Below are 55,787 nucleotides of genomic sequence, written 5' to 3'. Positions count from 1 at the left end.
TTCGCCGGGCTGCGGTCGGGGCGGGTGGGACAGCTGCATATCGCCATCGAATGCCATGCCTGCTTCGACTGGCTGTTCCCGGTGCTGGAAGGCTTTCGCCGGGCCTGGCCCGAGGTGGATGTGGATATCCGCCCCGGCCTCGCCTTCGGCGCGCTGCCCGCCCTGATGCGCGAGGAGGTGGACCTCGTGATCTCGTCCGACCCCGAGCCGCTGCCGGGGGCGACCTTCCTGCCGCTGTTCGACTATGCGCCCACCTTCATCGCCTCGGCCCAGAACCCGCTGGCAGCGAAGCCCTGGGTCGAGGCCGAGGATTTCCGCGACCAGGTGCTGATCGCCTATCCGATGGATCGCGGGCGGCTCGACGTGTTCTCGGAACTGCTGATCCCGGCGCGGGTTGAACCGCGCGCGGTGCGGCTGGTGGAACTGACGGCAGTGATCCTGATGCTGGTCGCCTCCAACCGCGGGGTGGCGGTGCTGCCCGACTGGGTGCTGCGCGACGTGCGCTATCGCCCCGACTACGTGACCAAGCCGGTGACGCGGACGGGGCTGACCAAGACCCTCTACGCCGCGATCCGCGAGGGCGACGCCACCCGGCCCTGGATGGAGGATTTCCTGCGGCTGGCGCAGAGCGAGCCGCGCAAGCTGCAGGGCCGCTAGGCCCTTCCGCGCCCGCACCCATACCCTGGCAGCGCCGCATTGCCACCGTTACAATTTGTGGGATGACGCGGCACGGCAGCAGGCGTAGCCAAGGCGGCAAGGAGCCTTCCATGACTGCATCCCCGCTGTCCGCGCCGCAGGGCGCAGGTGCCACCGTCTTCCCGATCCTGATCGCCGTCAGCCTGTGCCACATGCTGAACGACGTCATGCAGTCGCTGCTGGCGGCGCTCTATCCGCTGATCAAGACCGAATTCGCGCTGGACTACTGGCAGATCGGGCTGCTGACCTTCGCCTTTCAGGTGACGGCGTCGCTGCTGCAGCCCGCGGTGGGCATCGTGACCGACCGCCGGCCGCTGCCGATGTCGCTGCCCTTCGGCATGGGCTTCACCTTCTGCGGGCTGGTGCTGCTGTCCTACGCGCCCAGCTATCCGCTGCTGCTGGCCGGCGCGATGCTGATCGGCCTCGGCTCCTCGGTCTTCCACCCCGAGGCCAGCCGCGTGGCCCGGCTCGCCTCGGGCGGGCGGTTCGGGCTGGCGCAGTCGCTGTTCCAGGTGGGTGGCAATTTCGGCGCCTCGCTTGGCCCGCTGCTGGCGGCCTTCATCGTGGTGCCGCAGGGGCGGCACAGCGTGGTGCTGTTCTGCGCGCTGGCCCTGCTGGGGATCGGCATCCTCGCGCGCGTCGGACGCTGGTACGGCGAACATCTGCGGTCGACCGCGCGGCGCGTGGCGGACCGGACGCTGCCCCTGCCGCGCAACCGGGTGGTCTTCGCGCTGGCGATCCTCGCGCTGCTGACCTTCTCCAAGAACTTCTACATGGCCTCGATTTCCAGCTACTACACCTTCTACCTGATCGAGACCTTCGGACTGTCGACGCAGGCGGCGCAGATGATGCTGTTCCTGTTCCTCGGCGCGGTGGCGGCGGGCACGATCCTCGGCGGCCCCATCGGCGACCGCTTCGGCGCGATGACGGTGATCTGGATCTCGATCCTGGGCGTGCTGCCCTTCACTCTGGCGCTGCCGCATGCGGGGCTGGCGGGCACCGCGATCCTGTCGGTGATCATCGGGCTGATCCTCGCCTCGGCCTTTCCGGCCATCGTGGTCTATGCGCAGGACCTGCTGCCCGGCCGGGTGGGCATGGTCGCGGGCATCTTCTTCGGCTTCGCCTTCGGCATGGGCGGCATCGCCGCGGCGCTGCTGGGGGTGCTGGCCGATGTCCACGGGCTGCGCACCGTCTACCTCGCCTGTTCGGTGCTGCCGGCGGTGGGGCTGCTGACGGTGTTCCTGCCGCGCCGGGCCACCTTCCAGCATTGAGCCTGCGCCGAACCGGCGCGGCGCGCGGCCGCATGCCCTTCACAAGCGGGGGCGCTGCGTGTAGGAGGACGCCTCGCACAAAGGGGAATCCGCCATGCAGGGCAGCGCCAATCTCAACGTGATGATCAAGGCCGCGCGCAAGGCGGGCCGCAGCCTTGTGAAGGATTTCCGCGAGGTCGAGAACCTGCAGGTCTCTTCCAAGGGTCCGGGCGACTTCGTCAGCCGTGCCGACCGCGAGGCGGAACGGCTGATCAAGGAAGAGCTGCGCGGCGCCCGTCCCGCCTATGGCTGGATCGGCGAGGAGACCGGCGAGGAGGCGGGCGAGGACCCCACCCGGCGCTGGATCGTCGATCCGCTGGACGGGACCACCAACTTCCTGCACGGGCTGCCGCACTGGGCCGTGTCCATCGCCCTGGAACACAAGGGCGAGGTCGTGGCGGGCGTGGTCTACGACCCGGCGAAGGACGAACTGTTCTGGGCCGAGAAGGGCGCGGGCGCCTGGATGAACGAAAGCCGCATCCGCGTGTCGGGGCGGCGGGTGATGATCGAGTCGATCTTCGCCACCGGCATCCCCTTCGGCGGGCGCGGCACCCTGCCCGCGACGCTGCAGGACCTGGCCCGGCTGATGCCGGTCTGCGCCGGTGTGCGCCGCTGGGGCGCGGCGGCGCTGGACCTTGCCTATGTGGCGGCAGGGCGGGTGGACGGCTACTGGGAACGCGGCATCCAGCCCTGGGACATGGCGGCGGGCATGCTGCTGGTGAAAGAGGCGGGCGGCTTCGTCGGCGCGGTGCGCGAGGGACGCGAGCCGATGGAATCGGGCGCGATCATCGCCGCGAATGGCGAGTTGTTCGATCCGCTGTGCAAGATCCTGCGCGAGGCGGCCTGATCCCTACCCCTTGCGGTCGGACGGGTGGTTCACCCCGTCGTTCCACGGCACGGGGTCGAGGAAGCGCGGGTTGACGCCTTCGAGACAGGCGACGTTGACGCCGAACTGGCCGGGATCCGACCGGCGGCGGTGATGGGTGTAGATCCCGCAGATGCTGCAGAAGTGATGTTCGGCGGTGCCGGTCCCGAACTGGTAGAGCGTCAGCCTGTCCTGCCCGGACAGGAAGCGCAGGCCGCCCGGCGCCGCCGTCACCACCATCGCCCCGCGCCTCCGGCAGAAGGAACAGTCGCAGCGCGCCGCGGTGGCAAGGCCGCCGGGGGCGAGCGTCACCTCGAAGGTCACGGCGCCGCAATGGCAGCGGGCGGGGTGGGCATCGCGGATCTCGGGCAGCACGGTCGTCACCTCCTGCGGCGGGGCACGGCGGGGATACGCGTCGGGCGATAGACCGTGCCTGGATGCGGCGGCAGGCCGTGGTTGCGCTGCCAGAAGGCCGGCCCGCCGCGCCGCAGCCAGACCGGCAGCGCCAGCACCGCCCCCGCGACGAAGCCGCCGGCATGGGCCCAGTAGGCGACGCCCGCCGCCTCGGTCGCGCCCATCCAGCCGTTCAGCAGCTGCAGCCCGAACCACAGGCCCAGCATCAGCCAGGCCCGGACCGGGAAGACCTTGAAGAACACGATGAAGACGATCAGCACGTCCACCCGCGCGCGGGGGAACAGAAGCAGATAGGCGCCCATCACCCCGGCGATGGCGCCCGAGGCGCCGACGGTGGGGATGGTGCTGAAGGGATCGGCGGCCAGATGGGCGATGCCCGCGGCCAGCCCGGCGGCGAGGTAGAAGACCAGGAAGCCCAGATGCCCCATCTCGTCTTCCAGATTGTCGCCGAAGATCCACAGGAACAGCATGTTGCCGGCCAGGTGCATCACGCCGCCGTGCAGGAACATCGAGGTCAGCAACCCGCCCCATTGCCCGCCCTCGGTCACCGCGGCGGGGATCAGCGCCCATTGCGACCAGAACCCCATCAGCGCGAACTCGTCGGCGAAATAGGGCCATGAATAGAGGAAGATGGCCGTGTTCGCCGCGATCAGCGCCCAGGTGACCCAGGCCGGGTTGCGGGAGGGGTTGTGATCGCGGATCGGGAACATGACCTGAACCTCGGGCCTGCGCGCGGCAAGGTCAAGCGCCCACAGCCGCTCTCACCCCGCCCCCGCCAGCAGTTCCGCATTCCCCCCCGACGCTGTGGTGTCCACGCAGAGGTGCCGCTCCAGCAGCGCATGGCCGCGGTCCGGCAGGCCGGCGATCAGCGGCAGGATCGGGCCGGGCCGGTCGGCCAGCGCGCGGGCCAGGGCCGTGGCGGTTGCCGCATCGCCCCACCACAGCACGCCGCCGAAGGCCGGCAGCCGCGGCAGCGCCGCGGGGTCGATCCGGCCTGCGACCTCCACCGCCCGCCCGCCAAGCGCCCGCACCGCATCGGCCTGCGCCGCCGCGGCCGCCCGCCCGGGGCCGAGGCACAGGACCGGCGGGCGGGGCAGGTGCATCAGCCGGTTCGACTCGCCGGTCGGGCCCGGCAGCTCCAGCGGCTCGCCCGGCCGCGGCGGGGCCGGGGCGGCGAGCGCGGCGGACAGCGCCGCCATATCCGCCGTGCCGGCGTCTTCGGCCGCGTCTTCAGCCGTCGCAGCGACCGCAGGCGCGGGGGCGCGGGTGAAGCGCGGCAGGTAGTCCGGCCCGCCCGCCTTGGGCCCGGTGCCCGACAGGCCCTCGCCGCCGAAGGGCTGGCTGCCCACCACCGCGCCGATCTGGTTGCGGTTGACATAGAGATTGCCCGCCGGCACCGCCTCGGCCACCCGCTGCACCCGGTCGTCGATGCGGCTGTGCAGGCCGAAGGTCAGGCCATAGCCGGTGGCCGCGATGTCGGCGATCACCGTCTCGAGCCCGCCGGCGGGGAAGGTCGCCACATGCAGGACCGGGCCGAAGATTTCCTGCCCCAGATCGCCGATGCCCGCGACGCGGATCACCGCCGGCCCGGCGAAGCTGCCCTTTGCGGGGACGGGCAGTTCCTTGACGAGCCGCCCCTCGGCCCGGGCGCGGACGACATGGGCGCGGATCGTGGCCAGCGCCTCGGCATCGATCACCGGGCCGACATCGGTGTCGAGCCGGGCGGGATCGCCCAGGACCAGCTCGTCCATCGCCCCCGTCAGCATGGTCAGCAGATGCGGCGCCACCTCCTCTTGCACATAGAGGCAGCGCAGCGCCGAACAGCGTTGCCCCGCCGACTGGAAGGCCGAGGCGACGATGTCGCGCACCGCCTGTTCCGGCAGGGCGGTGGAGTCCACCACCATCGCGTTCAGCCCGCCGGTTTCGGCGATCAGCGGCGTGCCGGGGGCGCAGGCAGCGGCCATGCTGCGGGCGATGGCGCGGGCGGTGTCGGTGCCGCCGGTGAAGGCCACCCCGTCGGTCCGCGCGTCGCCGGTCAGCATCGCCCCCACGCCACCGTCGCCGGGCAGCAGTTGCAGCGCGGTGGCCGGCACCCCCGCCCGGTGCAGCAGCGCCACCGCCAGATCGGCGATCAGCGGCGTCTGTTCGGCGGGCTTGGCCAGCACCGCGTTCCCCGCCGCCAGCGCCGCGGCGATCTGGCCGGTGAAGATGGCCAAGGGGAAGTTCCACGGGCTGATGCAGATGACGGTGCCGCGCGGCGGCGCGGTCAGTCCGCGCGCCTGCCCGGCATAGTAGCGCAGGAAATCAACCGCCTCGCGCAGTTCGGCCACGGCATCGGGCAGGGTCTTGCCCGCCTCGGCGGCGAGCAGGGCGAAGATCGGGCCGAAGCTGTCCTCATAGAGGTCCGCCGCCCGTTCCAGCACGGCGGCGCGGGCGGGGGCCGGGGCCGTCCAGGGTTCCGCCGCGGCGAAGGCTGTGGCCACATCGGCGGCGCTGGCCCAGGCGACCGCGCCGGCCGCCGCACCGCTGGCGGGGGCGATCACCGGACGGGGCGGCAGCGGCGCCACCGGGCCGGCGAGCCGGGGGCGTGCCTCGGCCGGCGGCGGGGCGGCGGCGATGGCGGCGGCGATGGCATCGAGCGTCGCGCCATCGGTCAGGTCGAAGCCCCGGCTGTTGCGCCGCCCGGGAAACAGCTCGGTCCCGCGCCGGATCGCAGGGTTCGCGGGGTCGGGCAGCACCGCCTCGATGGCGGCGAAGGGGCAGGGGGCGACCTCCTCGGGCGGCACATCCGCGTCCACAACCCTGTTGACGAAGGAGGAATTGGCGCCGTTTTCCAGCAGCCGCCGCACCAGATAGGCCAGAAGGTCGCGATGCGCGCCGACGGGGGCGTAGATCCGGCAGCGGGTGCCTTCGGCCCGGTGGACGATGTCATGCAGCCGCTCGCCCATGCCGTGCAGGCGCTGGAACTCGAAGCTGCGGCGGTCCGGCGCCATGTCGAGGATCGCGGCGACGGTATGGGCATTGTGCCCGGCGAATTGCGGATAGATGCGGTCGGTCATCGACAGCAGCCGCCGCGCCAGCGCGAGATAGCTGACATCGGTGGCGGGCTTTCGGGTGAAGACCGGGAAATCGGTCAGGCCCAGCACCTGCGCGCGCTTGATCTCGCTGTCCCAGTAGGCGCCCTTGACCAGCCGCACCATGATCCGCCGGTCCAGCCGTGCCGCCAGATCGTGCAGCCAGTCGATGACCGGCCCGGCGCGGCGGCCATAGGCCTGCACCACCACCCCGAACCCGTCCCAGCCCGCCAGCGCCGGATCGGCCAGCACCGCCTCGATCACCTTCAGCGACAGGGTCAGCCGGTCGGCCTCTTCGGCATCGACGTTGAAGCCCATGCCCGCCGCCGCCGCCGCGCGGGCGAGGTCGCGCACCACCGGCACCAGTTCCGCCATCACCCGCGCCTCCTGCGCCACCTCGTAGCGCGGATGCAGGGCCGAGAACTTGACCGAGATGCCGGGATTGTCGCGGATGTCGCCTTTCGTGCAGGCGCGGGCGATGGCGCCGATCGCGTCGGCATAGCTTTTGGCATAGCGGGCGGCATCGGCGGCGGTGCGCGCCGCCTCGCCCAGCATGTCATAGCTGTAGGTGAAGCCCTTCGCCTCGGCCGCCGCGGCGCGGGACATGGCGGCGCCGATAGTTTCGCCCAGCACGAACTGGCGGCCCATCTCCTTCATCGCACGGGCGACGGCGGCGCGGATCACCGGTTCGCCCACCCGCCGGATCGCGCCCTTCAGCCGCGCGGCCATGCCCGGCTGCACGTCGTCGTCCAGCACCCGGCCCGTCAGCATCAGCGCCCAGGTCGAGGCGTTGACCAGCGGCGAGGCCGAGTGCCCCAGATGCCGCGACCAGTCCGAGGGCGCGATCTTGTCCTCGATCAGCGCATCCATCGTCTCGGCATCCGGCACCCGCAGCAGCGCCTCCGCCAGGCACATCAGCGCGATGCCCTCGTCGGTGGAGAGGCCGTATTCGGCCAGGAAGACCTCCATCATCCCGGGCCGCGCGCCCGCCCGGATCGCCCGCACCAGATCGGCCCCCCGCGCGGCGATGCGGGCGCGATCCCCGGCCGACAGGCCCGCCTCGGCGACCAGCGCGGCCAGCAGCGGGCCTTCGGGGGCGAGCGTCGCCGCCTCGATCTGCAGGAAGGGAGCGGCGGAAGGGGTCCGGGTCATCGGCGTCTCGCAAGGGCTTGGCAATGACCCATCCTATCGCCAAGCTGGCAGGCGATCTGGCCGCATATTGCCTGAATCCAGGTGGATCGCCCGAAGATGGAGCCCGCGACGTGCCGGATGACCTGGACCGATTCGACCGTGCCATCCTGGCCGTGCTGGCCACCGAGGGGCGGCTCAGCCATACCGACCTCGCCCGCCGGGTGGGGCTGACGAAATCCCCGGTGCAGGCGCGGGTGCGGCGGCTGGAGGCGGCGGGCTACATCACCGGCTATCGCGCCATGCTGAACCCGATCCGCATGGGGCAGGCGCATGTGGCCTTCGTCGAGGTGCGGCTGACCGACACGCGCGAGGCGGCGCTGCAGGCCTTCAACCGCGCGGTGCGCCTGCTGCCCGAGATCGAGGAATGCCACATGATCGCCGGCGGCTTCGACTATCTGCTGAAGGTGCGCACCGGCGATATCGGCGAATATCGCCGGGTGTTGGCCGAGCGCATCTCGACCCTGCCGCATGTCGGCTCGACCTCGACCTATGTGGCGATGGAGACGGTGAAGGAAACCGGGCTCGGCTGAACCCTCAGCGGCGCAGCAGCATCAGCGGCCTGTCCCCCGCCATCAGCATCAGCGCCCCGTCGGCGGCAATGTCGAAGCGGTCTGTTTCCTGCAGCGCGGACATCATGTCCGCCTCCAGCCGGGTCAGCGCCGGGGCGCAGGCGCGGCGGGTCATCGCCACGGGGCCGAAGCGCAGCGCCTCGCCCGTCAGCTCCAGCGCGCCGGTGAAGGCGTTGCAGCCGGTCTGGCCCGTGGCGCGGCCGTCGTGAAAGCCGACCGTGGCCATCGCGTCGTCGGGAATGCCGCGCCCGGCGATATCCTCCACCCGCCAGTCCGCCCCGGCCAGCAGCGCCATCGGGCTGCCGCCGCAGCCCTGCATCGTCTCGTCCCCGAAGGTCGCCGAGACGGCGGCGGGATGCGGCATCCCCGTCGCGGCATCGCGGCACAGCGCATCGGTCACCGTGACCGTCAGGTCGGGCGCGAGGTCATAGCGCCGTGCGCCCTCCGCCGCGGGCAGGGGCAGGGGCAGCGCCGTGTCGCGCGTCACCTCGCCATAGCGGCCGGACCAGTGCGCGCTGTCCGCGTCGAGGGTCAGGCTCCATCCCGGCTCGCTGCCGCCCGCCCGGAACGGCGGCTCGCCCGGCGCCTCTTTCCGGCATTCCGGGAAGACCGCGCCCTGCAGGCGCAACAGCATGCCCTCGCCCCGGGTCCAGGCGAAGGTGTCCTCGCCCTCTCCGGCCCCGAATTTCGTGCCCGAGGCGGCGGGGATCGGTTTCAGGTCGAGGAAGCGGTCGCCGATCCGCAGCCGGGCGTCGGGATCGACGAAGCCAAGTTCCACCGGCAGTTCGCCGCAGCGGAAGCGGGTGGCAAAGCCCATCGGCTGCCAGGGGCGCAGCCGCACCGGCGGCATCGCCTCACCCTCGGGCGGCAGCGGCAGCGGATCGCTGACCCAGATCGGCGCGCCGTCCTGCAGCACCGCGACCTGCAGGACCAGCAGGGGGGCGGGCGCGTCCCCCTGCGGCGCGGGCGCGGTGATCGCGAAGGGCAGCGGCACCTGCGCGCCGCCGGTCGGGCGGCGGGCCAGCGCCACCACGGTGCCGGCCTCGTTCCGCAGCTCGACCACCAGTTCCGCGCCCTCGGGCAGGGCGATCCGCTGCGGATAGCCGGCCGTCCCCGTCACGTCCCGATCCGCCAGCGCCGGCCCCGCCGCCAGCGCCAGCGCGACCAGCAGCGCCCGCGAGAGGGATTGGACACGGGGGCGGGCAGGGGGGTCGGCAAGCATCGCGGGCCTCGCAGGGTGGGTCGCCGGTGGCATAGCACCTTCGCGGCGGCGCCGTCACCCGGGGCGGTGCCGGCTGTCGCAGCCGTGATTGTCATCCCGCGGGCCGGACGCTACGGAGAGACGGCCGCCGCGGGCGTGGTGGAACGGTAGACACACGCGACTTAAAATCGTTTGGGCTTGGCCCGTGCGGGTTCGACTCCCGCCGCCCGCACCAGGACTGCCCGCACTATAGACCGGGCGTCAGACCAGCAGCGCGATCAGCCCCGCCCAGAATGCCGCCGCCACGACCGCGAACAGGCCGATCCAGGCGCCCGGCGGTGCCCAGCGTCCGTCGTCGCGATGCCGGTCCTCCGCCGCCGGACCGGGTGCTGCCCCCGGCCGGGGATGCGCCGGGTCCGGGCCGCCCCGATCCGCCGGGCCGGCCATGGTTTCGGCGTCGGTACGGGCGCCGGTCGAGGGCGCATCGGGGAAAGGCGGCGGGTGCAACACGTCGAACCTCATCTCGGGATACATATCCAAGTTTGAATGCTTATCCAAAGACGTGGCGTACCAGTCTTTAGTTGCGTGGCTCCGCGACTTTTTTCGGTCTCCGGCCGCCGCTGCGACGGTCCCGCCTCCGCTCCATCGTCCCGCGACATCGTGATGTCGCCCATGAGCCATTCCCGGTCGCCGCGGCGTTGCATTCCCCCGGCGGAGCCTTTTGACTGTCCGGGGCCGGGATGCGCGACAGGGGCGCCCCGGCGGCGGCAGGAGGGACGGATGCGCTATTCCGGGTTCAAGGTGCTGACCGAGGGGTTCAGCGGCAATCGCGGCTGGACCCGTGCCTGGCGCGAGCCCGAGCCGAAGGCCGAATACGACATCGTCATCATCGGCGGCGGCGGGCATGGCCTGTCCACGGCCTATTATCTGGCCAGGAATCACGGGCTGCGGAACATCGCGGTGCTGGAGAAGGGCTATCTCGGCGGCGGCAATGTCGGGCGCAACACCACCATCGTGCGCGCCAACTATTTCCTGCCCGGCAACCAGGAATTCTACAGCCATTCGCTGAAGCTGTGGGAGGGTCTGGAAGCCGAGCTGAACTACAACGTGATGCACAGCCAGCGCGGCCTGATCAACCTGTTTCATTCCGACGGGCAGCGCGACGCCTTCGCCCGGCGCGGCAATGCGATGATCTCGCAGGGCGACGATGCCGAGCTGCTGGACCGCGCCGCGGTGCGCCGGCTGCTGCCTTATCTCGATTTCGACAATGCCCGCTTCCCGGTCCAAGGCGGGCTGCTGCACCGGCGCGGCGGCACCGCGCGGCACGATGCGGTGGCCTGGGGCTATGCCCGGGGGGCCGACCGGCTGGGCGTGGACCTGATCCAGAACTGCGAGGTGACGGGCATCGACACCGCCGGCGGCCGCGTCACCGGCGTGCAGACGACGCGCGGCGCGATCCGGGCGCGCAAGGTGGGCATCGTGGTCGCGGGCCGGTCGGGGCAGGTGGCGGCGATGGCGGGCATGCGCCTGCCCGTCGAAAGCCATGTCCTGCAGGCCTTCGTCACCGAAGGGCTGAAACCCGCCATCGACCATGTCATCAGCTTCGGCATGGGCCATTTCTACATCAGCCAGTCCGACAAGGGCGGGCTCGTCTTCGGCGGCGACCTCGACTTCTACGCCTCCTATGCGGCGCGGGGGAACCTGCCGATGGTCGAGCATGTGATGGAGGCGGGGATGACGCTGATGCCGATGATCGGCCGGGCCAGGGTGCTGCGCAGCTGGGGCGGGATCATGGACATGACCCCGGACGGGTCGCCGATCATCGACCGCACGCCGGTGGAGGGGCTGTTCATCGACTGCGGCTGGAACTATGGCGGCTTCAAGGCCGTGCCCGCCTCTGGCTGGTGCATGGCGCATCTGATGGCCACGGGCGAGCCGCATGAGGTCGCCCGCCGCTTCCGCCTCGACCGTTTCGCCACCGGCCACCTCCTCGACGAGGAAGGCACCGGCAGCCAGCACAACCTGCACTGAGAGACACCGATGCGCCTGACCTGCCCCCTCTGCGGCCCGCGCGACCGGCGCGAATTCTACTACTACGGCGCCGCCGATTATCTCGACCGGCCGGCCGCCGATGCCGCGCCCGAGGCCTGGGACGCCTATCTGCACCTGCGCGACAACATCGCCGGGCCGGTGCGCGACCTGTGGTATCACGATCAGGGCTGCGGGTCCTGGCTGGTGGTGGACCGCGACACCGTCAGCCACGAGATGCTGTCGGTCCGCGCCGTCGCGGAGGACCGGGCATGAGGATCGAGGGCAAGGGCCTGATCGACCGCAGCCAGACGCTGGGCTTCCGCTTCGACGGGGTGGAGCATGTGGGTTTCGAGGGCGACACCCTCGCCTCGGCGCTGCTGGCATCGGGCCAGCGGCTGATCGGGCGCAGCTTCAAGTATCACCGGCCGCGCGGGCTGGTCTTCGCCGGCAGCGAAGAGCCGAACGGGCTGGTGACCGTGCGGCGCGACGGGGCAGGGGTGCCCAATGTCCGCGCCACGATGCAGGAACTGCATCAGGGGCTGGAGGCGGACAGCCAGAACCGCTGGCCCTCGCTGCGCTTCGACGCGATGCAGGTGAACGACCTCTTCGCGCCCTTCCTCGGCGCGGGGTTCTATTACAAGACCTTCATGTGGCCGCGCGCCTTCTGGGAGGGGCTTTACGAGCCGCTGATCCGCCGCGCCGCGGGCCTTGGCCGCCTGCCGCAGGAGCCGGAGGTCGCGCCCTACGAAAAGGTCTGGGCGCATTGCGACCTGCTGGTGATCGGCGCGGGGCCGGCCGGGATCATGGCGGCGCTGACCGCGGCGCGGGCCGGGGCCGACGTCATCCTCGCCGACGAGGATGCCCGCCCCGGCGGCCGGCTGCTGGCCGAGACGCATGAGGTCGGGGGCCAGCCCGGCCCGGCCTGGGTGGCCGCGGCGATGGCGGAACTGCGGGATCTGGGCGTGCGGGTGATGCCGCGCACCACCGTCACCGGCGCCTATGACGACGGCACGTTCGGCGCGCTGGAACGGGTGGCGCTGCATCTTGCCCGCCCCGGCGACCTGCCGCGCGAGGCCTTCTGGCGCATCGTCGCCCGCCGCGCGGTGCTGGCCGCGGGCGCGCAGGAACGGCTGATCGCCTTCCCGGGGAACGACCGGCCCGGGGTGATGGCCGCGGGCGCGGTGCGCGCCTATCTCAACCGCTGGGGCGTCGCCGCCGGGTCGCGCGTCGCGGTCTTCACCAACAACGACGACGGGCACCGCACCGCCCGTGACCTGCACGCGGCCGGGATCGAGGTGACGGCGCTGATCGACGCGCGGGCCGATGCGCGGCTGGACGCGCCGTTCCAGGTGCTGCGCGGGGCGAAGGTGCTGGGCACCGAGGGGCGGCTCGCGCTGAAATCCGTCACCGTCGAGACCGACCATGGCACCCGGCGGGTGCCGGCGGATTGCCTTGCCGTCTCGGGCGGCTGGAACCCGGCGGTGCATCTGGCCTGCCATCACGGGGCCCGGCCCTGGTGGCGCGAGGAGATCGCGGCCTTCGTGCCGCCGCATCCGGGCAAGCCGGGCACGGTGCCGGGGCTGATCCCCTGCGGCGCGGCGGCGGGCGTCTTCTCCACCGCGGGCTGCCTCGCCGACGGGCAGCGCGCGGGGCTGGAGGCGCTGGCGGCGCTCGACCGGGCGGGCGAGCCCGCGCCCCTGCCCGAGGCCGAGGATGCGCCGGTGCGGGTGACCCCGCTGTGGGAGGTGCGGGGCGAGGGCCGTGCCTTCCTCGACATGGCCAATGACGTCACGACCAAGGATGTGCGGCTGGCCGCGACCGAGGGCTTCACCTCGGTCGAGCACATGAAGCGCTATACCACCCAGGGGATGGCGCTGGATCAGGGGCGCGGGTCCAACGTCGCGGCGCTGGCAGTGCTGGCCGAGGCGACGGGGCAAAGCGTTCCCGCCACCGGCACCACCACCTACCGCCCACCCTTCACCCCCGTTTCCATCGCCGCGATGGGCGCGGGCGGGCGGGGCAAGGGCTTCGCGCCGGAACGGCTGACCACCTCGCACCGCGCGGCGCTGGACCGGCTGGCGCCGATGATTGAGGCGGGGCTGTGGTATCGCCCCAGCCACTTCCCCCGCACCGGCGAGCCCACCTGGAAAGAGGCCTGCGACCGCGAGGTGGCGACGGTCCGGTCCCGCGTCGGCATCTGCGATGTCTCGACGCTGGGCAAGATCGACGTGCAGGGGCCGGACGCCGCCGCCTTCCTCGATTTCGTCTATACCAACACCATGTCCACGCTCTCCCCGGGCCGCGTCCGCTATGGGCTGATGCTGCGCGAGGACGGGATGGTGATGGATGACGGCACCTGCGCCCGGCTGGGCGAGGGGCATTTCCTGATCACCACCACCACCGCCGCCGCGGGGCAGGTGATGCGCCATCTCGACTTCGTGGCGCAGGCGCTGCGCCCGGACCTGGACCTGCGGGCCATTTCGGTGACCGAGGCCTGGGCGCAGTTTGCCGTCACCGGGCCGAAGGCGCGCCGCCTGCTGGATGGCATCCTCGACCAGCCGCTGGACGAGATGGCCTTCATGGCCTGCCGCGACGTCCAGCTGCACGGGGTCGCGGCGCGGCTGTTCCGCATCTCCTTCTCGGGCGAGGAGGGGTATGAGGTGGCGGTGCCCGCGCGCTATGGCAACGCACTCTACCGCGATCTGGTGGCGCGGGCCGAGGCGATGGGCGGCTGCGCCTATGGCATGGAGGCGCTGAACGTCCTCAGGATCGAGAAGGGCTTCCTGACCCATGCCGAACTGCATGGCCGCACCACCGCCTTCGATCTGGGGCTGCAGGGTCTGATGAGCCGCAAGAAGGATTTCATCGGCCGCGCCGCCAGCGAACGGCCGGGCCTGTCGGGGCCGGACCGGCAGCAGCTGGTCGGGCTGAAGGCCACCGGGCGGGGCGACGCGGTGCTGGCCGGCGCGCATCTTTTCCCGCAGGGGGCGGAACCGGTGCCGATGAACGATCTGGGCTATGTCACCTCGGCCTGCTGGTCGCCGACGCTGGGGTTGTCCATCGGGCTCGGCTTCCTGCGCGACGGCCGCACCCGGCATGGCGAACGGCTGCAGCTTCTCGACAGCCTGCGCGGGGTCGACGTCACCGTCGAGGTGACGGCCCCGGTCTTCTACGACCCAGACGGAGTGCGGATGCGTGGCTAGCCTGATCGAAACCCCGCCCTGCGGCGACCTGCTGCCGGTCATCGTCACCGGGGCGCAGCTGGTGGAACTGCGGCCCGGGCCGGTGCTGTCCATCGCGCCCTTTCACGGGCAGGCCGCGGCCGTCGCGGCGATCCTGGCCGAGGCGGGGCTCGACTGGCCCGCGCCCGGCACCTCCGGCGTCGGGGGCAGCCTCGCCTGTCTCTGGGCGGGGCGGGGCACGGCCTTCGTCCTCGGGCCGCTGCCCGAGCCGCTGGCGGCGCGGCTGGCGGGACATGCGGCGCTGACCGACCAGTCCGACGCCTGGGCGGCGATGCAGCTGCGCGGCCCGGCGGCCGAGGCGGTGCTGGCGCGGCTGGTGTCGCTGGACCTGCGGATCGCAGCCTTCCCCGAGGGCGCGGTGGCGCGGGCGCCGCTCAATCACATGGCGGCGCTGGTCCGGCGCAGCGGGGCGGACCGGTTCGACCTGTGGGTCTTCCGGTCGATGGCGCAGACCGCGGTGCACGAGCTGAAGGCGGCGATGACCTCGGTGGCGGCGCGCGGCTGACGGCCGCCATCGTCCGGCGTGGCGCGGCGGACCGGCCCCCCGCTGGACGCTGGCCGCCCGCGACCGATATGAAGGGGCATGAGTCTCCCGCCCGGCTTCCTCGACGACCTGCGCAACCGAACGGTGCTGAGCCGGGTCGTCGGCCGCAAGGTGATCTGGGACAACCGCAAGTCGAACCAGGCCAAGGGCGACTGGTGGGCGCCCTGTCCCTTCCATCAGGAAAAATCGGCCAGCTTCCACGTCGATGACCGCAAGGGCTTCTACTACTGCTTCGGATGCCATGCGAAGGGCGACGCGCTGACCTTCCTGCGCGAGACCGAGAACATCGGCTTTATGGAGGCGGTGGAATCGCTCGCGCGCGAGGCGGGGATGACCATGCCCGCCCGCGACCCGCAGGCGGCGCAGCGGGCCGACCGGCGCACGGAACTGGTCGCGGTGATGGAAGAGGCGGTGAAATGGTACCGCCTGCAGCTGCGCACCTCGGCCGCGGCCGGGGCGCGCGACTACCTCGACCGCCGCAAGCTGGGGCCGGACGGGCAGGAGCGTTTCGGCATTGGCTTTGCCCCCGATGACCGGCAGGGGCTGTTCCGGGCGATGACGGCCAAGGGCGTCGCGCCCGAGCTGCTGGTCGATGCGGGGCTGTGCGCGCGGCCCGAGGACGGCGGTGCCCCCTATGACCGGTTCCGGGGCCGGATCATCTTTCCGATCCGCGATGCGCGCGGCCGGGCGATCAGCCTTGGCGGCCGGTCGATGGACCCGAATGCCCGCGCCAAGTATCTCAACGGTCCCGAGACCGAGATCTTCGACAAGGGCCGCAACCTCTACAATCAGGCGCCGGCGCGCGAGGCGGTGGCGAAGGGCGCGCCCCTGCTGGTCGCCGAGGGCTATATGGACGTGATCGCGCTGTCCGAAGCCGGGTTCGGCGGTGCGGTCGCGCCCCTCGGGACCGCGATCACCGAAGACCAGTTGCGGCTGCTGTGGCGGATCGCGCCGGAACCGCTGGTGGCGCTCGACGGCGACAAGGCGGGCCTGCGGGCGGCGATGCGGCTGATCGACCTCGCCCTGCCGCTGATCGAGGCGGGGCAGGGGCTGCGCTTCGTGATCCTGCCGCAGGGGATGGACCCGGACGACCTGATCCGCGCGCAGGGGCCGGCCGCGATGCAGGCGCAGATCGACCGCGCGCGGCCGATGGTGGACCTGCTGTGGTCGCGCGAGACGGAGGGCCGCGTGCTCGACAGCCCCGAACGGCGGGCGGCCCTGGACAAGGACCTGCGCGCGGTGATCCAGCGGATCCGCGACCCCTCGATCAGGGCGCATTACGCCGAGGAGATCCGTCGCCTGCGCGGCCGGCTGTTCGGCGGCGGCGACCAGCGCGGGCCGGCTCCGCGGGCCGGACGCTGGCAGGGCGGGCCTGGCGCAGGCTTCGGGTCGGGCGGCGGCGCGGGCTTCCGGCCCGGCGGCGGCTGGCGGGCGCAGGGTCCGGTGCTGCCCCTGGCCAGCACGCGGATGTCGCTGCTGGCCGCCGCAGGGCCGGAGATCGAGGAGGTGCTGCGCGAGGCGCTGATCCTCGCCATCTGTGCCCGGCATCCTTCGTGCATCGCCCGGTTCGAGAGCCAGATCGAGATGCTGGTGCTGACGGGCGAGGGCCATGACCGGCTGCGCCGGGCGCTGCTGGCGCATGGCCATGCGCCGGGGCCGGATTTTGCTAAACGAATTCTTGCCGATGCGGGCGGTGTTCTTGAAACGGTCCTGGCCCTGCCCCATGTGTCCATCGCCCCGCCCGTCCGCAACACCGACGATTCCGACCTGGCCGGACTGTGTCTGGCCGAGGAACTGGCCAAGCTGGAGGCGCGCCGCGGAGCGCGGGCCGAGATCGAGGATGCGATGGAGGATCTCGCCGGTCTGGCCGACGAGGGGGTGACGTGGCGGCTGAACCAGGCCGCCGAGGCCCGACACCGCGCCGAGAGACCGCAACTGGAGGACGCAGACGACCTGGGCGAGGACCGGGCGGCCCTGTCGGCCGAACTGCAGGCCCTGATCGACGGAGAGGTCTGGCGCAAGAAGCGGAACTGAACCCGCCCTTGTCCGGCCCGTCCGGCACCCAAGCGCAAGGCGAGTCCGGCCTGTGACTCCGCCCTGCGATTCGCTAAGAGAGTCGGACATGATTCGGGATTTCGCCCCGGAACACGAATCGCAGATGTCCGCCGTGACGACGCTTCGAGCCGCGCCAGAGGAGCCCACATGGCCGCCAAAGACACCGAAGATCTGAAACCGGAAGAGCAGGAAGCCGAACACTCGCTCGACATGAGCCAGGCGGCGGTCAAGCGGATGATCGCGGAGGCGCGCGAGCGTGGGTACATCACCTACGACCAGCTGAATTCCGTCCTGCCCCCGGAACAGGTGTCTTCGGAGCAGATCGAGGACGTGATGTCGATGCTCTCCGAGATGGGCATCAACGTCATCGAGGATGACGAGGCCGAAGAGGGCGAAAGCGCCGGCGAGGTGGTGGAAACCTCGGGTTCGCGCGAGATCGCCGTCGCCACCACCCAGACCGAGACGCTGGACCGCACCGACGACCCGGTGCGCATGTATCTGCGCGAGATGGGGTCGGTGGAGCTGCTGAGCCGCGAGGGCGAGATCGCCATCGCCAAGCGGATCGAGGCCGGGCGCAACACGATGATCGCGGGCCTGTGCGAAAGCCCGCTGACCTTTCAGGCCATCACCATCTGGCGCGACGAACTGCTGTCGGAAGACATCCTGCTGCGCGACGTGATCGACCTCGAGGCGACCTTCGGCCGGTCGCTCGACGGCGATGACGAACTGGACGAGCCGGTGGTGGAAGGGGCCGAGGTGGGCGCCGCCCCGGCGCGCAAGTCCGGCAATGACGAGCCGGAGCTCGATGCCGACGGCAACCCGATCCTGCGGTCCGACGACGACGAGGAGGATGACGAGGCCTCGGCGATGTCGCTGGCCGCGATGGAAGCGGCGCTGAAGCCCAAGGTGCTGGAAACGCTCGAGGTCATCGCCAATGATTACGGGCGGCTGGCCGAGATGCAGGACCAGCGCATGTCGGCCACGCTGAACGAGGATGGCAGCTTCGACGCCGCCGCCGAGATCGCCTATCAGAAGCTGCGGAGCGAGATGGTGCAGCTGGTGAACGAGCTTCACCTGCACAACAACCGGATCGAGGCGCTGATCGACCAGCTGTACGGCATCAACAAGCGGATCATGTCGATCGACTCGAACATGGTGAAGCTGGCCGATGCGGCGCGGATCAACCGGCGCGAATTCATCGACGCCTATCGCGGCTATGAACTGGACCCCGCCTGGATCGACCGGATGATCGCCAAGGGCGGGCGCGGCTGGTCGGCGCTGTTCGACAAGAGCCGCGACAAGGTCGAGGATCTGCGCGGCGAGATGGCGCAGGTCGGCCAGTATGTGGGCGTCGACATCAGCGAATTCCGCCGCATCGTCAACCAGGTGCAGAAGGGCGAGAAGGAAGCCCGGCAGGCCAAGAAGGAAATGGTCGAGGCCAACCTGCGGCTGGTGATCTCGATCGCCAAGAAATACACGAACCGCGGGCTGCAGTTCCTCGACCTGATCCAGGAAGGCAACATCGGCCTGATGAAGGCGGTGGACAAGTTCGAGTATCGCCGCGGCTACAAGTTCTCGACCTATGCGACCTGGTGGATCCGGCAGGCGATCACCCGGTCCATCGCCGATCAGGCGCGGACCATCCGCATCCCGGTGCACATGATCGAGACGATCAACAAGCTGGTCCGCACCGGCCGGCAGATGCTGCACGAGATCGGCCGCGAACCGACGCCGGAAGAGCTGGCCGAAAAGCTGCAGATGCCGCTGGAAAAGGTCCGCAAGGTGATGAAGATCGCCAAGGAGCCGATCAGCCTCGAAACCCCGATCGGGGACGAGGAGGACAGCCAGCTCGGCGATTTCATCGAGGACAAGAACGCGATCCTGCCGCTCGACAGCGCCATTCAGGAGAACCTGAAGGAGACGACGACGCGGGTTCTGGCCAGCCTCACCCCGCGCGAGGAGCGGGTCCTGCGGATGCGCTTCGGCATCGGCATGAACACCGACCATACGCTGGAAGAGGTGGGCCAGCAGTTCAGCGTCACCCGCGAGCGGATCCGCCAGATCGAGGCCAAGGCGCTGCGCAAGCTGAAGCATCCCAGCCGGTCGCGCAAGCTGCGGAGCTTCCTTGACCAGTGAACCGGACAGCCTCACGGTCGCCGCGCTGCGCGAGGCGATCGGCACCCCCGAGGCGGCGGCGGCCTTCGACCTGCTGGTCGAGGGGATTGCGGCCATGGGCCTGACCGTGCAACCGCACGAAAAGGGCTTCGTCGATACGCTGCGGGTGGAACGCGACGGCGAATGGTGCCTCGCGCTCACCCCGGCCGACTCTTGGGTGCTGGCCTATATCCGCAAGCCGGAGCTGCGCCGCGGCCGGCTGTCGGTGCCCGATCTTCTGGCGGCCCTGCCCGAAGCCCGCGTCAGCAAGGCGGGCGAGGTTCTGCTGCGCATTCCTGACCCGGCGACCGCGGCGCGGTGGCTGGACCTGCTGCGCGCCGCCGGCTGAGCCATTGTCCGCAGGCCGCCTGCGCCTAGATTACAGGAACGACCTGCAAGGGGGCTATGCCATGTGGACCAAGACCGCGGTTGCTGCCGCACTCGTCATCGCAGCACTGTCCGGTGCCGTGCCGGGGCCGGCGCAGGCCTGGCCCGCACAGAACGGCCTGTCCGTGGACGGGTCCGGCGAGGCCTTTACCGTCGATTACCGCCCCGGGTCGCGCACCTCGGACTACTGGTGTGCGGCGGGCGATTTCGTCATCGGTCATCTCGGGCTTCGGCCCGACACGCGGGTGTTTCGGCTGACGCCCGAACGGGCGCGGCCGGGGCAGGACCTGCGGTTTTCGGTGACGCAGGCGGGCGGCGGCGGCACCGGGCTGGTGGTGATCGGCCGCGACGATGGCAGCCTCAGCGCCGCGACGGCGCAGCAGCTGTGCGAGAACCGCAGGCGGATCGGCAACCGCGACTGAGGTGCGACGGCGCCGGGGTGGCCTTCCCGGCCCCGATCAGCCCGCGCGCCGGCCGCGGACCAGTCCCAAGACCGCCAGCCCCGACAGCAGCAGCGGCAGGCTCGCGGGCAGCGGCACCGGCGGCAGTTCGGGGTCTCCGCCGCCGCCCTCGCCCTCACCCTCGCCACGGCCGACCCCGCCGCCCGAACCATAACCATAGCCTTGGCCGAGCGCGCCGAATTCCAGCGGATCGGACACTTTCAGGCAATCCGCCGCCCCGGCGACCGGGCCATGCGGCGCCGCCACCGTCAGGTCCGCGGCATCGCGCCCCGTGACCTCTGGCGTGACCTGCCCCTGGCGCGGGGCGGGGCGCAGTTTCAGCGGCACGCAGGATGACAGGCCGTCGGGCACCCCCGTCGGCGCCGGGCCACCGAAGTTCGTCGCGGGCAGGCTGACGCCGGGCGGCAGGTCGCCTAGCCCGGTCTCTGCCGGGGCCAGCAGGCCCAGCGGGTCTTCGGGCAGGTCGAACGGGCCGGCGACGCTCGCGATCATCGGCAGCGAGGAATAGCCCCCGGTCGCGGGCAGCGTCGCCGCGGTGGCGGTGCCGGTCAGGGCGATGGCAAGGACGGCGGAAAGGGGGATGCGACGCATGATGGCTACCGTCAGGAATTTGACATGATTTTGCCGCAAATCAAAGACTTTGTCGCTGGCTAATTGATGTGCCCGAAAGATTGGTTTCCGATTTCGTCAACGCCCCCAACAACTTTCCAGATTGTCTCTTGTTCCAGCACGCATGCTTTGAAATCTCCGACCGCGTTCGCGACCTCAACCCTGAGTCCGCCGCGCCACAGGCACGGATCAGCATCTTGTGGCGGGCCAAAGCCTCTACCCAACGACTCGGTCGTCTCCTATAGTGCTGCGGAAAAAGACCGGACCGGGACGAGGGAGAGGGCCATGCGCTGCCCGTTTTGCGGCAATGTCGACACGCAGGTGAAGGACTCGCGTCCTGCGGAAGATCATGTGGCCATCCGCCGCCGCCGGTTCTGCCCGGCCTGCGGGGGCCGCTTCACCACCTACGAACGGGTGCAGCTGCGCGACCTCGTGGTGATCAAGACCAGCGGCAAGCGCGAGGAATTCGACCGGACCAAGCTGGAACGCTCGATCCGCATCGCGATGCAGAAACGTCCAATCGAGCCGGAACGCATCGACCAGATGATTTCCGGCATCGTGCGGCGGCTGGAAAGCCTGGGCGACACCGATATCCCCTCCAAGGTCATCGGCGAGATCGTGATGGAGACGCTGGCCCGGATCGACACCGTGGCCTATGTGCGCTTTGCCAGCGTCTACAAGAACTTCCAGGCCGCGGACGATTTCGACAAGTTCGTCTCGGAACTGCGGCCGCATCCCGGCGCGGAAGAGTGAGCCTGTCCCCGGCCGAGGCCGACCGGCGCTTCATGGCGCTGGCGATCGCGCTCGGCCGCCGGGGATTGGGGCGGGTCTGGCCGAACCCGGCCGTGGGCTGCGTCGTCGTGGCCGACGGGCGCATCCTCGGCCGCGGCTGGACCGCCGATGGCGGCCGGCCCCATGCCGAACCGCAGGCGCTGGCCCAGGCCGGGGCGGCGGCCCGGGGCGCCACCGCCTATGTCAGCCTCGAACCCTGCGCCCATCACGGGCAGACCCCGCCCTGCGCCGGGGCGCTGGTGGCAGCGGGCGTGGCGCGCGTCGTCACCGCGCTGGAGGATCCCGATCCCCGGGTCGCCGGCCGCGGCCATGACATCCTGCGCGCGGCCGGGGTCGCGGTCACGACCGGCGTTCTGTCGGCCGAGGCCGAGGCGGCGCAGCGCGGCTTCCTGACCCGCATCCGGCAGGGCCGGCCGATGGTCACGCTGAAGCTCGCGACCAGTTTCGACGGGCGGATCGCCACCGCCACCGGCGAAAGCCGCTGGATCACCGGGCCCGAGGCGCGGCATCTGGTTCACGGGATGCGGGCGCGGCATGACGCGGTGCTGGTCGGCGCGGGCACGGCGCGCGCGGATGATCCGCTGCTGACGGTGCGCGGGCTGGGGTCCCAGCGTCAACCGGTGCGGATCGTGGCCGCCGCGCGGCTGGACCTGCCGCGCGGGCGGCTTCTCGCCTCGCTGGATCAGGGGCCGGTCTGGCTGCTGCATGGCAGGGCGGCGCCCGAGGCCGCGCGCGCGGCATGGCAGCAGGCCGGGGCGACGCTGATCGAGGTGCCGGAGGGCGCCAGCGACGGGCTCGATCCGGCGGCGATGCTGGCGGCGCTCGGCGCGCGCGGGCTGACGCGGGTCTTCTGCGAAGGCGGGGGCCGGCTGGCGGCGAGCCTGCTGCAGCGCGGGCTGGTGGACGAGGTGACGGGCTTCACCGCCGGGCTGGCGCTCGGGGCGGCGGGGCGCGCGGCACTCGGCCCGCTCGATCACCCCGCGCTGGCCGATGCGCCGCGCTTCCGGCTGATCGAGACGCGGGTGGTGGGCGGCGATGTGCTGCATCACTGGGTTCGCGACCGCTAGCGCCAGAGCCAGGACTGCGCGGCGAACAGGCCTTGGGCCTTGGCCAGCAGCCGGTTGCCCGGCCCCGGGCGCGGGACGGTGCCCGTGGCCAGCCGCTCGACCGCCACTTCCGGCGGACAGGGGCGGCGGCTGACGGGGTCGAAATAGCGGGGATAGGCGACCAGCGCGGCATGGACGAACTGCATCAGCTCTGGCCGCGCCCTGTCCCGGGCGGCGCGGCGGCGGTCGGGCACCGGCCCCAGATCGCGGGTCAGGCCCCAGCCGGCATAGAAGGGCGCCCCGAGACAGGTGACGGGAACGCCGCGCAACAGCGCCTCGAACCCGAGGGTCGAGGTCATGGTCCAGACCTCCTGCACCAGGCCCAGAAGGGCGGCGGGATCGCCCTCCTCCAGCACCGCGTCGGCCAGTGTCAGCGCCGTTTCGCGCGGCACGGCGCCGGGGCGCAGACCGGCCAAAACATCGGGATGCGGCTTGTAGACGATCACTGCGCGGGGGTTTTTGGCGCGCACAAGTTGCAAAAGGTCAAGGTTGCGACGGGCCTCGCCCGCGCCGAGGCGGATCGAGGCGTCGTCCTCGACCTGTCCGGGCACAAGGATCCGATGCCCGTCCGGCAACACCGGCGCCGCACCGGCGAGGTTGTATTTGGTGACGCCCGCGCGGACGAGCTGCGCCACCAGCCGTTCGGCCCGGCCGATGCCGCCGGGCGGGGGCGGCGCGGCGATCAGCGCCTCCAGCCGGCTGGGGCGGGTGGGGTCATAATAGATCCCGTCCGGATCGGTGACCAGCGACAGCGGCGGCACCAGGTCCGCCCCCAGACCGCGCGAGCGCAGGAAGCCGTCCTCGACCCGCAGCAGCGGCAGGTCGGGCGTGGTCAGTTCCGGCGTTTCCTTCCCGGCCCAGACCATCAGCCCGCGCCCGCTGGCCCGCGCCTTGCGGATTGCGCTGCCGGGGCTGCCCGCGAAGACCAGCCGCCGTTCGCGGCCGAAGACCTGCGCCAGCCGCCCCCGTTTCCACAGGCGCATGCTCAGGGCGACATGGCCCCGGCCATCCTCGCGGAAGGCGCGGGTGTCGGCCTCCAGCTGGTCCACCGCCTCTTCAAAGCTGCAGGGCCGCCGCCGGCAGGGATCCCACCAGAGCGGCGACAGGATCATCGCCGCGGCGAACAGCTGCGCCCGGGTCAGGCGGCGGTCGCGGCGGGGCAGGGGCTGGCGATCTTCGGTCAGGCCCCAGCCGGCATAGAAGGGCAGGCCGAAGACCTGCGGCCGGTGCCCCGCGAGGATCGCCTCGAACCCCAGCTGCGACGAGACGGTATAGACCGCAATCGCGCCATCCAGCAGCCGCCAAGGCGATACGGGGTCCGTCAGCAGGGCGATGCGGCCGGTGGCGTCGGGGGCGCCGTAATGGCCGGGCCGGCCCCCTGCCCGGGTCTCGGGATGGGCGCGGATCAGGATCCGGGCCTGCGGATGGTCCAGCTGCGCCGCCACCAGCATCTCGCGGAAGGTGGCGGCACTGGCGCCGCCCAGCCGGATCGACGCATCGCCGCGCGTCTGGTCCACCACCAGCACATAGCCGGGAGGCGGGGCCTGCAGCGACAGATCGGAATTGTTGTATTTCGACAGTTCCAGCGCCCGTATCCTGCCGATACCATCCCGCGCGCGTTGCAAAAGGTGACTGTCGTCCAGCGGGTTCGCGCGGATCAGCGCCTCCAGCGCCGAGGGTGCGCCGCCGGCATAATGCGCGCCGCCCGTGGCATCCAGCAGCAGCCCCAGCGGCGGGCCGCCCCCGGCCCGGCCGGGATGGACCGAGCGCAGGAAGGCATCCTCGATCCGCACCAGCGGCAGTCCCTGCCGCGCCGCCAGCGCCTCGCCGCGTCCGGCATGGGGACTGTGGCCCCAGACCGCGACCGCATCCTCGGGCGCCGGCCGGCCGAGCGTCAGCGGCCAGCCCGCCGCCGCCAGCATCTCGCGCACCTCGCGCTGCCACAGGAAGCCCGCGTTGCGAAAGAACAGCCGCCGGGGAGTGGCCCCGGCGGCTGGATACGGTGCGGTGGACATACGGTCAGCCGCCGGCGCCGAGTGCCGCGACCGAATTGGCGGAATTCGCGGTGCCGGTCAGCGCCGACAGCGTCTTTTGCCACTGCACGAAAGGCGCCTCGGTGACATAGACCGTGTCCTGGTCGCGGATCACGAAATCCCGCGCCTCGAACATGCCGGTGGGCTGCGTCAGGTCCAGCACATAGACCATGCGCTGATCGCCGCGCAGGTCGCTGCGGCCCAGCACGGAATTGGCGATCTCGGCCTTTTCGTTGCGGAAGACGAAGACGCCGGTCGGGTCCGCCAGCGCGGTGTTCAGCCCGCCCACCTGCGCGATGGCCTCGATGGCGGAAATCGTCTGCGTGTCGAAGCGCACCCGGGTCTGGCCGCCGGTCGCGCCGAGCGCGGTGAAGGAACGGTCGTCCTGTTCCACCACGATCTTGTCGCCGGGGCGCAGCGCGATGTCGAGCTGCGGGTTGCGATAGAGGTCGGTCAGCCAGATCGTGCCGACATGGCTGCCGCGGGTGACGGTGATCTTCGCCGTCTCGGGCTCGATCGCGACGCCGCCCGCCTGCGCGATCATCGAGGCGAGCGTCCGCGTCGGCCGTTCGATCGGCTGCACGCCCTGCGCGCCCACCGCGCCCAGGAGGGTGACGGTGGAGCCGTCGCCGGCCAGCCGCGTCACCGAAACCTGCGGGTCCGGAGTCTGGGCGTCGAGCTTTTCGGTGATGATCCGGCGCAGCGCCTCGGGCGAATTGCCGGCGGCGCGCAGCCGGCCGGCATAGGGCACGAAGATATAGCCCTCGCCATCGACCTGAACCTCGGACAGTTGCGTGGCGGGCGCGCCTTCCATCGACAGAAGCCCGTCATCGACGTTTTCCCAGACCGTCAGTCCCAGCACGTCGCCCGGCTGGATCGTGTCCGACCCGACGACGCCCGCATTGACGAAGGCGCGCGAGAAGCCGAGCGCCGGCACGACCGCGGTGGCCCGGGTCACCCGTTCGTTGACGGAGACGACGAAGGCATTGCCTTGGCGTTCGACCGAACCGGCGAAGATCTCGCGCTTGTTGGGGCCGGACCGGGGAAGCCCGCAGCCCGCTACCGCGACGGTCACGGCAAGCAGGACAAGCGCGTTGGCCGCGCGGAATCGTTTCACTTTCACTGCCTAACGCTCCTTGTAGCGGAACCTGCCTCGTCTTTTTTGTGCAAACTTACGGAATCCGGGCCGAAAAAGCCAGTCTGCTTATTGCACGACGCGCAACTGCTGCCGCGGAGCCGCATGACCGGACAGAAGCGCGTCATAGGGATCCTCGGGCGACAGCATCATGTCCACCACCTGTCGTAGCGCGTGCCGCCGCCCCCGCGAGGAGTAGAAGCCGCCCGGCACCTGCGAGGTTTCCAGCAGATAGTGGCGATAATCGCGGTAGGCGCGGGTATCGGGCCGGCGGGGCCGGGCGAAGAACTCGGCCATCGGCTGGGGCGAGCAGAATTCCGGCTGGGAATAGACGGCCCGGCCGAGCGCCTTCAGCGGCAGCCCGCGCCACAGCACCTGCTGCGCGGCGGTGGAATTGACCGTCACCGCCGAGCGGGCATTGTTCAGCAGGCTCGCCAGCTTGCCGCCGCGGACGAAATGCACGCGCTCCGCCACGCCCATCGCCCGGGCCATGCGCCGGATATCAGCCACGAGCGGCGCGCGCCCGTCTTCCAGCGGATGCGCCTTGAAGACGAGGTGATGGTGCCCCGGCGCGCCCCGGGCGAAGCCGTCGAGCACCGTTTCGATGAAATCGCCCATCCGGGCGAAGGGCCCGTGTTCGCGAAAGCTCGCGTCATGTTCCAGTTGCATCAGCACGAGGTGATAGGGAAAGCCGCCCTGCCGGATGCGCCATGTCTCCAGCATCCGTTCCAGCGCATGCAGCGGCATCAGCACCAGCCGCCGCAGGTGCAGCCGGAATTCCGCGCCGACGCCGATGCTGCGATGCGGGCGGAACCCGGCATAGCGGCCGTTCCGGAACAGGACGAAGAAATGGTAGAGCGCGCCATAGAAGACGTGGTGGCGCATGTCGCCCCAGCGGGCGGGCGCCTCGGGCATCTCCATCTGCGACTGTTCCAGCGCGGCGCGCATCGTGGCGACGGACATGCCCATCAGCCGCGAATGGCCGTTCGCGCCGCCGCGTTCATAGGTGATCCAGTAGGGGCGGAGGTAGCCTTCCTCGAACACATGGACGGTCAGCCCCAGATCGCGCGCCACCTGCAGCGCGGCGGCATGGACGGGGCGGGTATCGCCATAGACGACCAGATCGGTCACCTCCTGCGCGGCGATGATCGCCCGCAGGGCCGCCGGCCAGTCCCCGGCGGGACCGCGATAGGGGACATAGCTGCCGCGGTCGGGCCAGAACCATTCGTCGCCGCGGTTGAACCCCACCCGCAGACAGCGGCAGCCGGCACGGCGCAGCATCGCGGCGAGGCGGTCGAAGAAGGGGCCGTGCGGGCCTTGCAGGAACAGGAAGCAGCGGCCGGTCGGTTCCCCGCCCGCGCTGCCTGCCGGTCCCGCCGCCCCTGCCGTGTCGTCCGCCCTGCCGTCCATGCGTTCGTTCCCGTCCCCGGCCCTCAATACACCAGTCCGCCGGCCTGTCATGCCGCATCGGCGCCACGATCGGCGGCGCCCGCTGCCGCAGGGCCGGACATTGTCGCGCCTCCGGGGCAGGGGGATGGCGCGGGAATGGCCGGAATGGGGCGCGTGCCCCCGCTTGCGCATGGCCCCGCCTTGCGCAGGGCGGCATCGGGGATTAGGCAAGGACAACGGTCCCGCGCAAGACGGAGGGCGCCCTGTTCACCGGCATCGTCACCGAGATCGGCCAGATCCTGTCCGCCGGCCCCGTGCCGGGCACGGCGGGGGCCGAGATGCGGCTGCGCATCGCGGCGCGCGGCTGCGCCGGCCTGTCCATCGGCCGTTCGGTTGCCTGCGACGGCGTCGGGCTGACGGTCGTGGCGCGCGGCGGCGACGCGGCGGAGGATGACGCGGAGAGTGGCGGCTGGTTCGAGGTGCAGGCCTCTGCCGAAACCGTCGCGCGCAGCGTCGCCGGACGCGGCCTGTGGCGCGCCGGGCGCGGGATCAACCTTGAACGGGCGCTGAAGGTCGGCGACGAACTGGGCGGCCATATCGTGGCAGGCCATGTCGACGGGGTGGCCGAGATCCTGTCGCTGACGCCCGAGGGCGGCAGCCTGCGCGCCCGGCTGCGCCTGCCCGAAGACCTCGCGCTCCTCGTCGCGCCCAAGGGGTCCATCGCGCTGAACGGCACCTCGCTGACGGTAAACGAGGTGGAGGGTCGCGATTTCGGCGTCAACCTGATCCCGCACACGCTGACGGCGACGACCTGGGGCGCGGCGGCCGCGGGCGATCCGGTGAATGTCGAGGTCGACACGCTCGCCCGCTATGTCGCCCGGCTGGTCGAAACGGGCGCGCGGCCATGAGCGGTCCCGGCCATAACGGCGGCCCGGCGCTGGAGCCGGGGGGCACCTGGCGGCGCACCTGCTGGCAGAAGGCGCGGGCCGATCTGCTGCCGACCCTGCCGCTGGAGGTGGTGCGCCTGCGGGTGCAGCGGGCGGCAGAGATCGGGCTCGACTATCGCAGCTATGCGACGATTCGCGCCACCACCGGGCATGACCTCGTGGCCTTCCTGTTCTCGTCCAACGCGCTGATGCTGTTCCGCGAGGCGCAGAGGCTCGATCCCGCGCGGCGCGACAAGCTGGCGGCGCAGCGGGGCGTGGCCCGGCATCTGGCCGCACAGCCGCCGCTGTCGGCGGAGCGGCTGGTCGCCGACCTCGCCGCGCAGGGCATCGCCATCGACCATGCCGGCCGGGCGCCGGGCCTGCTGTCCTTTGCCGATCTGCGGCGGGCCGTGCGGTCGCTGGTGGCGCCGCATGCGCCGGACCGGGTGCTGCTGGTGGCGGACACCGCGCTGGAACGGGAATGGGTCGCGGCGGCGCAGCTGGCCGGGCACCTTCCGGCAGCGCGGTTCTTTCCCGCCGCCTGACCGGCGGCCCCGCGCCGCGCCTGTGCAGGGGCGGCGGACGGGCGTGCAGGCGGCGCGCTGGTCAAGCCTCGAACGCTGCGCTATCAGGCATCTGTCGCCGGAGGACAGGATGACAGAGACCCGAACGGACTACACAGACGCGATCTCGTCGGTCGAGGAGATCATCGAGGATGCCCGCAACGGGCGGATGTTCATTCTCGTCGACCACGAGGACCGCGAGAACGAGGGCGACCTCGTCATCCCGGCCGAGATGGCGACCGCCGAGGCGGTGAACTTCATGGCCACGCATGGCCGCGGGCTGATCTGCCTGTCCATGACCGGGCAGCGGATCGACCAGCTTGGCCTGCCGCTGATGGCGTCGAAGAATTCCAGCCGGCACGAGACGGCCTTCACCGTCTCGATCGAGGCGCGCGAGGGCGTGTCTACCGGCATCTCGGCGCATGACCGGGCGCTGACCATTGCCGTCGCCATCGACCCGGACCGGGGGGCCGCCGATCTGGCGACGCCGGGCCATGTCTTCCCGCTGCGCGCCCGTGACGGCGGCGTGCTGATCCGGGCCGGCCATACCGAGGCCGCGGTGGATATCAGCCGCCTTGCCGGGCTGAAGCCCGCGGGCGTGATCTGCGAGATCATGAACGATGACGGCACCATGGCCCGGCTGCCGGACCTCGTGGCCTTCGCTCAACGGCACGGGCTGAAGATCGGCACGATTTCCGACCTGATCGCCTACCGGCGCAAGCATGACAACCTCGTGGCGGAACGCGCGGTGAAGCCGGTCCATTCGCAACACGGCGGCGACTGGATCATGCATGTCTTCGCCGACAGCGTGCAGGGCGCCGAACATATCGTGCTGTCGAAGGGCGACCTGTCCGGCGACCGTCCGGTACTGGTGCGGGTCCATGCGCTCGATCCGCTGCGCGATGTGCTGAGCGTGGGCGCCTGCAGCGACCTGCCCGCCGCGATGCGTGCCATCGCCGCCGAGGGCCGGGGTGCGGTGGTGCTGCTGCGCGACCTGACGATGAAGCTGCCGCTGGATGGCGAGGTGTCGCCGCATGTGCTGCGCCAGTATGGCGTGGGTGCGGAAATCCTCGCGGCGCTCGGCCTGACGCGGATCGAGCTTCTAACCAATTCCACCCGCCCGCGGATCATCGGCCTCGATGGCTACGGGCTGGAAATCACCGGCACCCGCCCCTTCGGAGAGTGACAGCATGGCCGCCGCCGAAAGCCATTACAGCCTGCCCCTGCCGGCCTTCGACAAGCCGGTGAAACTGCTGGTCGTCGTGGCGCCCTATTACCGCGACATCGCCGATGCGCTGGTCGCGGGCGCGCGGGCCACCGCCGCGGCCGGCGGCGCCAGCGTCGATCTGGTCGAGGTGCCGGGCGCGCTGGAGATTCCCGCCGCCATCGGCATGGCGGCGCGTCTGGCCGACTATGACGGCTTCGTGGCGCTCGGTTGCGTGATCCGGGGCGAGACCACGCATTACGACACTGTCTGCAACGACAGCTCGCGCGGACTGACGCTGCTCGGCCTGCAGGGCACCTGCATCGGCAACGGCATCCTGACCGTCGAGACCCGCGAACAGGCGGTCGTCCGGGCCGATCCGGCCGGACAGGACAAGGGCGGCGGCGCGGCGGCGGCGGCCTTGCATCTGGTCGCGCTTTCCCGCAAATGGGCGCGCCGGACGCAGGGCATGGGCTTCCTTCCCGCCTCGGCCGGCATCCCGTCCTGAAGAAGGCCCGCCATGACCGACACGCCCCGCCACAAGCCCAGCCTCGAAGAGCGTCGCCAGCGCAAGTCGGCGGCCCGGCTCTATGCCGTGCAGGCGCTGTTCCAGATGGAGGCGGCGGGCCAGTCGGTCGACAAGGTGCGCCGCGAGTTCGAGACGCATCGCTTCGGCGCGGTCTATGACGAGGACGAGATGGCCGAGGGCGATCCCGACCTGTTCCGCCGCCTGCTGGAAGACGCGGTGCAGTGGCAGGCGAAGATCGACCAGATGACCGACCGGGCGCTGGTGGCGAAATGGCCCATCGACCGGATCGACCCGACGCTGCGCGCGCTGTTCCGTGCGGCGGGGGCGGAACTGATGACCGCCGCCACGCCGCCCCGGGTGGTGATCTCCGAGTTCGTCGACGTGGCCCGCGCCTTCTTCCCGGAAGGCAAGGAACCCGGCTTCGTCAACGCGGTGCTGGACCACATGGCGCGCGAGGCCCGGCCCGAGGCGTTCTAAGGGGCCCGGCCGGGCTGCGGCAGATTGCGGGGCTGACGCTGCCCCGGCGCGGGTGCAGGATGGATCGCGGGGCCGATGCCTCCCCGATGCCCGCCTGTGGAGCCCGCCTATGCCGAAACTCGTCCGCCTCTACCTGCGCAACATCCTCGTCGGCGTGGCGCTGTCCGTCGTCTTCGTCGGCCTGCTGATCGCGCTGGACGTGGCCGGGCTCCGCCATCTGCTGCTGGGGACCCAGGCGGGTCCGATCGCGCTGGTGATGCTGCTGGTCTTCAATGCCATCGTCTTTGCGGGCGTGCAGTTCGGCATCGCCGTCATGCGCATGGCCGAGCCCGAGGATCGCGCCGGCGGTCCCGGCCGGCCCGCGGCAGCGCCGCCGACGACGGCCGTGCCCGCGCCAGTGCCTGCGCCCGCGAGCCGCCCCCTGCAGACCCGCCGCCCCCTCCGCCGGTAACGCCGCCTTCATAAGGGCGTGACCGCTGGAACCGGCCATTTGGCGCCGGTTCCGGCCTGCGCGTGCGGCGGGTTCTCGCCCCCTCGGCAACACGTGATGAATCAAGGACATGCGGTCCGGACCCCTCTGCGCTACCACGCGTTGACGGCCACAGCCTGCACGCACCGGTTGCGCATCAGCAGGCAGGGGAACCGCGGGGACGCCCGCGGCAGTGACAGTGAAAGGACATCCGATGAACGCATATTTCAGACTGGCCGCACCGTCGGCGCTCGCGCTGCTGGTGGGGATGGGCGCGGCCCATGCGCAGGGCACGCTGGTCGGCACCACCGCGCTCGACGACCGTATCGACGACATCCAGGTGGATGCGCAGCAGGACCTGCAGGATGCGCAGGATGCGGCCCGCTTCGGCCCCGCGAACTTCCGTCAGGGCTGGTCGGGCGAGGTCGCGCTGACCTATTCCGGCAGCTCGGGCAATGCCGATACCCAGGACCTCGCCGCCGCCGGCCGCGTGCGCTATGGCGCCGGGCAGTGGACCCAGGAACTGGGCTTCGGCGTCGAATGGGGCGAGGACGACGGCGACGAGACCCAGAAGGAAGCCTTCTTCGTCTATGACGCCAACTACTACCTGAACGACCAGTTCTACATCTTCGGCCTCGCCCGCTGGCAGTATGACGGCTACGCCGCCTTCAAGAACGACGGCTTCCTCGGCGCCGGTCCGGGTATTCGCGTGCTGAACACGCCGACCACGACCTGGCGGCTGCAGGCGGGTCCCGGCGTGCGCTATGTCGAGACGCAGGATGACGAGGACGATACCGAAGCCGCGGCCATCGCCTCGTCGCGGTTCTTCCACGCGTTCAACGAGACGGTCTATCTGACCAACGACACCGACCTGCTGAACTCGGATGCCGGCTTCTCGGCCTATAACGATCTGGGGTTGAACGTGGCGATGACCGACACGCTGTCGACGCGCATCAGCTATCAGACCGAATATAACGAGGAAGCGGTGCCGGGCACCGAGAAGACCGACAACAAGCTGGGCGTGTCGCTGGTGATGGGCTTCTGAGCCACGGGCCCAATCGACAGGATAAGGGGGGCGGAGCGATCCGCCCCTTTGTCGTTTCCGGAGGCCGGTTCAGACGCCGGCGGCAGAGCGGAGGCGGCGGAATCCGCGGCAGCCGTGGAGGCGAGCAATTCCCGAGAGCCTGGATTACCAGGTGGGCGCCAGGTACCAAGGCCAGGACCTTGGCAGAGCCAGCTCCCTCGGAAAAGATTATCGGCCACTGGAAAAGGGCCTCGCACGAGAGGGGCAGAAACCGCCGTCACCCAACATAGGCATCGCGGCGGTCGGCTGCAAGCGGCGCCTGCCCGGAGCGCGGGCCGGGGCTTGTCTCATGTTCACTTTTGGTTCATGATCCGGTCATGCCCAGACCCCTGTTCCCGTCGCCACTGCCGGAGGATCCGGCCAGCCGCCCTGCGGCCTCGCCCGAACTCGCGCCGATGCCCGGCCAGCTTCTGGCGCGCGGCGTCAGCCGGCACCTGCTGTCCCACGGCTTCGCCACGGTGCACGAACTGGTGCCGGCGCCGGGGCTGCGGGTCGATGTGATGGGGCTGGGGCCGAAGGGCGAGATCTGGATCGTCGAATGCAAGTCGGGCCGGGCCGACTATGCCGCGGACCGCAAGTGGCAGGGCTATCTGGAATGGGCCGACCGGTTCTTCTGGGCCGTCGACGCGGAGTTTCCGACCGAGCTTCTGCCCGAGGGCACCGGGCTGATCATCGCCGATGCCTATGACGCCGAAATCCTGCGGCTGGGGCCGGAGGCGCCGCTGCCCGGGGTGCGGCGCAAGGCGATGCTGCAGAAATTCGCCCGCCATGCCGCGCTGCGCCTGCAGGGGCTGCGCGATCCGGCCGCCACCGGCCTGATGGGGCCGGGCTGACCCTCAGCGCCGGCGCCCGCCGCCGGGTCGGGCAGGGCCGCCCATGCCGCGCGCGGCCTCGGCCGCGGCACGCAGCTCCTCGGCGATCTCCTCGGCCTCGTCCGGGTCGAAATCCAGCGGCAGTTCCAGACCCTCGGCCTCGACATAGATGCGCACCATGCCCAGCGTCGTCGGGCCGATCTGCAGGTTCGCGGCGATGTCGCTTTCCTTGTCGATGCTCATGGCGGTCTCCTCTGGCCGGCCGCGGAAGGGGCCGGCATGCGGTGTCCGGCCCGTCCCGAAGGCTTCCCGGCAGGTAGCGCGGATGCCGCCCGCCCCGCAAGCGCCATTCGCGCCCCGCCCCCCGCGGCAGCCTCTTGCAATCCCGTCCGGCAGGGTTTAGACGACCCGCCAGTGCCGCCTTAGCTCAGTTGGTTAGAGCACCAGATTGTGGATCTGGGGGTCCCCCGTTCGAGCCGGGGAGGCGGTACCATCACACCGGACCGAGCAACACGCCCGCTCCTCCGAGGGCCGCCCCGCCCGCCCTACCGGCAATAGGGGCTGTTGCGCTTCACCGTGTCCAGATGCAGGTGGTCGCGGTGGAAGCTGTCGGAATTCGGCCCCAGCACCGTGCCGAAGGTCCCGCAGGCGGACTTGTGCGCCGATTTCAGGATCTTGCCGTGCTGGCGGTCGCTCCAGCCCTTCAGCACGGTGATCGTCACCCCGTTGGCCAGGCCGATTCCGGCCACGTCCACCGCCTTGCCGCGCCCGTGTTCCGAGATCACCTCGCCCCGCTGGTTGTTGCGGGCCCGGCAGGCATAGCTGCCCGCGATCTGCAGCCGGACCGCGCCGCCGCCCAACCGGCCGACCGCCGGCTTCACCCCGCGCTCGACCCAGTCGTCCAGCGCCCGGGCGGTGGTGCAGTCGGTGCGGATCGGCTGCGACAGCGACAGGCCGGCCACGCGCGTCACCTCGACCCCGTCGGTCAGGCCGCAGGCGGCGATGCGTTCGCGGATCGGCGGAATCGGCGTGCCGCGCAGGCTGTCGCGCCCGCAGACGGAGCCCGCGCGCCCGGTGATCGCCTCGGGCACCGGCTGCACCCGCATCGTCGCGGCGGCGGACAGGCGCTGCAGGTTCTCGGGGCGGGGCAGGGGGCGCGGCAGGCTGGCCGCCGGGGGCAGGGTGGCAGCGGCGACCTGCACCACGGGCACCCGCTGGGCCTGTGGCGGGCGCGGCCGGGGCCGCAGCCCCGGCAGGCCCAAGGCGGCATTCGCCGCGGTCACCTCGGTGGCGGTGGAGCCGGGGCGCGGCTTCGGCCGGCGCGGTGCGGCGGCAACTGCGGCGGCGGCCGGGGGACTGTCAGGGATGGCGGCCAGATCGTCCGGCCGGGGCGGCGGCGGAGCGGAGAGCGCCTCTTGCGCCAGCAGCCCCTGCGGCCCCGGGACCGCCACGACCAGCCCCGCCAGCGTCAGGCGCAGCATCCCCGCAAGGCCCGCGGCCAGGGTCAGCCGCCCGCCCGTCATGTCGCCGGCTTCGACCGGCCAAAGTCCGGGGCGGCCGTGTCCTGCCCCGCCTCGATGATGCCGCGGCGGATGGCCCGGGTGCGGCTGAAATAGTCGTGCAGCTGCTGCCCGTCGCCCATGCGGATCGCCCGCTGCAGCATGAACAGCTCCTCGGTGAAGCGTCCGAGGATGTCGAGCGTCGCCTCCTTGTTGGTCAGGAACACGTCGCGCCACATCACCGGGTCCGAGGCGGCGATCCGGGTGAAGTCGCGGAAGCCCGAGGCGGAATACTTGATGACCTCCTGCTGCGAGACTCGGCGCAGGTGATCGGCCACGCCCACCATCGTGTAGGCGATCAGGTGCGGCGTGTGCGACACCACCGCCAGCACCAGATCGTGATGCGCGGGTTCCATCGTGTCGACATTGGCGCCCATGCCCTCGTACAGCCGGCGCAGCCGGGCGACCGCCTCGGGCGCCGCATCCTCGGCCGGGCAGAGCAGCCACCAGCGGTTGACGAACAGCGTGGCAAAGCCGGACCGGGGGCCGGATTGCTCGGTCCCCGCCAGCGGATGGCTGGGCACGAAATGAACGCCGGCGGGCAGGTGGGGGGCGACCGCCTCGATCACCGCCTGCTTGACGGAGCCTACATCGGTCACCGTGGCGCCTTGGGCCAGATGCGGCGCGATTTCCGCCGCCACCGCGCCCATGGCGCCCACCGGCACCGCCAGCACCACCAGATCGGCGCCCGCCACCGCCTCGGCCGCGGTGGCCGCGACGCGGTCGACGAAGCCGATTTCCAGCGCCGCGGCCCGGCTGGCCTCGGATTGCGCATGGCCCACGATCTCGCCCGCCAGACCCTGCGCCTTCATCGCATGGCCCATGGACGAGGCGATCAGCCCCAGCCCGATCAGCGCGACCCGGCCAAAGACCGGCCGGCTGTCCTCGCCATCGGTCATGCGCCGCCGCCCTCGGGCGCGGCGGCGGCGGGGGTCTTGGCGGCCTTGAACTGGCCGATGGCATGGGCGACCCGGCGGCAGGCGGATTCGTCGCCCACCGTGATCCGCAGGCAGTTGGGCAGCTTGTAGCCCGCGACCCGCCGCACGATCAGCCCGTGGCTTTGCAGGAAGGCGTCGCAGGCCACCGCCTCGGCCTCGTCGGCAAAGCGGGCGAGGATGAAATTGGCGGTCGAGGTGTCCGAGGGCACGCCCCGTTCCATCAGCGCCTCGGCCAGCCAGCTGCGCAGGCGGGTGTTGTCGGCGCGGCAGCGGTCCACCCAGTCCTGATCGCGCACCGCGGCCTCGGCGGCGTCCAGCTGCGCGGTGGACAGGTTGAACGGCCCCCGCACCCGGTTCAGCACGTCGATGATCGCCTTGGGGCCATAGCCCCAGCCAACCCGCAGCCCGCCCAGACCGTAGATCTTGGAAAAGGTCCGCGTCATGAAGACGTTGGGCCGGGTCGTGGCCAGCCAGGCGCCGCCATCGTAGCCCGCCACATATTCGGCATAGGCCCCGTCCAGCACCAGGATGGCCTGCGGCGGCAGCCCGTCGGCCAGACGCTCGATCTCTGCCAGACCGATCATCGTGCCGGTCGGGTTGTTCGGGTTGGCGATGAAGACCAGCCGCGTCCGCGGCGTGCAGGCGGCCAGCAGCGCGTCCACATCCGTGACCCGCTCGCGTTCGCGCACCTCGACCGGGGTCGCGCCGCTGGCGAGGGTCGAGATGCGGTACATCAGGAAGCCGTGTTCGGTGAACACCACCTCGTCGCCCGGCCCGGCATAGCACTGGCACAGCAGGTGCAGGATCTCGTCCGAGCCGACGCCGCAGATGATCCGGGTCGAATCGAGCCCGTGCACCTCGCCGATGGCCTGCCGCAGCGCCGTGTGGTCGCTGCTGGGATAGCGGTGCAACTTGTGCACGGCGCGCTGGAACGCCTCTTTGGCGCGTTCCGACGGGCCGAAGGGATTTTCGTTCGAGGACAGCTTCACGGCGTCGGACATGCCCGCGACATGCGCCGCCCCACCCTCGTAAAGCGCGATGTCGAGGATGCCGGGCTGCGGACGGATGGGATCAGACATGGAACGACTCCGAAACTCCGGCCCTTCTACCGGCGCCCCCGCAGCATTGCCAGCGGCATGTGCCGCCTGGGGCACGGCCGGACCGGCAGGGATGCAAAAAGGCCGCGGAGCATCTCCGCGGCCTTCGGCAACCGGTGTCCGGCGGCGCAGTCGCGCCGCGGCCGGATCAGTTCTTGGCGTAGTATTCGACGACGAGGTTCGGTTCCATGTGCACCGGGTAGGGCACGTCCGACAGGCCCGGGGCGCGAACGAAGGTCGCGGTCATCTTGGAATGGTCGACTTCCAGGTAGTCCGGCACGTCACGCTCGGCCAGGCCCACGGCTTCCAGCACGATCGCCAGCTGCTTGGACCGGTCGCGGACGGCGACCACGTCGCCCTCCTTCACGCGGTAGGAGGCGATGTTCACGCGCTTGCCGTTCACGGTGACATGGCCGTGGTTCACGAACTGGCGGGCGGCGAAGATCGTCGGCACGAACTTGGCGCGGTAGACCACCGCGTCCAGACGACGCTCCAGCAGGCCGATCAGCATCTCGCCGGTATCGCCCTGCACGCGCTCGGCCTCGGCGAAGATCTTGCGGAACTGCTTTTCGGTCAGGTCGCCGTAATAGCCCTTCAGCTTCTGCTTGGCGCGCAGCTGCGTGCCGAAGTCGCTGAGCTTGTTCTTGCGGCGCTGGCCGTGCTGGCCGGGGCCGTATTCGCGCTTGTTGACCGGGGATTTGGCCCGGCCCCAGATGTTCTCGCCCATGCGGCGGTCGATCTTGTACTTGGCAGAGGTGCGTTTGGTCACCGCTGATCTCCTTCGTCTCGTTGTTATCGCGCACCCCGGCGGGGCGGCTTTCGTTCGTGAAGGGCGTTGTCCTTTGCCACCGGGATCAGCCGGGGGCCGACAGGCATCCCCTCGCGGGGGCCGCCAACACCAAAGAAAAGTCCGGGCACATCCGGCCCGGACGGCGCGCTTATACAGAGGCGGGCGGGCGAGTCAACAGCCGGCGGCTCAGGCAGGCGGTCCGGGCCGGCGTCTCAGGCGGCGTGGCACAGGATGGCGGCCTCGGGCCGGCTGAGGCAGCGCCGCGCGGCGGGACCGTAGCCGCCCGCCACCAGCCCGGCCAGGTCCGCCGCCTGCCCGGGATCGAGCATCGCGGGGTCGCAGAAGTCGGGGTGGAAACTTTCGGTCTCGACCCCGTTCGCCCGCAGGATCTGGTGACGCTCCAGCAGCAGGTGCACATAGGTCACCTCGCGCAGCCCGTGATCGACATGGACGTGAAGGTCGTCGATCAGGTCCTCGGCCGCGACCAGCACCTCGGGACTGCCGAACAGCGCCTGTGCCCGCGCGCCGGTCAGCAGCATCCGGTGCCGGGGCGAAACGATGAGGTCGCGGTCGGGGATCCCGCAGCCTGCCGCCCCCGCGCGGATCCGCACCGGGCGCATCCGCGGCATCGCGTGCAGCCGCGCGCCGCTCATCCGCCGCTGGCCCGTCCAGACCACGGGGCAGGGGCCGTCGTCGCGGGTCAGCACCATCTCGCCCGGCCGGATCGCCTCGACCGGGCGCCGGCCGCAGGGCGTGTCGATCAGCGTGCCGGGGGTGAAGCACAGCATGCCGCGGTCGGCATCGTCCGTCCGGTCGCGCGCGGCCAGCCGCAGGCTGCGCTCGACCACCCAGAGGTCGGTGCCCGGCGGCGGCATCGCGCCCGACATCGCCACCAGCCGTTCGCCCTGGCGGCCGGTCGGGCCGAAGATGGGGCCGCGCGCCGCACCGCCAAAGCTGCCGCCGATGCTGCCTCTCGGCTCGATTACCGACATCCGCCAGCTGGTCAGCCCGTCGGTCACGGTGAAGGCGCCGTCGCTCTGCGTCAGGTCGAGGCTTGCATCCGGCAGGTCGGGTTCCGGCTCCGCCGCAGACTCGACCTCGGCCTCCCCGGGGCCCGGCAGCGCCGCCAGCGGCCAGCCGCGCCGCCCGGCCTGCCCGGTCAGCCGCTGCGCCACCCGCGCGGCCCGGCGATGCAGGTCGGCCGCCCCGACCGCGCCATGCAGCACCAGCAGGCCCGCCGGGCCGTCCACTCGCACCGCCTCGCCCGTCCAGCGCCATTCGGCGCCGGGCATCAGCGCCCCGGGCGGGGCGCCGCGCACGCCGTCCAGTTCCGTTTGCCCCCAGGAGATGACGAAGGTGCCCCGCAATCCCTTCAGCATGCCGCTGCTCCCGCCGCTGTCTGTCCCGTGCCGCCGGTTGGTCCCGGTCTTGCTGCCGTCTGTCGTCTGCCGTCCCGTCCGTCCTAGAAATCCATCCGCACCCGCAGCGAGCCCAGCACCTGCCCCTCGGGCTGGCCCTCGAATTCCTCGCTCAGCCAGGTCGCGCCGTAGAAGACGCCGAAGGACTGGCTGCGCAGCTGCATCCCCGCCCGCAGGCGATAGCGCATGTCCTCGGCCTCGGGATCGGCGCCGTCCCCGTCGAGATAGGGGCTGTCGGCCACGAAGGCCGCGTCGCCGCCCAGAACGAAGCTGGCGCCGGGGCGCGACTGGCCGCCGACCGCGACATAGCGCTGGCCGGTGGCGGTCTCGCGCCCCCACAGCGCCCCCGTCTCGATCGCGCCGAAGCTCAGGTCCGCGCCGACGCGCAGGAAGGTCTCGTCCCCCGCCCGCCCTTCGACGAAGGGGCGCAGCTCGGCGCTGTCGCCCATCGCGAAGGCGCGCCCGATCTCGGCCGAAAGCGTGGGGATCAGCCGGTTGCCGATCTCGTCGTCGGCGACGCTGACCGAGGGCATGGATCCCTGTTCGTGCAGCCAGTCATGCACCGCCGACACCCGCGTCTTCGGCCCGACCGCCACGAGGTCGATCCCCGCCCGCATCTCGCCCGGCCCGAGCGTCGCATGGCTGTGCAGCCCGAAGGTCAGCACGCCCGCATAGCGCCGGTCGCCCGCGGGCGGGGTGGACAGTTCCGACGGCGCGATGATCTCGCCCCGCAGGCGGTATTCCAGCAGCGCGCCGAACCGGCCCGGGGCCTGACCTTCCCAGAAGGGGCCGCGGATCACGCTGATCTGGTAGCTGCCGGTGCGCCAGCGGTCGTCGCCATCGCCGATCCGGTCGTTGCTGAACATCCGCCCGATGCCGAGCAGGACCCGTTCCTCTGCCAATACCGGCGCGGCGAACACCATCAGGGCGCCCGCCAGCGCCACCAGGGAACGATTCATCCCGACCTCTTGCCCTTGCCTCTCGGGCGGCGTCTCCGGCCGCCTCGGTTCAACGGATATACTGGCCGGGGCGCGGGCGCTAGTGCGCAGCGGCCACAGGTGACGCATTCCGGTCACGGCGCGATTTTCCGGGAACCCGATCCCGCCGCGGCGGTTCGCAAGAAAAGGGCGCAGGCGCCGATGCGCGGTGGGCCGGGGCATCGCGCGCCCGTCCGCCACGATAAAACGGGGGATGCGGGATGCCGCAGGACGGGCCGCAGGCAGGGCCACGACGGGCCGCGCCATGGTGCAGGCTGCTTGGCGCGTTCCTTGCCGCGGCGCTGCTGTCGGCCTGCGACGGCCCGCAATCCGTCCTGGTTCCCGCAGGCGAGGATGCCAGCCAGATCGACCGGCTGTTCCGGGTGATGCTGGTCGGGGCCATCGTGCTGTGGCTGGGCATGAACGGCCTCTTCTACTTCATCACCCGGCGCTATACCGGCGCCATCTCGCGCCGCCGGGCCGAGGCGGTGATCCTCGGCGGCGGCGTGGCCCTGCCCGTGGTCGTCATCACCGCGCTGCTGGTCTGGGGCCTGTCGATCATGCCCGACCAGCGCGCCCCGGGCGACGGGCTGCGGGTGCGGATCGTGGGCGAACAGTTCTGGTGGCGGGTCGAATACTGGCCCGAGGGCGCCGAGGCGCCGGTCGTGTCCGCCAACGAGCTGCGGCTGCCGGTGGGCCAGCGCAGCGAGATCCTGCTCGACAGCGCCGACGTGATCCATGCCTTCTGGATTCCGGCGCTCGGCGGCAAGATGGACATGATCCCCGGCCGCACCAACCGCATGACGCTCGCCCCGACCGAGGCGGGCACCTTCCGCGGCGCCTGCACTGAATTCTGCGGCCTGTCGCATGCGCTGATGGCGCTGAACGCCGTGACGCTGGAGGAGCCGGACTTCGACGCTTGGCTGGCCGCCGAGGCCGGCCCCGCCCGCGCGGCCGAAGGTCCGGGGCGCGACCTGTTCTTCCGCGAGGGTTGCGGCGCCTGCCATGCGCTGCGCGGCACGCCGGCGCAGGGGGCCGTGGGACCGGACCTGACCCATCTGGGCAGCCGCACCAGCCTCGCCTCGGGCATCCTGCCGATGACGGCCGAGGCACTGGCCGGCTGGATCCGCGACCCGCAGGCGGCCAAGCCCGGGGCCGAGATGCCGGCCTACGATCACCTGACCGAGGACGAGCTCGCGACGCTCGCCGCATGGCTGGAGGGCCTCGAATGACCGCCGACGCGACAGGCGAAGCGACGGGCGACGCCACCCGGGGCCACGGCCGCTTCGGCACCGATGCGCCGCCGCCCCAGGGGCCGTTCCCGCCGACCGAAGCGATGCTGTCCGAACCCGTGCCCGGGGATGTTGCCCGCGCGCAGGAGGATCGCCTGCGCCGGGTCTGGAAGACGCCGGAGGGCTGGCGCTATTTCTCTGACGTGAACAACACCAGCGTCGGGCGCTGGTATTGCCTGACTGCCTTTTTCTTCATGCTCTGCGCAGGCGTGCTGGCGCTGCTGATGCGGCTGCAGCTGGCGGTGCCGGGCAACGACCTGTTGTCGGCGGACCGGTTCAACCAGTTCTTCACGCTGCACGGGTCGGCGATGATGTTCCTCTTCGCGGTGCCGATCTTCGAGGCGGTGTCGATCCTGATCCTGCCGGCGCTGCTGGGGGCGCGCGACCTGCCGTTTCCGCGGCTGTCGGCCTATGGCTACTGGTGCTTCCTGATCGGCGGCATCTTCGTCATGGGTTCGGTGCTGTTCGACGTGGCGCCCCGGTCCGGCTGGTTCATGTACCCGCCCCTTGCCACCGAGGACGAGGGCATCGGCTCGGACATCTGGCTGCTGGGGCTGTCCTTCATCGAGGTGGCCTCGATCGCCGCGGCGGTGGAACTGATCGTCGGCGTGCTGAAATGCCGGCCGCCGGGGATGCGGGTCAACCTGATGCCGCTCTACGCCTGGTATGTGCTGGTGGTGGGGGGCATGATCCTCTTCGCCTTCCCGCCGCTGATCGCGGGCGACCTGCTGTTCGAACTGGAACGCAGCCTCGACTGGCCGTTCTTCGACGCCGCGCGGGGCGGCGACCCGGTGCTGTGGCAGCACCTGTTCTGGATCTTCGGCCACCCCGAGGTCTATATCGTCTTCCTGCCCTCGATCGCGCTGGCGGCGATGATCGTGCCCACCGCCGCCCGCCGGCCGATCCTCGGCTATTCCTGGATCGTGCTGTCCGCGGTGGGGACGGGCTTCCTCAGCTTCGGGCTGTGGGTGCATCACATGTTCACCACGGGGCTGCCGACGCTGTCGCTGGGCTTCTTCTCGGCCGCGTCCGAGGCGGTGGTGATCCCGACGGGGGTGCAGCTTTTCGCCTTCGTGGCCACGCTGATGGCGGGCCGGGTGAAGATGAGCCTGCCGATGCTGTGGATCGCGGGGGCGCTGGCGATCTTTACCGCGGGCGGGCTGACCGGGGTGATGGTCGCCATCGCGCCCTTCGACTGGCAGGTGCACGACACCTATTTCATCGTCGCCCATCTGCACTACACGCTGTTCGGCGGCATGGTGTTTCCGGTGATCGGCGGGGTCTATTACTTCTTCCCGGTCATCACCGGCAAGGAACTGTCGAACCGGCTGGGACGCTGGGCCTTCTGGCTGATCTTCGCGGGCTTCAACCTGGCCTTCCTGCCGATGCACCTGACCGGACTGAAGGGCATGCCGCGCCGGGTCTTCACCTATCCGGGCGATCTGGGGCTGAACTGGCTCAACCTGGTCTCGACCGTCGCCTCCTTCGTCATCGCGGCGGGCTTCGCGGTGTTCCTGTGGGACCTGCTGCGCCCGAAGGGCAGCCGCCGCACCCCGCGCAACCCCTATGACGCGGGCACGCTGGAATGGAGCCAGAGCCCCGAGGGCGAGACCTGGGGCGTGCGGTCGATCCCCTATATCCACACCCGCTATCCGCTGTGGCAGCAGGAGCGCATCCTCGAACGGATGGATGCGGGCCGCTACTACCTGCCCGATGCCGAGGCAGGGCAGCGCGAGACGATCATCACCTCGGTCATCGACGCGCGGCCCTTGCAGGTGCTGCGGCTGTCGGGGCCCACCTGGGTGACGATGCTGGCCGCGCTGTTCACCGGCGGCACCTTCATCCTGCCGACCTTCAAGATGTATGCGCCCGCGCTGATCTGCGGCGTGCTGGCCGCGATGACGGTCCTCTACTGGCTGTGGACCGCGACCGCCCGCATCCCGGAACGCGAGACGGTGGATGCCGGGCTGGGGCTGAAGCTGCCCGTCTATGTCTCGGGTTCGGGCTCCGTCGGCTGGTGGGCGATGTGGATCACCATGCTGGGGGATTCCACCGCCTTCGCCAGCCTCGTCTTCGGGGTGTTCTTCTACTGGACAGCGCGCAGCGACTATCCGCCGCCGGGATCGGATCATGCCGACCCGTGGCTGGCGGGCGCGGCGCTGGCGGCGGCGCTGCTGTCCTGGGGGCTGACGCTGGTGGCGCGGGGGCTGAACCGGCGCAGGCGGCGGGGGGCGCGGCTGGCGCTGGCCGCCGCGCTGCCGGCGACGATGGCGGCGGGCGCGGCGCTGTTCTACGCGCTGCGGCTGCCGGGGCTGGACCCGGTGACCCATGTCTATCCGGCCTCGATGTGGGTGCTGGTGGTCTGGGCCGGTGCGCATCTGGGGCTGGGGCTGGTGATGCAGGGCTATTGCCTGGCCGGGCTGACCTTCGGCCGGATCACCCCGCGCCACGATGCGCCGATGTGGAACGTGTCGCTCTACTGGCACTTCCTGGCGCTGACGATGCTGGTGACGGTGGCCACGCTCGCCGTCGTGCCCCGGGTGATGTGAGGAGGCCGCGATGATCGACGATCCCACCCTGGAACAGGAACAGGAATTCGCCGAGGAAGAGGCGAGCCTGATCAAGCTGACCTTCGGCCCGCTGATCTGGGCGGCGCATTTCGTGCTGTCCTACGGCGCCGCCGCCGTCGTCTGCGCCAAGTTTCCCGCCGCGATCGCGCCGCTGCGATGGGCCATCGCCGGCGTCACCCTGCCGGCGCTGGCCGGCATCCTGTGGCTGGCCTGGCTGGCCTGGCGGCAGTGGGACTTCTTCGACCGGGACGAGTCGCATGACCGCAGCGGCGAGCGCCGGCACGAGTTTCTGGGACAGGCGGCCTTCCTGCTGACGGTGCCGTCCTTCATCGGCACGGTCTATACCGCGCTGCCCGCGCTGTTCGCCGGGACCTGCCGATGACGGGCGCGCGGACAGCATCCCCGCGCCGGGCGGCGGCGGGCGGGGTCGCGGCGCTGGCCCTGGCCGCGGCCTGGGCTGTGCCGTGGGAGGCGCTGATCGACGCCTTCCCCGCGCATATGGCCCGGCACATGATCCTCGTGGCGCTGGCGGCGCCGGCGCTGGTGCTGGCGGCGCCGGGCCTGTTCCGGGCGATGGCGGTGCCGGTCCTGGCCGGGGCGATTACCGAATTCCTGATCGTCTGGGGCTGGCACCTGCCGCAGCTGCATGCCGCCGCGCGCGGCGCGGTGGCGCCCTTCCTGCTGGAACAGGCGCTGTTCTTGGCGGGCGGGCTTCTGGTCTGGGCCGGGGCGCTGACCGCGCCGCCGCTGGCGGGGGCGGGGGCCCTGCTGCTGACCTCGATGCACATGACGCTGCTCGGCGCGCTCCTGGTGCTGGCGGGGGCGGATGTCTATGCGCAATGGTGCGGCACCCCGCCCGACCTGCCGGCGCAGCAGGTGGGCGGCATGATGATGCTGGGGATCGCCACGCCTGCCTATCTGCTGGGCGGGCTGGTGCTGGCGGCGCGGGCGCTGCGCGACCCGGCGGAGGAGGTGGCATGACCCGTCTTCTGCGCACCCTCGTTGCCATCGCGGTGCTGGCGGGCCTTGTCGGCGCGGCGGTGGTGTTCTTCGGGCTCTACAATACCTCGGCCCGGTCGGGGCACTGGCAGGCCACAAACTGGGTGCTGCACACCACCTTCCGCAACTCGGTCCGGCTGCGCGCGCCCAAGGCGGCGGATGCGCCGCCCCTGACCGGGGACATGGCGGAACTGGGCGCGCGGCATTACGACACCGCCTGCCGCATGTGCCACGCCGCCCCCGGTGCCGAGGCCAGCGCGACCATCGAACGGATGGTGCCCGTCCCGCCGCCGGTCGCCCGCGCGGTCGCGCATTGGGAGCCGCCGCAGCTGCACTGGATCGTCCACGAGGGCGTGAAGATGAGCGGCATGCCCGGCTGGCCCGCCGAGCGCGCGGACGAGGTCTGGGCGGTGGTGGCCTTCCTCGACCGGGTGCCGGGGATGACCGAGGCCGACTACGCGGCGCTGACCGCCCGGCCCGGTCCGCCGCCCGAGACCGCCGAAGAGGCGGCCTTCGCCTATTGCGCCAGCTGCCACGGCACCGAGGGCCGGCCTGGCAACGCGGCGATCCCCCGGCTCGACATCCTCGGCGCCGACTATCTGGCGCGGGCGGTGGAGGACTATCGCTCCGGCCGGCGGCCGAGCGGGATCATGCAGCAGGCGCTGTCGGTCGTGCCGGAGGAGGTGCTGCCCGCGGTACTGGCGCGCTTTGCCGCGGTGCCGCCCGTGGGGGCGGCGGCGGAACCCGGCCCGGGCGCGGACCGTGGCGCGGCGCTGGCCCGGGCCGAGACGGGCAACCCCGAGGTGCCCGCCTGCGTCGCCTGCCACGGGCCGGTGCCCGAAGGCCTGCCCGCGCCGCCGCCGGGCGTGCCCCGGATTGCGGGCCAGTCGCCGGACTATCTGGAAAGCCAGCTGCGGCTGTGGCGCGACGGCTGGCGGGGCGGCGGGCCGCGCGCGGGCCTGATGCGTCAGGCGGCGCAGGGGCTGAACGACGACCAGATCGCCGATCTCGCCGACTGGTTCGCGAGCCTCGACCCGGCTCCGCGCTGAGCCCGGCGCGCCGGCCCTAGCGCAGCCGCGGCGCCCGGCCGAGCGGCAGCGGCCCCAGCGTCGCCCATCCGCCGGCAAAGATAAGCGGCACCCGGAGGGTGTCGTCGGGTCCGCCCGCCGCATTGGCCAGCGCCGTCAGCGCCGCGCCATAGGTGGGCGCCAGTTCCGCCCGCACCAGACCCGCGGCCACGGCAAGGCCCAGCACCTCGCGCCAGCGCGCGGCCTCGAGGTCGATCTGCCCGGTCAGCCGGCCGTCGCGGTCGATGCCGAGCCGGCCCGAGGCGGTCAGGGACAGCGCCCCCCACCGCAGCGACAGGTCGCGGATGTCGAGGCTTTCAGGCCGCGGCGGCCGCGCCAGCGCCTGCCGGTCCAGCGGCGCGTCCAGTCCCAGCGTCGCGTCGAGGCGCAGCCAGTCGATGCTGTCGGGCAGGGCGCCGCCGGGATCGGCCACCGCCCGGCTGCCGGTCGCCGGCACGATGTCCAGCGCCTCCAGACCCAGCCGCAGGGTCTGCCGCGCCGCATCCTCGGCCCCGACCGCAAGCCGGATCTGCCGGGCGGCGAAGCCCTGCCCGCCGGCCGCGGCCAGTTCCGGCGCCTCGATCACCACGGTCGCCCGGTCCAGCGCCAGATCGTCGGTCGGCGCCACCACCGCCGAGCCGCGCATGTCTTCTACCGTCAGGTCCATCGGCCGGCCCGCGACCGTCAGCCGCTGCGCATCGGGCCAGACCGCGATCAGGTGATGCGGCCGCCAGGACAGGGCGAAGACCTGCAGGAAATCCGCCTGCCAGTCGAAGGGCGGCTGGCGCAGCCGGAACGGCTCGACCGTCAGGTCGAAGCGCGAGGGGAAACCCGCGATGCCGACCTCGGCCGGATCGGTTATCCCCCGCGCCTCGGCCGCGGCCAGCGCGGTTTCGGCCCCGCGCAGCGCCGCGCGCGAGCCGACATACCAGTAGCCGGCGTAAAGCCCGGCCAGAAGGACGGTCAGCCAGATCAGGGCGCGCATCATGGTCAATCCTCGCATCGGGTGCTAGTCGAGGGTCTTAGGCTGCAGCGAGGGGTTAGGCCAGTGCAGGGCGCGGATGGCGACGACGGGATGTGGGTCTTCGGCTACGGTTCGCTGATCTGGAACCCCGGCTTTCCGGTGGCCGAAACCGTGGCCGCGCGGCTGGACGGCTGGCACCGCAGCTTCTGCATGCGGTCGATCCATCACCGCGGCACGGCCGAGGCGCCGGGGCTGGTGCTGGCGCTGGACCGGGCGCCGGGGGCCATGTGCCGCGGCGTCGCCCTGCGCGTCGCGCCGGGGGCCGAGGTGCAGACGCTGGCCGAATTGCGCGAACGCGAACTGGTGAGTTCCGCCTATCTGGAACGGACGCTGCCGCTGGCACTGGACGACGGGCGGCAGGTCGAGGCGCTGTGCTATGTCATCGACCGCGACCATGTGCAGTATTGCGGCGGGCTGGCGCTGGAGGATCAGGCGGCGATCATCGCCCGGGCGGCGGGCGGGCGCGGGCCGAATGCCGACTACCTGTGGAACACCGCGGCGCATCTGGCGCAGATGGGCCTGCCCGATCCCGATCTCGACTGGCTGGCGGACCGGGTCCGGGCGCTTTCGCAACGGTGATGCGGCATCCGGTGCGGCGGCGCCTTTGCGGGTTGGCAGGTCATGCCGCGCTGCAATAGTGTCGCAACCGAACGGAATGCGAGGTCACCATGCCCGAACCCCAACATGACCGCATGGCCTCGGGGTCGGGCCTCAAGGACCGCATCCTGAAGGAGCCGACCCCCTATTTCTCGCAGCCGGTGCGGCAGGCCGTGCTGATGCTGATCGTGACGCTGCTGGTGGGGGCGGGGGCCTATCTCGCCTATGGCTCCATCGTCTCGATCTTCTTTTCCAACCCCTGGCTGAACGGGGTCATCATCGGGGTGTTTCTGCTGGGCGTCGTCACCTGCTTCTGGCAGGTGGCGGTGCTGGCGCAGTCGGTCAGCTGGATCGAGGGCTTCGCCGCCGGGCGGCCGGGGCACGAGGCGACGGTGCCGCCGCGGCTGCTGGCGCCGCTCGCCGCGTTGCTGCGCGCCCGCGGATCGCGCGGCCAGATCACCACCTCGTCGGCGCGCTCGATGCTGGAATCGGTCGAGGACCGGATCGAGGAAGGCCGCGACATCACCCGCTATCTGTCGAACCTGCTGATCTTCCTCGGCCTGCTCGGCACCTTCTACGGCCTGGCGACCACGGTGCCCGCGGTCGTCGACACGATCCGCGCGCTGGCCCCCGCGCCGGGCGAGGATGCGATGTCGGTCTTCGACCGGCTGATGAGCGGGCTGGAAGCCCAGCTCGGCGGCATGGGCACGGCCTTCTCGTCGTCGCTGCTGGGTCTGGCCGGGTCGCTGGTCGTGGGGCTGCTGGAACTGTTCGCCAGCCACGGCCAGAACCGCTTTTACCGCGAGCTGGAGGAATGGCTGTCCTCGATCACCCGGCTCAGCTTTGCCGGGGCCGAGGGCGAGGGTGGCGATCATGGCGTGCTGACCGCCGCCGTCGGGCATCTGGCCGAACAGATGGAGATGCTGCAGGGCCTGATCGCGCAGGGCGAGACGGGGCGGCTCGCGCTGGACGAGCGGCTGGAGCGGCTGGCGGGCGCGATGGAGCGGATCGGCGCGCGGGTCGAGGCGGGCGCGGCCCTGGATGAGCGGCTGGAAGAGGTGATGACCCGTCTTGCCGAGGGGCAGGACCGCATCGCGGGCGGGCAGGCGGCGATGGCCGAGGGGCAGGCCGCCACCGTCGAGGGGCTGACGATCATCGCGGGCTATCTGCGCCCGCGCGCCGAGGGCCAGATGGATACCGCGATGCCCGATGCCGAAAGCCGGATGCGCCTGCGGTCGATCGACGTGCAGCTGCTGCGCCTGCTGGAAGAGGTGGCCGCCGGCCGGCAGGAGGCGGTGGCCGAACTGCGCCACGACCTCGCCGCCCTGACCCGCGCGGTGCGCGGGCTGGCCGATCCGGCGCAGGTCGCCGGGCGGCGCTGAGGAGGAGCGGTCGATGGCCCTGTCGCGGCGCGGACGGAACCAGCATTCCAACATCTGGCCCGGCTTCGTCGATGCGGTGACGACGCTGCTGATGGTGCTGATGTTCATCGTCACCATCTTTACGGTGGTGCAATCGGTGCTGCGCGACCAGATCAGCAACCAGAACAGCGAACTGGACGAGCTGTCGGCGCAGGTCTCGGGCCTTGCCGACGCGTTGGGGCTGGAACGGGCGCGGGCGGAACAGCTGCAATCCGGGCTCGACGCGGCGACGGCCGAGGCGGAACGGCAATCGACGCTGATCGCCTCGCTGACCGGGCAGCTGGCCGACCGGACCGCGGCGCTGACCGCGGCGGAGGGCCGGATCACCGATTTCGAGGCGCAGGTGGCGGCTATGATCGCGGACCGCGACCGCGCGCAGGGCGAGATCGCGGCGCTGAACAGCCGGATCGAGGCGGCGGAAGGCGAGGTCGCGGCGCTGTCCGACGAACGCGACCGGCTGGATGCGGCGCTGGCCTCGGCCCGCAACGAGGTGGACGCGCAGACCGAGGCCGCGCGTCTGGCCGCCGCCCGGCGCGAGGCGCTGGAGGCGCTGGTGGCCGACCTGCGCGCCCGGGGCGCGGAGTCGGCGGCGGCGCTGAGCACCGCGCAGGCCGATCTGGCCGCGGCGCAGGCGCAGCTGTCCGAGGAAGAGGCGGCCCGGCTGGCCGAGGCGGCGGCGGCGCAGGCGCTGCGCGAACGGCTGAAGGGTGCCCAGGACGAGCTGACGGCGATGACGCTGGCGCTGGAACAGCGCCGGCAGGAGGCCGAGGACACGCTGACGCTGCTCGCCGCCGCCGAGGCCGCGCGCGACGATCTGGACGCGCGGCTGGCCGCGGCGCTGGCCGCGTCCGACCCCGAAAGCCGCGCCGCGCTGGAAGAGGATCTGGCCGCCGCGCTGGCGGCGCGCGCCGCCGCCGAGGCCGAGGCCGGGCGCCAGATGACCGAGGCGGAGCGGCAGGCGGCGCTGCTGGCGACGGCGCAGGCGCGGCTGGCCGAGGAAGAGGCGGCCTCGGCCGACTCCGCCCGCAAGCTGGCGCTGCTGAACGAACAGGTGGCGGCGCTGCGCGGGCAGTTGCAGGCGCTGCAATCCATGCTCGACGCCTCGGCCGCCGAGGATGCCGAGGCGCAGGTGCAGATCGAGTCGCTGGGCAGCCAGCTGAATTCGGCGCTGGCGCAGGTCGCGGCGGAACAGAAGCGGCGGGCGGAACTGGAAGAGGCCGAACGCCGGCGGCTGGAGGACGAGGCGAAGGAGCTGGAACGCTACCGGTCCGAATTCTTCGGCCGGCTGTCGCAGCTGCTGGAGGGGCGCGAGGGCGTCCGCGTCGTGGGCGACCGCTTCGTGTTCTCGTCCGAGGTGCTGTTCCAGCCGGGCTCGGCCGATCTGGCCCCCGAGGGCCGGTCGCAGATCGCGGGTGTGGTCGACATCCTGAACGAGATCGCCGGGGAAATCCCGCCCGAGATCGACTGGATCATCCGGGTGGACGGCCATACCGACGACGTGCCCCTGTCGGGCAACGGCCAGTTCGCCGACAACTGGGAACTGAGCCAGGGGCGGGCGCTGTCGGTCGTGCGCTTCATGATCGACGACCTGGGCTTCCCGCCGCAGCGGCTGGCCGCGACGGGCTTCGGCGAATGGCGCCCGGTGGTCAGCGGCAACAGCCCCGAGGCCCGGGCCGCGAACCGGCGGATCGAGCTGAAGCTGACGGAGCGCTAGTCCGCAGGGCCTTTGCGGGTTGCGGGGGTGGCGGGACCGGTCTACCCCCGGCACCGCAATCTTTCGTCCTTCCGGAGGCATCCCATGAAATTCCTGACCGGGCTCGCGGGCTTCGTCGGCAAGACCTTTGCCCTGTGGGTCATCCTCTTCGCCGTCCTCGGCTATGTCGCGCCCGAGCTGTTCCGGCAGCTTGTGCCGTGGATCGTGCCGCTGCTCGGGATCATCATGTTCGGGATGGGGCTGACCATTTCGGCCGGCGACTTCCGCGAGGTGGCACGCCGGCCGCTGGTGGTGGGCATCGGGCTGCTGGCGCAGTTCCTGGTCATGCCGCTGGTGGCGGTGCTGCTGACGCTGCTGATCCCGATGCCGCCCGAGGTCGCGGCGGGGGTGATCCTCGTCGGCTGCTGCCCGGGGGGCACCTCGTCCAATGTGATGACCTATCTCGCGCGCGGCGATCTGGCGCTGTCCGTCGCCTGCACCAGCGTCTCGACCCTGCTGGCGCCGGTGGTCACGCCCTTCCTCGTCTGGCTGCTGGCCAGCCAGTATCTGCCGGTCGATGCCATGGCGATGCTGATGTCGATCCTGAAGATGGTGATCCTGCCGCTGGCGCTCGGCTTTGCGGCGCAGCGGCTGCTGCCGCGGCTGGTGGCGCGGGCGGTGCCGGTGCTGCCGCTGGTCAGCGTCGCGGGCATCGTGCTGATCGTCGCCGCCGTGGTCGGCGCCTCGCAGCAGCGGCTGGCCGAGACCGGCGCGCTGATCTTCCTTGTCGTGGTGCTGCACAACCTTGCCGGCTATGCCATCGGCTTCGGGGTGGCGCGGGCCTGCGGGCTGGGGCTGGCGCAGCGCAAGGCCATAGCGATCGAGGTGGGGATGCAGAATTCGGGGCTGGGGGCGGCGCTGGCCACTGCCTATTTCTCGCCCCTCGCGGCGGTGCCCTCGGCGATCTTCTCGGTCTGGCACAACATCTCGGGCGCCATCGTCGCCAATGCGATGGCGCGGATGGGCGGGCCTGCGGGCGCCGAAGAACCGGCGCCGGTGACATCGGCCTGACGGGCCGCAGCCCGGACAAAAGGAAACCCCGCCCGGATCGGCTCCGGGCGGGGTTCTTCGTTCAGGGATGCTGCCGGAGACGGAGCGGAGCCGTCAATCCGCCGTCAGCAGCGGCGGCTTCTGGCCGGTCAGGCGCGGCTTCGACGGTTCCTCGACATCCAGCGCGATTGCCCCGTCCTTGACGCCGACCCGGACGACGCCGCCCTTGACCAGCTTGCCGAACAGCAGTTCCTCGGCCAGCGGCTTCTTGATGTGCTCCTGGATCACCCGGCCCAGCGGACGGGCGCCCATCTTGTCGTCATAGCCCTTTTCGGCCAGCCAGTTCGCGGCCTCGGGGGTCAGCTCGATATGCACGTTGCGGTCGATCAGCTGCGCTTCCAGCTGCAGCACGAACTTGTCGACCACCTGCAGGATCACCTCGCGGCCGAGCGGGGCGAAGCTGATGACCGCGTCCAGACGGTTGCGGAACTCGGGCGTGAAGGTCCGCTCGATGGCGGCGGTATCCTCGCCCTCGCGCCGGTCGCGGCCGAAGCCGATCGCGGCCTTGGCCATGTCGGAGGCGCCCGCGTTCGAGGTCATGATCAGGATCACGTTGCGGAAGTCCACCTGCCGGCCGTTATGGTCGGTGAGCTTCCCGTGGTCCATCACCTGCAGCAGGATGTTATAGACATCCGGATGCGCCTTCTCGATCTCGTCCAGCAGCAGCACGCAATGCGGATGCTGGTCGACGCCATCGGTCAGCATCCCGCCCTGGTCGAAGCCGACATAGCCGGGGGGCGCGCCGATCAGGCGGCTGACCGCATGCTTTTCCATGTATTCCGACATGTCGAAGCGCAGCAGTTCCACCCCCAGCGTGTTGGCCAGCTGGTTCGCGACCTCGGTCTTGCCGACGCCGGTGGGGCCGGCGAACAGATAGTTGCCGATGGGCTTTTCCGGCTCGCGCAGGCCGGCGCGGGCCAGCTTGATCGCCGAGGACAGGGACTCGATGGCGCGGTCCTGGCCGAAGACGACGCGCTTGAGCGATTTTTCCAGATCGCGCAGCACCTCGGCATCGTCCTTGGAGACGTTCTTCGGCGGGATGCGGGCGATCTTGGCCACCACCGCCTCGATCTCCTTCGTGCCCAGCGTCTTGCGCCGCTTGCCCTCGCTGACCAGATGCTGCGCCGCGCCGGCCTCGTCGATCACGTCGATGGCGCTGTCGGGCAGCTTGCGGTCATGGATGTAGCGCGCAGCCAGTTCCACCGCCGACTTGATCGCGTCGGAGGTATAGCGCAGGTCGTGATGCGCCTCGAAATGCGGCTTGAGGCCCATCAGGATTTTGATCGCGTCGGGGACAGAGGGTTCGTTCACGTCGATCTTCTGGAACCGGCGGCTGAGGGCGCGGTCCTTCTCAAAATGCTGGCGGAACTCCTTGTAGGTGGTGGAGCCCATGCAGCGCAGCTTGCCACCCTGCAGCGCGGGCTTCAGCAGGTTCGAGGCGTCCATCGCCCCGCCCGAGGTCGCGCCGGCGCCGATGACGGTGTGGATCTCGTCGATGAAGAGGATCGCGTCGGGGTGATCCTCCAGCTCCTTCACCACGGCCTTCAGCCGTTCCTCGAAATCGCCGCGATAGCGGGTGCCGGCCAGCAGCGCGCCCATGTCGAGCGAGAAGATGGTGGCGCCGGCCAGGATGTCGGGCGTCTGGCCGCGGGTGATCTTCAGCGCGAGGCCTTCCGCGATGGCGGTCTTGCCGACGCCGGGGTCGCCCACCAGCAGCGGGTTGTTCTTGCGGCGGCGGCACAGCACCTGGATGCAGCGCTCGACCTCGGAATCGCGGCCGATCAGCGGATCGACATCGCCCTTGCGGGACTTGGCATTCAGGTCGACGCAATACTTGGCCAGGGCAGACTCCTTGTTCTCGCCCGGGTTCGGGGCGCTGGATCCCGATGCCTGTTCCGCCTCGTCCTCGGTCGCGCCCGTTACCGGACGGCTTTCGCCGAAGGAGGGGTTCTTCGCCACGCCATGCGCGATGAAGTTCACCGCGTCATAGCGGGTCATGTCCTGTTCCTGCAGGAAATAGGCCGCGTTCGATTCCCGCTCGGCGAAGATCGCGACCAGCACATTGGCGCCCGTCACCTCGGTCCGCCCCGAGGATTGCACATGGATGGCCGCGCGCTGGATCACGCGCTGGAAGGCCGCGGTCGGCACCGCCTCGGACCCGTCGACATCGGTGACCAGCGTGGACAGGTCGTCGTCGATGAACTCGACCAGCGTGCGGCGCAATTCGTCCAGATCGACGTTGCAGGCCCGCATCACCTTGGCGGCGTCGGGTTCGTCGATCAGCGACAGCAGAAGGTGTTCGAGGGTTGCAAGCTCGTGCCGCCGGGCGTTCGCAAGCGCGAGCGCGGCGTGAATGGCCTGTTCGAGAGTGTTCGAGAACGACGGCACCTGCGTGCTCCTTTCCTCAGCGTCGGAGAGCCCGTCCCTTCCCGCCCCTTGGCCGGCGCGGTGGTGGTGCGGGGCCGGTCACTCCGACCGTGGCCTCATGATCTTAAAGTTCGGTGGAAACCGCCGCGCTTCAAGTGCTTTCTCGCCGATTTGGTCGGTCCTGTCGGGACCGACGCAAAATGTGAACGACTGGGGCGCCCGCCCGGGTCCGCCGCAGACGGCGACCGGCCAGAAAACCGTCAGAAGCGGTCCTTCCTCGCCCGGATCGCGCCGAAAACCTCGGCATCCGCTGCATCGGCCATGGCCAGCGCGGATTTCACTTGGCGCAGGTCCGCCCGCAGGAAGGGATTGGTCTCCAGCTCGTCGCCCAGCATCGACGGGACGGTGGGCCGGCCTTCGGCGCGCGCCGCCCCGATCGCGGCGACCCGGGATATAAGCGCCGGATTTTCCGGTTCAATGGTCAGCGCGAAGCGGGCGTTCGACTGGGTGTATTCGTGGCCGGAACAGATCTGCGTCTCGGGCGGCAGCGCCCGCAGCCGGCAGAGGCTGTCCCACATCATCGGGCCGGTGCCTTCGAACAGCCGCCCGCAGCCAAGCGCCATCAGGCTGTCGCCGGTGAAGGCCAGCGCCGGGCCGGGCAGGTGATAGGCGACATGCCCGACGGTATGGCCGGAAACGTCGATCACCCGCGCCTCGGTCCCGCACAGGGTGAAGCGCTCGCCCGGCGTCACGGCGCGGTCGAGCGGCGGCAGCCGGTGGGCATCGGCGGCGGCGCCGGTGACGCGGGCGCCGGTGGCCGCAACCAGTTCCGGCACGCCCTGGATATGGTCGTCGTGGTGATGGGTCAGCAGGATGTCGGTCAGCCGCCAGCCCCGTTCCCGCAGCGCGGCAAGCACCGGCGCCGCGTCGGGCACATCGACGCAGGCGGTCTCGCCCGAGGCGGGGTCGTGCAGCAGGAAGACGTAGTTGTCCGTCAGGCAGGGGATGGTCTGCAGCTCATGCATGGCGTTCCGCTCCGATCCGGCTAGACTGGGGGCCGACAATGCCCAAGGGGTCCGGCCGGCGCAATGCATCTCGACGTTCTCGACCTGCGGAATTTCTACTACCGCACGCCGCTCGGCCGTGTCGCGCAGAAGGCGGTCCGCGACCGGCTGCTGACGCTCTGGCCCGAGGCGCAGGGGCAGACTGTCGCGGGCTTCGGCTTCGCGGTGCCCTTGCTGCGGCCCTATCTGGGCCGGGCGCGGCGGGTGGTGGGGCTGATGCCGGGGCCGCAGGGGGTGATGCCCTGGCCCGCCGGGATGGATAACGTCTCGGTCCTTTGCGAAGAGGTGCAATGGCCGCTGGATACCGGCGTGGTGGACAAGCTGGTGCTTATGCACGGCCTGGAAACCTCGGAACGCGGCACGGCGCTGCTGGAGGAATGCCGGCGCGTGCTGGGGCCGGGGGGGCGGGCGGTCTTCATCGTGCCGAACCGGGCCGGCATGTGGGCAAGGCGCGATGCGACGCCCTTCGGCTTCGGCCGGCC

General features: G+C 71.1%; 51 protein-coding genes, 2 tRNA genes and 1 other RNA gene (2 of these 54 running past the window's edge). 34 read left to right on the top strand and 20 right to left on the bottom strand.

Features of this window, described 5'->3' with window-relative positions:
* From EEY80_RS13260 to EEY80_RS13250, 3 genes are all read left to right on the top strand, one after another.
* On the top strand, nt 1–657 hold the 3' portion of the coding sequence (locus EEY80_RS13260; protein WP_126977091.1) for a LysR family transcriptional regulator. The gene continues 249 nt to the left of window position 1, outside the view; only the last 657 of its 906 coding nucleotides appear in the window; its start codon lies off the left edge, out of view; its stop codon occupies nt 655–657.
* Between the two features lie 110 nt (nt 658–767).
* The gene (locus EEY80_RS13255; RefSeq protein WP_126977089.1) at nt 768–1,967 is read left to right on the top strand and encodes an MFS transporter; all 1,200 of its coding nucleotides are present in this window, start codon (nt 768–770) and stop codon (nt 1,965–1,967) included.
* Nucleotides 1,968–2,061: 94 nt separating this feature from the next.
* Nucleotides 2,062–2,853, top strand: coding sequence for an inositol monophosphatase family protein (locus EEY80_RS13250; protein WP_126977087.1), 792 nt, complete (start codon nt 2,062–2,064; stop codon nt 2,851–2,853).
* 3 nt (nt 2,854–2,856) lie between these two features.
* On the opposite strand, the gene EEY80_RS13245 is transcribed toward EEY80_RS13250, so the two are convergent.
* Genes EEY80_RS13245 through putA form a run of 3 tightly spaced genes read right to left on the bottom strand, consistent with a single transcriptional unit; the run spans nt 2,857 to nt 7,511 of the window.
* Nucleotides 2,857–3,246, bottom strand: a complete 390-nt coding sequence (locus EEY80_RS13245) for a GFA family protein (protein WP_235829839.1) — start codon at nt 3,244–3,246, stop codon at nt 2,857–2,859.
* Between the two features lie 5 nt (nt 3,247–3,251).
* A complete protein-coding gene (locus EEY80_RS13240) occupies nt 3,252–3,995 on the bottom strand; it encodes a rhomboid family intramembrane serine protease (protein WP_126977085.1) in 744 nt (247 codons plus the stop codon).
* Nucleotides 3,996–4,046: 51 nt separating this feature from the next.
* The gene (putA, locus tag EEY80_RS13235) at nt 4,047–7,511 is read right to left on the bottom strand and encodes a bifunctional proline dehydrogenase/L-glutamate gamma-semialdehyde dehydrogenase PutA (protein ID WP_126977083.1); all 3,465 of its coding nucleotides are present in this window, start codon (nt 7,509–7,511) and stop codon (nt 4,047–4,049) included.
* A 110-nt stretch (nt 7,512–7,621) separates the two neighbouring features.
* On the opposite strand from putA, the gene EEY80_RS13230 reads away from it, so the two are divergent.
* Complete coding sequence (locus EEY80_RS13230; protein WP_126977182.1) at nt 7,622–8,080, top strand: Lrp/AsnC ligand binding domain-containing protein; 459 nt, start codon at nt 7,622–7,624, stop codon at nt 8,078–8,080.
* A 4-nt stretch (nt 8,081–8,084) separates the two neighbouring features.
* On the opposite strand, the gene EEY80_RS13225 is transcribed toward EEY80_RS13230, so the two are convergent.
* Nucleotides 8,085–9,341, bottom strand: a complete 1,257-nt coding sequence (locus EEY80_RS13225) for an META domain-containing protein (protein ID WP_164738248.1) — start codon at nt 9,339–9,341, stop codon at nt 8,085–8,087.
* Nucleotides 9,342–9,470: 129 nt separating this feature from the next.
* Between EEY80_RS13225 and EEY80_RS13220 the strand changes: the two genes are divergently transcribed.
* Nucleotides 9,471–9,555 (top strand) — tRNA-Leu (locus EEY80_RS13220).
* A gap of 26 nt (nt 9,556–9,581) precedes the next feature.
* Here the strand turns inward: EEY80_RS13220 and EEY80_RS13215 are convergent.
* Nucleotides 9,582–9,860: a hypothetical protein gene (locus tag EEY80_RS13215; RefSeq protein ID WP_126977079.1), complete on the bottom strand. Its 279-nt coding sequence runs from the start codon at nt 9,858–9,860 to the stop codon at nt 9,582–9,584.
* A 240-nt stretch (nt 9,861–10,100) separates the two neighbouring features.
* Between EEY80_RS13215 and EEY80_RS13210 the strand changes: the two genes are divergently transcribed.
* The 8 genes from EEY80_RS13210 (at nt 10,101) to EEY80_RS13175 (ending at nt 20,155) form a co-directional block, all read left to right on the top strand.
* Nucleotides 10,101–11,351 carry a sarcosine oxidase subunit beta family protein gene (locus EEY80_RS13210; RefSeq protein WP_126977077.1) on the top strand — a complete coding sequence of 417 codons (1,251 nt, stop codon included), beginning with the start codon at nt 10,101–10,103 and terminating at the stop codon, nt 11,349–11,351.
* A gap of 9 nt (nt 11,352–11,360) precedes the next feature.
* A complete protein-coding gene (locus tag EEY80_RS13205) occupies nt 11,361–11,624 on the top strand; it encodes a sarcosine oxidase subunit delta (RefSeq protein WP_126977075.1) in 264 nt (87 codons plus the stop codon).
* Nucleotides 11,621–14,554, top strand: coding sequence for a sarcosine oxidase subunit alpha family protein (locus EEY80_RS13200; RefSeq protein ID WP_126977073.1), 2,934 nt, complete (start codon nt 11,621–11,623; stop codon nt 14,552–14,554). The genes EEY80_RS13205 and EEY80_RS13200 overlap by 4 nt, the downstream gene beginning before the upstream one ends.
* Nucleotides 14,547–15,098, top strand: a complete 552-nt coding sequence (locus EEY80_RS13195) for a sarcosine oxidase subunit gamma (RefSeq protein WP_126977071.1) — start codon at nt 14,547–14,549, stop codon at nt 15,096–15,098. Before EEY80_RS13200 ends, EEY80_RS13195 begins: the two co-directional genes overlap by 8 nt.
* Nucleotides 15,099–15,176: 78 nt before the next feature.
* Nucleotides 15,177–17,171, top strand: coding sequence for a DNA primase (gene dnaG, locus EEY80_RS13190; protein ID WP_126977069.1), 1,995 nt, complete (start codon nt 15,177–15,179; stop codon nt 17,169–17,171).
* Nucleotides 17,172–17,339: 168 nt separating this feature from the next.
* Nucleotides 17,340–19,328, top strand: coding sequence for an RNA polymerase sigma factor RpoD (rpoD, locus tag EEY80_RS13185; protein ID WP_126977067.1), 1,989 nt, complete (start codon nt 17,340–17,342; stop codon nt 19,326–19,328).
* Nucleotides 19,318–19,695, top strand: coding sequence for a hypothetical protein (locus EEY80_RS13180; protein WP_126977065.1), 378 nt, complete (start codon nt 19,318–19,320; stop codon nt 19,693–19,695). The genes rpoD and EEY80_RS13180 overlap by 11 nt, the downstream gene beginning before the upstream one ends.
* Before the next feature lie 61 nt (nt 19,696–19,756).
* On the top strand, nt 19,757–20,155 hold the full coding sequence (locus EEY80_RS13175; RefSeq protein WP_126977063.1) for a hypothetical protein: 399 nt from the start codon (nt 19,757–19,759) through the stop codon (nt 20,153–20,155).
* A gap of 36 nt (nt 20,156–20,191) precedes the next feature.
* Here EEY80_RS13175 and EEY80_RS13170 read toward each other — a convergent pair whose 3' ends face one another.
* The gene (locus tag EEY80_RS13170) at nt 20,192–20,785 is read right to left on the bottom strand and encodes a VPLPA-CTERM sorting domain-containing protein (protein WP_126977061.1); all 594 of its coding nucleotides are present in this window, start codon (nt 20,783–20,785) and stop codon (nt 20,192–20,194) included.
* Between the two features lie 303 nt (nt 20,786–21,088).
* Here EEY80_RS13170 and nrdR point away from each other — a divergent pair, with 303 nt between their 5' ends.
* Both nrdR and ribD read left to right on the top strand, forming a co-directional pair.
* Nucleotides 21,089–21,556, top strand: coding sequence for a transcriptional regulator NrdR (gene nrdR, locus EEY80_RS13165; RefSeq protein WP_126977059.1), 468 nt, complete (start codon nt 21,089–21,091; stop codon nt 21,554–21,556).
* Nucleotides 21,553–22,662, top strand: coding sequence for a bifunctional diaminohydroxyphosphoribosylaminopyrimidine deaminase/5-amino-6-(5-phosphoribosylamino)uracil reductase RibD (gene ribD / locus EEY80_RS13160; protein ID WP_268885655.1), 1,110 nt, complete (start codon nt 21,553–21,555; stop codon nt 22,660–22,662). Before nrdR ends, ribD begins: the two co-directional genes overlap by 4 nt.
* Here the strand turns inward: ribD and EEY80_RS13155 are convergent.
* The 3 genes from EEY80_RS13155 to EEY80_RS13145 form a co-directional block, all read right to left on the bottom strand.
* The gene (locus EEY80_RS13155; protein ID WP_126977057.1) at nt 22,659–24,716 is read right to left on the bottom strand and encodes a capsular polysaccharide biosynthesis protein; all 2,058 of its coding nucleotides are present in this window, start codon (nt 24,714–24,716) and stop codon (nt 22,659–22,661) included. The two genes, ribD and EEY80_RS13155, sit on opposite strands and share 4 nt — an antisense overlap.
* Before the next feature lie 4 nt (nt 24,717–24,720).
* Nucleotides 24,721–25,857 (bottom strand): polysaccharide biosynthesis/export family protein, encoded by a 1,137-nt coding sequence (locus EEY80_RS13150; RefSeq protein ID WP_126977055.1) that lies wholly within the window; start codon nt 25,855–25,857, stop codon nt 24,721–24,723.
* Nucleotides 25,858–25,938: 81 nt separating this feature from the next.
* Nucleotides 25,939–27,279, bottom strand: a complete 1,341-nt coding sequence (locus tag EEY80_RS13145) for a capsule biosynthesis protein (protein WP_126977053.1) — start codon at nt 27,277–27,279, stop codon at nt 25,939–25,941.
* Nucleotides 27,280–27,521: 242 nt separating this feature from the next.
* On the opposite strand from EEY80_RS13145, the gene EEY80_RS13140 reads away from it, so the two are divergent.
* The 7 genes from EEY80_RS13140 to EEY80_RS13110 all read left to right on the top strand — a co-directional run bounded on the left by EEY80_RS13140 (nt 27,522) and on the right by EEY80_RS13110 (nt 32,471).
* On the top strand, nt 27,522–28,166 hold the full coding sequence (locus EEY80_RS13140) for a riboflavin synthase (RefSeq protein WP_126977051.1): 645 nt from the start codon (nt 27,522–27,524) through the stop codon (nt 28,164–28,166).
* Entirely contained in the window at nt 28,163–28,729 is a 567-nt protein-coding gene (locus tag EEY80_RS13135; protein ID WP_126977049.1) for a hypothetical protein, read from the top strand. Before EEY80_RS13140 ends, EEY80_RS13135 begins: the two co-directional genes overlap by 4 nt.
* A 109-nt stretch (nt 28,730–28,838) precedes the next feature.
* Nucleotides 28,839–29,933 (top strand): 3,4-dihydroxy-2-butanone-4-phosphate synthase, encoded by a 1,095-nt coding sequence (ribB, locus tag EEY80_RS13130; protein WP_126977047.1) that lies wholly within the window; start codon nt 28,839–28,841, stop codon nt 29,931–29,933.
* Nucleotides 29,934–29,937: 4 nt separating this feature from the next.
* Nucleotides 29,938–30,459 carry a 6,7-dimethyl-8-ribityllumazine synthase gene (locus tag EEY80_RS13125; protein ID WP_126977045.1) on the top strand — a complete coding sequence of 174 codons (522 nt, stop codon included), beginning with the start codon at nt 29,938–29,940 and terminating at the stop codon, nt 30,457–30,459.
* A gap of 12 nt (nt 30,460–30,471) precedes the next feature.
* A complete protein-coding gene (gene nusB / locus EEY80_RS13120) occupies nt 30,472–30,957 on the top strand; it encodes a transcription antitermination factor NusB (protein WP_126977043.1) in 486 nt (161 codons plus the stop codon).
* Between the two features lie 109 nt (nt 30,958–31,066).
* The gene (locus EEY80_RS13115) at nt 31,067–31,408 is read left to right on the top strand and encodes a hypothetical protein (RefSeq protein ID WP_126977041.1); all 342 of its coding nucleotides are present in this window, start codon (nt 31,067–31,069) and stop codon (nt 31,406–31,408) included.
* Nucleotides 31,409–31,640: 232 nt separating this feature from the next.
* Nucleotides 31,641–32,471, top strand: coding sequence for a DUF481 domain-containing protein (locus tag EEY80_RS13110; protein WP_126977039.1), 831 nt, complete (start codon nt 31,641–31,643; stop codon nt 32,469–32,471).
* Nucleotides 32,472–32,567: 96 nt separating this feature from the next.
* Here EEY80_RS13110 and ssrS read toward each other — a convergent pair.
* A non-coding RNA gene (gene ssrS / locus EEY80_RS13105) (6S RNA) lies at nt 32,568–32,724 on the bottom strand.
* A gap of 181 nt (nt 32,725–32,905) precedes the next feature.
* On the opposite strand from ssrS, the gene EEY80_RS13100 reads away from it, so the two are divergent.
* The gene (locus tag EEY80_RS13100; protein WP_126977178.1) at nt 32,906–33,343 is read left to right on the top strand and encodes an MmcB family DNA repair protein; all 438 of its coding nucleotides are present in this window, start codon (nt 32,906–32,908) and stop codon (nt 33,341–33,343) included.
* 3 nt (nt 33,344–33,346) lie between these two features.
* Here the strand turns inward: EEY80_RS13100 and EEY80_RS13095 are convergent, their stop codons facing one another.
* Complete coding sequence (locus EEY80_RS13095) at nt 33,347–33,565, bottom strand: DUF6324 family protein (RefSeq protein ID WP_126977037.1); 219 nt, start codon at nt 33,563–33,565, stop codon at nt 33,347–33,349.
* A 173-nt stretch (nt 33,566–33,738) separates the two neighbouring features.
* Here EEY80_RS13095 and EEY80_RS13090 point away from each other — a divergent pair.
* Nucleotides 33,739–33,815 (top strand) — tRNA-His (locus tag EEY80_RS13090).
* 52 nt (nt 33,816–33,867) lie between these two features.
* Here EEY80_RS13090 and EEY80_RS20490 read toward each other — a convergent pair.
* From EEY80_RS20490 to EEY80_RS13060, 6 genes are all read right to left on the bottom strand, one after another.
* On the bottom strand, nt 33,868–34,845 hold the full coding sequence (locus EEY80_RS20490) for an extensin-like domain-containing protein (RefSeq protein WP_235829838.1): 978 nt from the start codon (nt 34,843–34,845) through the stop codon (nt 33,868–33,870).
* On the bottom strand, nt 34,842–35,780 hold the full coding sequence (locus EEY80_RS13080; RefSeq protein WP_126977035.1) for a prephenate/arogenate dehydrogenase family protein: 939 nt from the start codon (nt 35,778–35,780) through the stop codon (nt 34,842–34,844). The genes EEY80_RS20490 and EEY80_RS13080 overlap by 4 nt, the downstream gene beginning before the upstream one ends.
* Nucleotides 35,777–36,898, bottom strand: a complete 1,122-nt coding sequence (gene hisC / locus EEY80_RS13075) for a histidinol-phosphate transaminase (RefSeq protein ID WP_126977033.1) — start codon at nt 36,896–36,898, stop codon at nt 35,777–35,779. Before hisC ends, EEY80_RS13080 begins: the two co-directional genes overlap by 4 nt.
* Nucleotides 36,899–37,064: 166 nt before the next feature.
* Nucleotides 37,065–37,685 (bottom strand): 30S ribosomal protein S4, encoded by a 621-nt coding sequence (gene rpsD, locus EEY80_RS13070; protein ID WP_126977031.1) that lies wholly within the window; start codon nt 37,683–37,685, stop codon nt 37,065–37,067.
* Nucleotides 37,686–37,918: 233 nt separating this feature from the next.
* Nucleotides 37,919–39,085: a Hint domain-containing protein gene (locus tag EEY80_RS13065; RefSeq protein ID WP_126977029.1), complete on the bottom strand. Its 1,167-nt coding sequence runs from the start codon at nt 39,083–39,085 to the stop codon at nt 37,919–37,921.
* Nucleotides 39,086–39,168: 83 nt separating this feature from the next.
* On the bottom strand, nt 39,169–40,083 hold the full coding sequence (locus tag EEY80_RS13060; RefSeq protein WP_164738247.1) for a lipid A-modifier LpxR family protein: 915 nt from the start codon (nt 40,081–40,083) through the stop codon (nt 39,169–39,171).
* A gap of 239 nt (nt 40,084–40,322) precedes the next feature.
* Here EEY80_RS13060 and EEY80_RS13055 point away from each other — a divergent pair, with 239 nt between their 5' ends.
* From EEY80_RS13055 to EEY80_RS13035, 5 genes are all read left to right on the top strand, one after another.
* Entirely contained in the window at nt 40,323–41,333 is a 1,011-nt protein-coding gene (locus EEY80_RS13055; protein ID WP_126977025.1) for a cytochrome c oxidase subunit II, read from the top strand.
* Between the two features lie 104 nt (nt 41,334–41,437).
* Entirely contained in the window at nt 41,438–43,942 is a 2,505-nt protein-coding gene (ctaD, locus tag EEY80_RS13050; RefSeq protein WP_235829843.1) for a cytochrome c oxidase subunit I, read from the top strand.
* Between the two features lie 10 nt (nt 43,943–43,952).
* Nucleotides 43,953–44,345, top strand: coding sequence for a hypothetical protein (locus tag EEY80_RS13045; RefSeq protein WP_126977021.1), 393 nt, complete (start codon nt 43,953–43,955; stop codon nt 44,343–44,345).
* Nucleotides 44,342–44,944, top strand: coding sequence for a cytochrome c oxidase assembly protein (locus EEY80_RS13040; protein WP_126977019.1), 603 nt, complete (start codon nt 44,342–44,344; stop codon nt 44,942–44,944). Before EEY80_RS13045 ends, EEY80_RS13040 begins: the two co-directional genes overlap by 4 nt.
* Complete coding sequence (locus EEY80_RS13035; RefSeq protein WP_126977017.1) at nt 44,941–46,011, top strand: c-type cytochrome; 1,071 nt, start codon at nt 44,941–44,943, stop codon at nt 46,009–46,011. Before EEY80_RS13040 ends, EEY80_RS13035 begins: the two co-directional genes overlap by 4 nt.
* A gap of 16 nt (nt 46,012–46,027) precedes the next feature.
* Here EEY80_RS13035 and EEY80_RS13030 read toward each other — a convergent pair whose 3' ends face one another.
* On the bottom strand, nt 46,028–47,017 hold the full coding sequence (locus EEY80_RS13030) for a DUF2125 domain-containing protein (RefSeq protein WP_164738246.1): 990 nt from the start codon (nt 47,015–47,017) through the stop codon (nt 46,028–46,030).
* An 87-nt stretch (nt 47,018–47,104) separates the two neighbouring features.
* Between EEY80_RS13030 and EEY80_RS13025 the strand changes: the two genes are divergently transcribed.
* The 4 genes from EEY80_RS13025 (at nt 47,105) to EEY80_RS13010 (ending at nt 51,835) form a co-directional block, all read left to right on the top strand.
* Entirely contained in the window at nt 47,105–47,632 is a 528-nt protein-coding gene (locus EEY80_RS13025; protein WP_126977174.1) for a gamma-glutamylcyclotransferase, read from the top strand.
* 89 nt (nt 47,633–47,721) lie between these two features.
* Complete coding sequence (locus tag EEY80_RS13020; protein ID WP_407920733.1) at nt 47,722–49,032, top strand: biopolymer transporter ExbB; 1,311 nt, start codon at nt 47,722–47,724, stop codon at nt 49,030–49,032.
* A 13-nt stretch (nt 49,033–49,045) separates the two neighbouring features.
* The gene (locus EEY80_RS13015) at nt 49,046–50,785 is read left to right on the top strand and encodes a peptidoglycan -binding protein (protein WP_126977013.1); all 1,740 of its coding nucleotides are present in this window, start codon (nt 49,046–49,048) and stop codon (nt 50,783–50,785) included.
* Between the two features lie 84 nt (nt 50,786–50,869).
* Nucleotides 50,870–51,835: a bile acid:sodium symporter family protein gene (locus EEY80_RS13010; RefSeq protein WP_126977011.1), complete on the top strand. Its 966-nt coding sequence runs from the start codon at nt 50,870–50,872 to the stop codon at nt 51,833–51,835.
* Between the two features lie 93 nt (nt 51,836–51,928).
* On the opposite strand, the gene clpA is transcribed toward EEY80_RS13010, so the two are convergent.
* The gene (gene clpA / locus EEY80_RS13005) at nt 51,929–54,262 is read right to left on the bottom strand and encodes an ATP-dependent Clp protease ATP-binding subunit ClpA (protein ID WP_126977010.1); all 2,334 of its coding nucleotides are present in this window, start codon (nt 54,260–54,262) and stop codon (nt 51,929–51,931) included.
* A gap of 239 nt (nt 54,263–54,501) precedes the next feature.
* Complete coding sequence (gene gloB, locus EEY80_RS13000) at nt 54,502–55,266, bottom strand: hydroxyacylglutathione hydrolase (RefSeq protein ID WP_235829837.1); 765 nt, start codon at nt 55,264–55,266, stop codon at nt 54,502–54,504.
* Between the two features lie 63 nt (nt 55,267–55,329).
* On the opposite strand from gloB, the gene EEY80_RS12995 reads away from it, so the two are divergent.
* Nucleotides 55,330–55,787, top strand: partial view of a class I SAM-dependent methyltransferase gene (locus tag EEY80_RS12995; RefSeq protein ID WP_126977008.1) — the 5' portion only. The gene runs 319 nt beyond the window's last position; 458 of the gene's 777 nt are visible here — the first part of the coding sequence; the start codon lies at nt 55,330–55,332; its stop codon lies beyond the right edge, outside the window.

This window comes from Frigidibacter oleivorans (assembly GCF_003993775.1).
In the GTDB taxonomy this organism is placed as follows: Bacteria; Pseudomonadota; Alphaproteobacteria; order Rhodobacterales; family Rhodobacteraceae; genus Frigidibacter; species Frigidibacter oleivorans.
This window is presented reverse-complemented; position numbering and strand designations above follow the sequence as displayed.

What these genes read in the sequence shown, in the direction of transcription:
- EEY80_RS13255 (WP_126977089.1), top strand. Translation starts at nt 768, where the DNA reads ATGACTGCATCCCCGCTGTCCGCGCCGCAGGGCGCAGGTGCCACCGTC.
- EEY80_RS13250 (WP_126977087.1), top strand. Translation starts at nt 2,062, where the DNA reads ATGCAGGGCAGCGCCAATCTCAACGTGATGATCAAGGCCGCGCGCAAG.
- EEY80_RS13240 (WP_126977085.1), bottom strand. Translation starts at nt 3,995, where the DNA reads ATGTTCCCGATCCGCGATCACAACCCCTCCCGCAACCCGGCCTGGGTC.
- putA (WP_126977083.1), bottom strand. Translation starts at nt 7,511, where the DNA reads ATGACCCGGACCCCTTCCGCCGCTCCCTTCCTGCAGATCGAGGCGGCG.
- EEY80_RS13225 (WP_164738248.1), bottom strand. Translation starts at nt 9,341, where the DNA reads ATGCTTGCCGACCCCCCTGCCCGCCCCCGTGTCCAATCCCTCTCGCGG.
- EEY80_RS13210 (WP_126977077.1), top strand. Translation starts at nt 10,101, where the DNA reads ATGCGCTATTCCGGGTTCAAGGTGCTGACCGAGGGGTTCAGCGGCAAT.
- EEY80_RS13205 (WP_126977075.1), top strand. Translation starts at nt 11,361, where the DNA reads ATGCGCCTGACCTGCCCCCTCTGCGGCCCGCGCGACCGGCGCGAATTC.
- EEY80_RS13200 (WP_126977073.1), top strand. Translation starts at nt 11,621, where the DNA reads ATGAGGATCGAGGGCAAGGGCCTGATCGACCGCAGCCAGACGCTGGGC.
- dnaG (WP_126977069.1), top strand. Translation starts at nt 15,177, where the DNA reads ATGAGTCTCCCGCCCGGCTTCCTCGACGACCTGCGCAACCGAACGGTG.
- rpoD (WP_126977067.1), top strand. Translation starts at nt 17,340, where the DNA reads ATGGCCGCCAAAGACACCGAAGATCTGAAACCGGAAGAGCAGGAAGCC.
- EEY80_RS13175 (WP_126977063.1), top strand. Translation starts at nt 19,757, where the DNA reads ATGTGGACCAAGACCGCGGTTGCTGCCGCACTCGTCATCGCAGCACTG.
- EEY80_RS13170 (WP_126977061.1), bottom strand. Translation starts at nt 20,785, where the DNA reads ATGCGTCGCATCCCCCTTTCCGCCGTCCTTGCCATCGCCCTGACCGGC.
- nrdR (WP_126977059.1), top strand. Translation starts at nt 21,089, where the DNA reads ATGCGCTGCCCGTTTTGCGGCAATGTCGACACGCAGGTGAAGGACTCG.
- EEY80_RS13155 (WP_126977057.1), bottom strand. Translation starts at nt 24,716, where the DNA reads ATGTCCACCGCACCGTATCCAGCCGCCGGGGCCACTCCCCGGCGGCTG.
- EEY80_RS13145 (WP_126977053.1), bottom strand. Translation starts at nt 27,279, where the DNA reads ATGGACGGCAGGGCGGACGACACGGCAGGGGCGGCGGGACCGGCAGGC.
- EEY80_RS13135 (WP_126977049.1), top strand. Translation starts at nt 28,163, where the DNA reads ATGAGCGGTCCCGGCCATAACGGCGGCCCGGCGCTGGAGCCGGGGGGC.
- ribB (WP_126977047.1), top strand. Translation starts at nt 28,839, where the DNA reads ATGACAGAGACCCGAACGGACTACACAGACGCGATCTCGTCGGTCGAG.
- EEY80_RS13125 (WP_126977045.1), top strand. Translation starts at nt 29,938, where the DNA reads ATGGCCGCCGCCGAAAGCCATTACAGCCTGCCCCTGCCGGCCTTCGAC.
- nusB (WP_126977043.1), top strand. Translation starts at nt 30,472, where the DNA reads ATGACCGACACGCCCCGCCACAAGCCCAGCCTCGAAGAGCGTCGCCAG.
- EEY80_RS13115 (WP_126977041.1), top strand. Translation starts at nt 31,067, where the DNA reads ATGCCGAAACTCGTCCGCCTCTACCTGCGCAACATCCTCGTCGGCGTG.
- EEY80_RS13110 (WP_126977039.1), top strand. Translation starts at nt 31,641, where the DNA reads ATGAACGCATATTTCAGACTGGCCGCACCGTCGGCGCTCGCGCTGCTG.
- EEY80_RS13100 (WP_126977178.1), top strand. Translation starts at nt 32,906, where the DNA reads ATGCCCGGCCAGCTTCTGGCGCGCGGCGTCAGCCGGCACCTGCTGTCC.
- EEY80_RS13095 (WP_126977037.1), bottom strand. Translation starts at nt 33,565, where the DNA reads ATGAGCATCGACAAGGAAAGCGACATCGCCGCGAACCTGCAGATCGGC.
- EEY80_RS20490 (WP_235829838.1), bottom strand. Translation starts at nt 34,845, where the DNA reads ATGACGGGCGGGCGGCTGACCCTGGCCGCGGGCCTTGCGGGGATGCTG.
- EEY80_RS13080 (WP_126977035.1), bottom strand. Translation starts at nt 35,780, where the DNA reads ATGACCGATGGCGAGGACAGCCGGCCGGTCTTTGGCCGGGTCGCGCTG.
- hisC (WP_126977033.1), bottom strand. Translation starts at nt 36,898, where the DNA reads ATGTCTGATCCCATCCGTCCGCAGCCCGGCATCCTCGACATCGCGCTT.
- EEY80_RS13065 (WP_126977029.1), bottom strand. Translation starts at nt 39,085, where the DNA reads ATGCTGAAGGGATTGCGGGGCACCTTCGTCATCTCCTGGGGGCAAACG.
- EEY80_RS13060 (WP_164738247.1), bottom strand. Translation starts at nt 40,083, where the DNA reads ATGAATCGTTCCCTGGTGGCGCTGGCGGGCGCCCTGATGGTGTTCGCC.
- EEY80_RS13055 (WP_126977025.1), top strand. Translation starts at nt 40,323, where the DNA reads ATGCCGCAGGACGGGCCGCAGGCAGGGCCACGACGGGCCGCGCCATGG.
- ctaD (WP_235829843.1), top strand. Translation starts at nt 41,438, where the DNA reads ATGCTGTCCGAACCCGTGCCCGGGGATGTTGCCCGCGCGCAGGAGGAT.
- EEY80_RS13045 (WP_126977021.1), top strand. Translation starts at nt 43,953, where the DNA reads ATGATCGACGATCCCACCCTGGAACAGGAACAGGAATTCGCCGAGGAA.
- EEY80_RS13040 (WP_126977019.1), top strand. Translation starts at nt 44,342, where the DNA reads ATGACGGGCGCGCGGACAGCATCCCCGCGCCGGGCGGCGGCGGGCGGG.
- EEY80_RS13035 (WP_126977017.1), top strand. Translation starts at nt 44,941, where the DNA reads ATGACCCGTCTTCTGCGCACCCTCGTTGCCATCGCGGTGCTGGCGGGC.
- EEY80_RS13030 (WP_164738246.1), bottom strand. Translation starts at nt 47,017, where the DNA reads ATGATGCGCGCCCTGATCTGGCTGACCGTCCTTCTGGCCGGGCTTTAC.
- EEY80_RS13025 (WP_126977174.1), top strand. Translation starts at nt 47,105, where the DNA reads ATGTGGGTCTTCGGCTACGGTTCGCTGATCTGGAACCCCGGCTTTCCG.
- EEY80_RS13020 (WP_407920733.1), top strand. Translation starts at nt 47,722, where the DNA reads ATGCCCGAACCCCAACATGACCGCATGGCCTCGGGGTCGGGCCTCAAG.
- EEY80_RS13015 (WP_126977013.1), top strand. Translation starts at nt 49,046, where the DNA reads ATGGCCCTGTCGCGGCGCGGACGGAACCAGCATTCCAACATCTGGCCC.
- EEY80_RS13010 (WP_126977011.1), top strand. Translation starts at nt 50,870, where the DNA reads ATGAAATTCCTGACCGGGCTCGCGGGCTTCGTCGGCAAGACCTTTGCC.
- gloB (WP_235829837.1), bottom strand. Translation starts at nt 55,266, where the DNA reads ATGCATGAGCTGCAGACCATCCCCTGCCTGACGGACAACTACGTCTTC.